The sequence below is a fragment of the Microbacterium sp. Bi98 genome (assembly GCF_918698045.1).
Taxonomy (GTDB): domain Bacteria; phylum Actinomycetota; class Actinomycetes; order Actinomycetales; family Microbacteriaceae; genus Microbacterium.
In genome coordinates this window covers 1-56,718 of record NZ_CAKKLK010000001.1, presented here as the reverse complement: position 1 = coordinate 56,718, position 56,718 = coordinate 1, and the positions used below count along the sequence as shown (strand labels likewise).

Genomic DNA, 56,718 nt, shown 5'->3' with positions numbered 1-56,718 from the left:
ACAACCTGCGTGAGAACAGTTCGAACACGCTCGGCCGTGATGCGGTGCCGTCGCGCAGTGCGGCGGCGAGCATGGTCAGTTCGTAACGATCGGTCAGAAGCGCCGTGGACGTCGTCATCCGCTCAGCTTAGTGAGGGGAGCCGTCCGGGTCGCTGAGCGTGACGCGCGCCGCACGCGGGTAGGCTGGGTAGTCATGAACGACGCCCCGATCGGAATCTTCGACTCCGGTGTCGGCGGACTCACGGTGGCCCGGGCCATCCGAGCCCAGCTGCCCCGGGAATCGTTCGTCTACATCGGCGACACGGCTCACTCGCCCTATGGCCCCAAGCCGATCGCGGACGTGCGGCGGTACAGCCTCGAAGTGCTCGATTCCCTGGTCGACCAGGGCGTCAAGATGCTCGTGATCGCCTGCAACACGGCATCGGCGGCCATGCTGCGCGACGCCAGAGAGCGCTACGACATTCCGGTCGTCGAGGTGATCGGCCCGGCAGTCCGACGAGCCGTGTCGACGACTCGCAACGGCCGCGTCGGGGTCATCGGCACCGTGGGGACGATCGGCTCCCGCGCCTACCAGGACATGCTCGAGGTGAACGAACGGCTCGAGGTCTTCACCGCGGCGTGCCCGCGCTTCGTCGAGTTCGTCGAGGGGGGCATCACCGGCACGCCTGAAGTGCTCGCCACCGCCGAGGAGTACCTCGCGCCGCTCCGCGAGGCGGATGTCGACACACTCGTTCTCGGCTGCACCCATTACCCCTTCCTGCGTGGCGCGATCAGCTACGTGATGGGGGAGGGGGTGACCCTCGTCTCGAGTGATGACGAGACCGCCGGGGATGTCTATCGCCAGCTCGTGCGAGGCGATCTTCTCGCGTCTCCCGACGCCACGGCCACGTACGTCTACGAGGCGACGGGGGACTCGACGACCGAGTTCACCGCCCTCGCCAACCGCCTGATGGGCCGGGAGGTGCGCGACGTGCAGCTCGTGCAGACCGGTGTCATCACGCTTCCGGAGCCTGTCCCCGGACAGTAGCCCGACCGCAGCATCCGCTTCATCCGCCTCCACCGAAGGAATCCCATGACCAGCATCGTCCGCGCCGACGGCCGTTCCACCGACCAGCTCCGCGAGATCACGATCGAGCGCGGGTGGAGCAGCCACGCCGAGGGCTCAGCTCTGATCAGCTTCGGCGGAACCAAGGTGCTGTGCACGGCATCATTCACGAATGGCGTTCCTCGCTGGCTGACCGGCAAGGGCAAGGGGTGGGTGACGGCGGAGTACTCGATGCTGCCCCGTGCGACCAACAGCCGCAACGACCGGGAGAGCGTCAAGGGGCGCATCGGCGGGCGCACGCACGAGATCTCGCGGCTGATCGGCCGTGCTCTGCGCGCAGTGGTCGACACCAAGGCGCTGGGTGAGAACACGATCGTGATCGACTGCGACGTGCTGCAGGCCGACGGAGGCACCCGCACCGCCGCGATCACCGGAGCGTACGTCGCCCTCGCAGATGCGATCGAGTGGGGACGCGAGAAGAAGTTCATCGGCAAGAACGCGACGCCGTTGCTCGACTCCGTGGCTGCGATCTCGGTCGGGATCATCGACGGCGAGCCCATGCTGGATCTGGCATATGTCGAGGACGTCCGCGCCGAGACCGACATGAACATCGTGGTCACGGGCCGCGGGCTCTTCGTCGAGGTGCAGGGCACGGCTGAAGGAGCGCCGTTCGACAAGCGCGAGCTCGACGCCCTGCTCGACCTGGGCGTCGCGGGCTGCGCCGACCTGAAGGATCACCAGCTGAAGGCGCTCGCGGGCTGATGAAGGTCGTCCTCGCCACGCACAATCCGCACAAGGTCGCGGAGTTCCAACAGATCGTGGCATCCGCTCGCCCTGATCTCGAGATCATCGCGTATGACGGACCGGAGCCCGTCGAGGACGGCGTCACGTTCGCGGAGAACGCGCTGATCAAGGCTCGCGCCGCGTCGGCGCACACGGGACTCGCGGCGCTCGCCGACGACTCCGGCATCTGCGTCGACGTGCTGGGCGGGTCGCCCGGTGTCTTCTCGGCCTATTGGGCGGGGCAGAAGAAGGATGCCGCGGCGAACCTCGAGCTGCTGCTCGACCAGCTGCGCGACATCGCGGATCCTCACCGCGCTGCTCACTTCAACTCGACGATCGCGCTCGTGACTCCGGACGGAGCCGAGCACGTGGTCGTCGGGAACTGGCCGGGACGTCTCGCGCGCGAAGCATCCGGAGGCGGCGGATTCGGTTACGACCCCATCTTCGTCCCGGACGGACAGCCCGAGGGGGCGGAGCGCACGGTCGGCGATTTCACTGCAGGCGAGAAGCAGGCGCAGTCGCACCGTGCGCGCGCGTTCGCGGAACTGCTGCCGTTGCTCGCCGCTCTCTGAGTCGGCGGTATTCACTACGTTTGACGTACTTCATGCGTAGTGGTTACTCTGACGACATGCGAGAACTCACCTACTACGTCGGCGTCACGCTCGACGGATTCATCGCCGGCCCGGACGACGAGGTCGATTTCTTCCCCGTGACCGCTGCGTTCGCCGACGCTCTCGGCACGGAACTCCCCGACATCCAGCCTGCGCATGTGCGCGCGGCGCGGGGCGGCGCAAGCGCAGCGGTCACCCGCTTCGACACCGTCGTGATGGGGCGTCGGACCTACGAACCCGCACTGCAGGTCGGCATCACAGACCCGTACTCGCAGTTGCGGACCGTCGTGTTCAGTCGCTCGCTGGACGATCCGGGCGAAGCCAACGTCGAGATCGTGCGCACCGATCCTGTCGCGCGGGTCCGCGCGCTCAAGGCGGAACCCGGCCTCGGCATCTACCTCGCGGGTGGGGCCGGGCTCGCCGGGGTGCTCCTCGACGAGATCGATCGCCTCATCGTCAAGAAGTACCCGACGATCGCGGGGTCCGGCATCCCGATGGCGAGCCACCCCTTCGCCCCGACCCATTTCCGTCTCGACCAGGTGCGCTCGTTCGACAACGGGTGCGTCGTGCTCGAATACTCTCGCCAGCGCTGACGGCCCCGCGGTTACTGAGAATCATCACCATTCCCGACTGGGCTGAGTCACGCCGGCGGGTGTGCGAGCCGGTCTAGCCTGGAGACATGCACGATCATGCGCCCGCCGCGGGCGGCATCCGCTCCGCGAACCATCGCCGTCTTCTGGCGATCTCGCTGACACTGACCGCGACGATCATGGTCGTGCAGATCGTGGGTGCACTGCTGACCGGTTCTCTCGCGCTGCTGGCGGATGCGGCTCACATGTTCACAGACGCCTCGGCTCTGGTGATCGCGCTCATCGCGGCGGCCGTCGCCGCCCGACCTGCCGACGACCGCCGCACGTTCGGATACCAGCGCGCCGAGGTGTTCGGGGCGCTCATCAACGCGATCATCCTGATCCTCCTCGCCGGCTGGGTGGGGGTGGAGGCCATCGGTCGTCTGATCAACCCGGGGGAGACCGAGGTGGTCGGCGGGCTGATGCTCATCGTCGCCGTCGTGGGTCTTGTCGCGAACGCCATCTCGATGTGGCTGCTGAGCCGCGCGCAGCGCACCAGCATGAACGTCCGCGGCGCCTACCTCGAGGTGATGGGCGACCTGATCGGGTCGGCGATGGTGATCATCGCAGCGATCGTGATCGTCACGACCGGATGGATGCCCGCCGACGCGCTCGCGTCGATCATGATCGCCGTGCTCATCATCCCGCGAGCCATCGCGCTGCTCCGCGAGGTGTTCTCGGTGCTCTCCGAATCAGCGCCCCAGGGCACTGCGGTCAGCGAGATCCGACAGCACCTCCTCGACTACGACGGAGTCGTCGGCGTGCATGACGTGCACGTCTGGCAGCTCACTCGTGGTGCTCCGGTGTTCAGCGCGCACGTCAGCGTCGACCCGGCCCTCCTCGCCGATGGACGTTCGGCGAAGCTGCTGAGCGACCTCCAGTCGTGTCTGTCGCACCACTTCGACGTCGCTCACTCGACCTTCCAGATCGAGCCCGCGGAGCAGTCCGACTGCCAACCGCACCACGTCTGACGGTCAGGACTCGACGATCACCTCGTCGGGAGTCTTATCCGGCCGGAGGCCCCGCCAACGGGAGTGACGCAGAACGCCGTCCGGGGTCCAGTTCGCGAACTCGACCTCGCCGACGAGCTCAGGTCGGACCCAGAGCGCATCCGACGCATCGAGCGCGGGCACGTCCTCGAGGGGCGCGGAGTCGGTGCGCAGGGGAGCGAGCCGGCTCAGCAGGTCGCGCAGCATCCGGTCGGTGAATCCCGTGCCGACGCGACCGACATAGCGCAGCCGTCCGGACTCGGGGACCGCGAGCAGCAGGGAGCCGAACGTGCCCTCCCGGTCGCCCTTGCCGGGGCGGATACCGACGATCACGACCTCCTGCATGCGGGTGTGCTTGATCTTCAGCCAGGCCGGTGAGCGCTGGCCCGGACGGTACCGCGAGGACGGATCCTTGACGACGACGCCCTCGAGGCCGAACTCGTCGCTCGCCGCGAGAGCGGCGTCGAGATCGTCGAACACGGGCGGGACCTGCACCGGCGCATCGAGGTCGGCGACGACCTCCTCGAGGAGGGTCCGTCGCTCCGACAGCGCCATGGTGCTGAGGTCGTGACCGTTCAGTCGGAGCAGATCGAAAGCCATGTAGACGATGGGCGTGCGCACGACCTCGCGTTCGATCTCGCGGGGCCGGGTCAGGTGCATGCGGTTCTGCAGCATCGAGAAGCTCGGCCTGCCCTGCGCATCGAAGGCGACGATCTCGCCATCGATGATCGCATCGGACACGGGCAGGAACGGCGCGCCGTCGGCAGTCAGCTCGGGGTAGCGGGCCGTGATGTCGGTGCCGCTGCGGGCATGCAGCAGCATCCGTCCGTCCGCCCAGGTTCCGATGGCCCTGATGCCGTCCCACTTCACCTCCACCCACGACGGAGAGCTCAGAGTGCGGGCGATCGCCGGCGTGCCGTTCTCGGCCAGCATGGGGGAGACGGAGGGGGGAGACGACGAGGCCAGCGGTGCCGCACCGGTCGTCCGCGGGCGGTGGCGGCTCGCATGCGAGTTCGCGCCGTGTGCGTCGACGCGGGGGCCCGGCGCAGAGGTGGTGTCCGGGGGGCCCTCCTGGGCGGCGAGAAGCGGAGCGATGGGGTCCTGCCCGGAACCCGCACGCTCGAGCACCGTCGCGAAGTCGAGCTGCGCGAGGTCGGGGTCGTCGAGTTCGTCCCAGGTGCGCGGAGCCGCCACCCAGGGGTGCGCGCGACCACGCATCGAGTACGGCGAGATCGTCGTCTTCTTGCCGTTGTTCTGGCTCCAGTCGAGAAAGACCTTGCCGCCGCGCGCGGCCTTGGCCATCGTGCTCGTGGCGAGATCCGGATGCTCGGTCTCGATCAGACGGGCGATCTCCTTCACGACCGCGGATATCTCTGCGCTCGTCTGCTGCCCGGGGAGGGCGGCGTAGAGGTGGATCCCTTTGCTTCCGCTGGTCACGGGCACCGGATCGAGTCCGATGTCGCTGAGCAGGCTGCGTGCGATCCGTGCGACCTCGGCGCACTGGGCGAGCCCGACCCCCGGGCCCGGGTCGAGATCCAGGACGAGCCGATCCGGCTTTCCCGGCATGCCGTCGGAGGCGAAGCGCCACTGCGGCACGTGCAGCTCGATCGCGGCGACCTGCGCGAGCCAGACCAGCGTGGGAACGTCCTGGACGAGGGGATACTCCTTGGGACCGTCCGAGTGCCGGATCGGCTGTCGGGGGATCCATTCCGGAGCTCCCGGCTCGAGCTGCTTCGTGAAGAACGCGTCGGCGGGAGCATCCGCGGTCCCCACCCCTTCCACCCAGCGCTTGCGGGTCACGGGGCGGCCCGCGAGCAGAGGGAGGAGGTGCGGCGCGATCGCCGTGTAGTAGGCGATGATCTCGCCCTTCGTGGTGCCGGTCTCGGGGTAGACGACCTTGTCGAGGTTGGTGATGCGCAGCCGGCGGCCATCGATCTGCACGTTCTGCGCCTCTGCGACCATGACGCCAGCGTAGTCAAGGTACTGGCCGTGAGCCGCGCGGCTGGTGTTCACTGGGGTCATGAGAACGATCTGGAAAGGTGCGCTCACCTTCGGCCTCGTGAACGTGCCCGTCAAGGTGTATTCCGCCACCGAGGACCATGATGTGCCGCTGCACCAGGTGCACGAGAAGGACGGCGGCCGGATCCGGTACCAGCGCACCTGTGAGGTGTGCGGCGAGACCGTCGCCTACGCCGACATCGATCGCGCCTACGTCGAGGAAGGGCAGACGGTCGTGCTCACGAAGGACGATCTGGCGGCGCTGCCGGCGGAGAAGAGCCGCGAGATCGACGTCGTCGAGTTCGTGCCCTCCGACCAGGTCGATCTGCTGACCCTCGACAAGCCGTACTACCTCGAACCGGACTCCAAGTCACCGAAGGCGTACGTGCTGCTGCGCAAGACGCTCGAACAGACCGACCGCACGGCGATCGTGCGCTTCACGCTGCGACAGAAGACCCGACTGGCCGCACTCCGTGTGCGTGGCAAGGTGCTCGTGCTGCAGACGCTGCTGTGGGCCGACGAGGTGCGTGAGGCGGCGTTCCCGGTGCTCGACGAGGATGTGAGGATTTCGAAGAAGGAGCTCGAGCTCTCGGCATCCCTCGTAGACAGCTATTCGGCTGACTTCGATCCTGAGTCGTTCGTCGACGAGTACCAGAAGGAGTTGCGCACTCTGATCGATGCGAAGATCGAGGCGGGCGACACGTTCGATGTCTCGGACACCTTCGGCGAGGCCGAGGGCGATGCCAAGAGCGGTGAGGTCATCGACCTGATGGAGGCGCTGCGCGCCAGTGTGGCTCGCACCAAGGCCGCTCGGTCGGAGTCGACCGGCGACAAGGCGAGCACGAAGAAGAGCCCGAGCAAGAAGAAGGCGGGCTGAGACAGCGCGCCTTCTTCTGCACCGAGATCAGTGCTTGCCGTCTCCGTCGAAGTCCGGAGCACGGTCGAAGACCTCGGGGTCGAGGGCGAGCCCTTCGGCCTCGGTGGCGTCTGTCTCACCCTCGCCGGCCGCGGCTTCCTTCTTCGCCTTGTGACGCTCGGACAGGTAGTGCCAGAGCGTGATGAGTGCCGTGCCGCCGACGGCAGCGAGCAGGATCAGGTCGATGTAGCTCTCGACGAAGTGCGCGACCGGCGGGATGAAGCCGATGGCGTACCCGAACATCGTCAGACCGAAGCCCCAGAGGATCGCACCGATGAGGTTGTACAGCGTGTAGCGGCGCCATGGCATGTGGCCCACGCCGGCGGCGACCGGGGCGAAGGTGCGAACGATCGGCACGAAGCGGGCGAGGATGACGGTGATGCCGCCGAAACGCTCGAAGAAGGCGTTCGTCCGCTCGACGTTCTTCTTGCTGAACAGGCCCGATTCCTTGCGTTCGAAGACTGCGGGTCCGCCCTTGTGGCCGATGAGGTAGCCGACCTCACCGCCGACGAACGCCGAGAGCCCGATGAGCAGCGCGACGATCCACACGTTGATGCCGAACACCCCGTGCTCCGAGCCCGCGATCGGGTGCGACAGGAGTCCTGAGATCACGAGCAGCGTGTCGCCAGGAAGCAGGAACCCGACCAGAAGGCCCGTCTCCGCGAAGACGATGAAGCACACCACGAGAAGCGCCCAGGGGCCGGCCGAGCCGATGATCGTGGCGGGGTCGAGCCAGGGGATGAGAGCGGCGTGATGCATGGATTTCCCGTCGTCGTGCGCTGTGCGGCGGTCAAGTCGTCGGTCGCAGGGGGTGCGACAGATCGGTGCGGAAGGTGGGACTTGAACCCACACGCCCTAGGGCACAGGAACCTAAATCCTGCGTGTCTGCCAATTTCACCACTCCCGCGCGCTGGGATAAGTCTACTGATCGGGGGATCGTGCGTTGCTGGGGATCCGCCCGCAGGAGCACCGCCGCCGCTGTGGATAACTCCGGCGCGTGTCACCCGATCCTTGCGAGGATGCTCGGGTGATCCAGCCCTCCGTCCTCGTCGCCGAGCGCGTTCGTCAGCGGCTCCGCGCCGAAGGAACGGACCCGACGTTCGACTCCTCGGCAGCGCGCTCGGTCACGCTCGCCGAGGTGCGCAAGTTCAACGATCTGGCGCTGGCGCGGGGCGCGGCGGTGATCGACGACGAAGCTGCATGCGTGAGTGACGTGCTCGCGGCGGTCAGCGGCTTCGGTCCGTTGCAGTCGCTCCTCGACGACCCTGAGATCGAGGAGATCTGGCTCAACGGCCCCGAGAGCATCCACGTCGCACGCGGAGGGGTCGCCGAGCGGATCGAGATGCGTCTCACGGAATCGTCGTTGCGCGATCTCATCGAGCGGATGCTGCAGTCGACAGGGCGCCGTGTCGACATCAGTCAGCCGTTCGTGGATGCGTCTCTTCCTGATGGCGCGCGACTGCATGTCGCGATCGCGGACGTCGTCCGCGGATCGTGGTCCGTCAACATCCGCAAGTTCCTGCCCCGGTATCGAAGCCTCGAGGCGCTCGTCGACCACGGGGCGCTGACTCCGGACCTGGCCGCGATGCTTCGTGACGCGATGCGCGCGGGCAGGAGTGTCGTCGTGTCCGGTGCCACCCACGCAGGCAAGACCACCTTCCTCGGTGCGCTGCTCGACTCGTGCGCCGACCGTCAGCGGATCATCACCGTCGAGGAGACCTTCGAGCTCGCGGTGCAGGGACCGGATGTCGTGTCCTTGCAGGGGCGTCAGGCGAGTCTGGAGGGAACGGGGGAGATCACGCTGCGCAGGCTCGTGAAGGAGGCGCTGAGGATGCGACCCGATCGCCTCGTCGTCGGCGAAGTCAGAGATGCGGAGGCGCTCGACCTCGTCCTCGCACTCAACACGGGGGTGCCGGGTGCTGCGACCGTGCACGCGAACTCCGCGGCCGAGGCGCTCGACAAGCTCACGCTTCTGCCGCTCCTCGCGGGACGGAACATCGATCGATCGTTCATCGTGCCGGCCCTCGCCGGCGCGGTCGATCTCGTGGTGCACTGCGTGCGTGACGACACCGGAGTGCGACGGGTGCACGAGGTCATCGCGCCGACGGGCGCCATGGTCGACGGCCGGATCATCACGCGAACCGTGTACATCCGCGGCGACGAGGCGTCCACTGAACAGACGGCGTGGCGTCGCGGAGGCACTCTGTGACGGTCCTGCTCGGTGCGATGCTCGCGGCCGGTCTGCTGCTGTGCGCATCGCCGTGGCTCTGGCCTCCGCCTCAAGATGGAGGAAGGGTCCGGCACCGCGGCCGTCTGACTCGCCTTCTCGAAGAGGGCGGCATGGCATCTGTCAGCCCGCGCACGCTCCTGCTGGTGATGCTGACGGTCGCGCTCGCCGCGGCTTCCTCTGTCTGGCTCTTCACAGCCATCCCGGTCCTCGCGGGCTTGGCAGGCGCGACCGCGGCCGTCGTGCCGATCGTCTTCGTGCGTTCCCGACGCCTCCGGCTGCGCAGACTTCGTCGCCAGCTCTGGCCCGACGTCTGTGACCTGCTGATCGCATCCATCCGTGTCGGACTGTCACTGCCGGACGCCGTCGCGAGTCTGGCCGAGTCATCGCCGACGATGATGCGGCCGGCCTTCGCCGTGTTCGCCAGAGACCTGCGCGCCACCGGCCGCTTCGAGACGAGCCTCGACCGGCTGAAGGTGGCGTTGGCTGATCCCATCGCCGATCGGATCATCGAGACGCTCCGCATGGCGCGACAGGTCGGCGGCACCGAGCTCACAGGCGTCCTCCGCGCGCTGTCGTCGTCGGTGCGCGCGGACGCCGTGCTGCGCGGCGAGGTCGAAGCCAGACAGTCATGGATCCGAGGCGCTGCCGTGCTCGGTGCCGTCGCGCCGTGGGTGATCCTCGGCCTGCTGGTGCTGCGCCCCGAGGGCGCGGCCGCCTACGGCACCGGTGAAGGGATGCTGGTGATCTGCGCGGGAGCTGCCGTGTCGGTGATCGCCTATCGCTTGATGATCCGTATCGGTCGGCTCCCCGAGCCGGGGCGGTGGTTCGGGTGAACCCGATGTCCGCGATCGCTGTCGCCGTGCTCGGCGGCGGAACACTCGGCATGGGGTTGCTCTGCATACTCGCGTCGCTTCCACGGTGGTCGGCAGCGCCGCTGGCTCTGCGCATCGCGCCCTATGTGCGCGATGCGGTCGCCGATGAAGACCTGCCCGGAAACGCGCTCCCGCGAGTCGGCGTGCTCTCCGCGGGTGACCGCGCATTCTGGCTTCGGTCACGTGTGCTGTTCGAACGCCTTGTGGGCGGCGGCGACGCTCTGCATCGGAGGATCGAGCAGGCGGGGATTCCTCTGGAGCAGGGGGCCTTCCGCGGGCGTCAGCTCGGCTGGGTGCTCGTCGGCATCGTCATCGGCTCGATCGCTGTCATCGTGTTCGCCATCACGGGCCGGATGAGCCCGCCGATCGCCCTGCTGCCCGGGATCCTCGGAGCCGCAGCGGGGTTCGCATACGACATGCGGCTCACGGCTCGCGTCGCTTCGCGTCGCGCCCGGTTGACCGACGAGCTGCCGACCACTCTCGAGTTCCTCGCGCTGTGCCTGTCGGCGGGTGAAGGCTTCCTGGACTCGCTGCGTCGGGTGGCCGCGGTCGGCTCCGGCGAACTGACCGATGAGTTCCGCCGCGTGGTGATCGCTGTCGGCACGGGGTCGCCGCTCGCCGACGCGCTCACGGAGATGGCCGCGCGACTGCAGCTTCCGGGGCTCTCCCGTGCGATCGACCAGGTGACCGCCGCGCTCGAGCATGGCGCGCCGCTCTCGGCCGTCCTGCATGCGCAGGCGGGGGACGCTCGCGAGGACGCCAAGCGGGTCCTCATCGAACAGGCCGGTCGGAAGGAGATCCTGATGCTCCTCCCGCTCGTCTTCCTGATCCTCCCGCTGTCCGTGCTCTTCGCCATCTACCCCGGTCTCTTCATCCTGCGACTCGGCATCGGCTGAGCGACCACGAAAGGACGACATGAACACCTCTCGACCACTGGGCACCACCAGGGTTGCCTCGCTCACCCCCGATCTCATGGACGATCTCGTCGGCGACGAATCGGGGGACGTACCGAATTGTTCTCTAGAAAAATGCGTGTTGCGCGTCGACTGTGTCGCTGTTCGGGCTAGCGTCGATGCTCGTGAGCGAGACATCTGAGTGGCATCTTGGCGCAGCCGGAGGTGCGTTCCCGGCTATCGTCGACGGGATCGCCGCCGCATGGAGTGACATTGAAGAGCGGGAGCGCTCCCTCGGCATACCCGTCGGACAACCGATTCTGATGTCGAGCACGGAGATCGACTATCGCTTGGCAGATTACTTCCGTGAGGGCTTCCCGCGGGATCGTATGAGTTCAGCTATGACGTATGCGAAAGAACTCCGAACATGGTTCCGCTTTCTAGACCGAAGAGGTGTTCACTGGAGCGATGCCGAGCGCGCCGACGTGAGAGCATTTCAAATTTGGAGAACTTACGACGCTCAGAACCCTGCAAGGGTTTCAGCCGCTACGTGGAATAAAGGCTGGGCAGCTCTCACGCACTTCTACCGGTGGGCGATTGAATGCAAATGGGTGGAGCGTAGCCCTTTGGGAAAATATGACCGTCTCCTGGACAACCGGGCCCAGGGCGCACATCGCGAGAAAAATGCTCGACATTCCCGCGACCGATGGATCACACCGAAGGACTTCGCTTGTTGGAGTCTGGTCGGACTAAGTGGCTACGATTCGAGGCCAGATTCCGGTGGCGGTTTAGAGCCAACTATGCCTGATCCTCAGTCTCGCGTTCGATGCATCGATCGAAACGTTGCGTTTGTGGAGCTCCTTCTCGTAACTGGGCTTCGGTTAAGTGAGGGCGGGAAACTCCTTGTGTTCGAACTTCCGACCAGTGTGCACGACGATGTCCCGGTGGTGGGAAAAGGCGGAAAGCTACGGCACTTCCGAGCGATGCACCCGCGAGCCCTGCACGCCGGAAACGCATACGTCAGGACCGGCCGGGACCGGGCTGTGCGTCGTGCAAGACGAGAGGGTCGGTATGATCACGTCCGAGCAGAGAACATGATCGAGGGAATAGCTCAAGAAAAGTCCGGTACCCAGCTACGTATGGGAGACGGAACCAAAGTACATTTGCTCTCTCTCGGGCAAGAACGTCGTCTTCAGCTGTATCGGAGGACAGACGCGGGGCTGGAACCGGCAGCGCTTTGGCTTTCTGAACGCGGAGAGCCGTTACCCAGCCCATCCTGGTCGAAGGTTTTCCAGGCGGCCAATCGTCGTCTATCCGCGGAACGACTGCGTCACTTCGGCAACGATCGGGGCGTTTGGGTGACGCCGCATTCGTTGCGATTCACCTTCGCGCTCTTCTCGCTGTTGGCAGGTGTCCGGGCAATGGACGCCCGGACGGGTCGCGTGCCGTCGGATCCGTTCATCGCAGCGGACTACACACAGATCTTCGACGAGGTGCGCGACCTCTTGGGACACGCAAACACTGAAATCACTCGGAACGTGTATCTAGAACCGGTGAAGGGATTGCGTCGAACGTCGCTGCTTCACGCATCGTCGGCAGCCGATTTCTGGGAGCAAGTCGCAGGTTCCAGCCCCTTGATCGGCTTTGGAAGGGGGCAGGAATGAGCCGCGCAACACTGCCTTCTGGTGACTGGGAACCCGCTGGAGCAGGTGTACCTGACGGCGCGCCAGTCGTCGTTCTCCACCTGGAAGACGATCCAGCGTATGTGTTTGACCTCACCCTTTACGCTGGCTCGATAGCGTTGCGACGCCAACTCTGTGACGCGGTCCTCGCACGAACGACGCAGATGCCTGGCGTGAGGCGGACCACGACAGTTGCCACCGTGCGCCGTGCCTGTTCATCGTTCCTCCGGTGGCTGTGGTGCCAGCAGCAAGCCGGCGCGATCAGTGAAGTACAGTCTGTCGCTGATCTCACCCCTTTTCATCTCGTCCAGTTCCGTCTGTTCCTCGAGAGCACGATGTCCGCGAAATACGACGGAACCTATTCGTCCGAGATCGCGAAGCTGCTTCGACTTCTACCCGTGAATGACGCCGTCCTGTCGTACGCTCGTCGGCGCCCTCGGACGCCGTGGATCGAACCCGAGCGGGTGGAGGGCTACGCCCGGGATGAGTTCGACGCGCTCGCTCGGGCGGCCCGAAACGTCCTCAGGGTCGCGCAAAGACGGATCACGTTGGCCTACGCGGAGGCTCGGCTCGGGACCAATCCAGACGCCACCCCCAGACAACGCGCACTACATGGGCTTCTCTCAACAGGAGTTATTTCGTCTGATCAGTTGACGGCGCTACGCCCTGAGGAGGGGCGCGCGACGCTTCGAGGGGCAAGAAAAGAGCTCTTCATGACGGGAGAAGAGGTTGCGGCCGCCGCTCTACTCGTTGCCTCGAAAAGCGGGTTGAACCTGTCTGTGATTCACACCATGAAGATTCCTACAATGCACTCGGATTCCATCGCTCAAGTAGATGTTGATAAACCCCGGCGAGGCCCCTCTGCGCGATTCTGGTCAGAGATAGGTGACGCCGGTGCGGACAATAGAGGTCTCTATACGATGCTGCAGATGATTCTTGAGGCAACGGAACCGGCCCGCGAGGTCCTCAGATTACGAGGAACGCCAACCGATCGGTTGTTTGTCCGATGGGAGGTTGGGCGCATGCCTCTGACCGGCGCGGTGACGACCGGTTCGCTTCGTTGGAATCCACTGAGCTCGCGACCGCAGTTCAGGAGGATGCGTCGCAGCCTTCCCACCGGCGGCGTTGGACGGGAACCAACGCATCATTCGAGAGACGCCCACCTGCACTATGTGCGCACGAACACAAGTGCGCTCGAGGACCAGCAGTTTGCCGCAGCCCGAGGTGTTCAGGCCGCACTGGACCGCGCCAGGCAGCAGCTGAACATACCTCAAGTTAGAGACGAAGAGGCAGATCAGGATAACGACGCGATGGTCGCAAATTGTGTCGATCCTCGGCACCACCCACAAAATGGACAAGCCTGCACTTCGAGCTATTTCTCGTTCCTTGACTGCCTCGAGTGTGACAACGCGATATCAGCGAACCGATTACTGCCTCGACAGATTGCAGCGCTGGACGTACTTGAGGAGATACGCGATGTGGCGGGAGACTTGTGGTCAATCTCAATGCAAAATCGTGTGCATATTCTTCGTGCGCTCGTTGAGAGGTGTACGCCGGCGGAGATTCAGTGGGCCACGCCGCTGTCGCTGGAGTATCGCCCCTTGATTATGACCGCACTGAAGTCGGAGGTGCCGCGACATGCCGCGGTCTAAAGGAAGCATTCGCCGGGGTGTATTGGAACGTCTGGGATCTCGTCCGTCGATACGAGGCAACCGAATCGAGGATACGACGTCGGAAGTGGCGGATTTCGAGTCTGATCACTGGCCGCTACGTGCTCTCGTGGGGAACCAGAAGTTACCAGCCGGATCGCTTTGGTTCTCGGAAATCCCGATTGGGTTCAAGAGCTTCGCAAAGGAGTTCATGTACGTGCTCATCAACGACGGATATCCGGAGGAGTATCGGGACCAGCCGTATGGGCCCCGAAGTAAATGGCCAAGCCCCGGAAGTCTTATTGGTATTCTGGATCGGGTCTTGAAGGTAACCCGCTTCTTTGTCGAGGAATGGTCAGCGACGCATCCTCAGACACCGGTTTCGTCGCCGCGCGATCTTGACGCCGACCACCTAGAGGACCTGCGAGTGTGGGTAGAACAGTCCGGCTGGACTGCGAAGACCCAGGTGGATCTATTGCGAATGGCAAGGTCTGCGTGGCATCTGGCACCATTTCTCGCAGATGAGAACCGCTGGCCGGAGCCGCGCTGGCTTCGCAAGAAGACCGCACGCCGAGTCGAGGAGAATCAGACCGCCAGAATCCGACAGGAAGTCATGTCCCCGCTCATCACGTGGGCCTGCGCGTTCGTTGAGGATTTCGCCGAGGACATCTTCTCGGCGCGCGAGCATTACCTCCAGAGGACCGAATCGACTAGGCCCTTCGAGCAGACGTCGCTCGAGGACTGCCTGCGAATCCTTGATCAGTACGAAGGGCATTGTCTTCCCGGACGAGATGCGTACAACGCTCCCGGAACCAAACAAGCATCCTGGCACGTATTCGAGTACCATCACGGTGTTTCGCGGTCGAGGATGGCGCAGGCCCTGTCTCGCCATCGAGACCGTCACAAGTTTGGCTTCTCGCGTGAACTTGATCTCGCGAGACTGGACTTTCGGCCGTCAGCAGTCTTCTATGGGGCCCCATGGATGGATGGCTTCCACGTGCTTGACTTGGTTCCCGGTAATGCACGCGGAACTCGGAATCAGTTCAACCCGCTGCTGTCGCATTTATTCACAGCCTGCATCATCGTGGTGACCTACCTGACCGGCGCGCGACCGAGAGAGGTGCTGAGCCTGGAGTTCGGCGCCGGCGTCCCGCCGATCCAGCGCGCGGATGGAGGAAGCCTTCACCTCATCTCCGGCCATACCTCGAAGGGGATAACCCTGGACGATGACGGGAATGCTGTGCCGCCTCGACCGGTGAAGTGGGCCACGGTTCCGTCCGGATGGCGTGCAATCCAGGTTGCGGAGCGCATCCGGCGTCTGTTCGGAGAGTCTGACGGACTCCTCTTCACCACTTCCGGATCACGGCATGGACCCTCACTCATCACCTCATGGATTGACAGCTTCATCGCGTTCGTGAACGAGCGAATTGTCGCGGACCGTGATCACCTTCAGGGTTTTCGGATACCTGCAGATCCAGACGGAGACATCACTCTCCGTCGTTTTCGCCGCACGCTGTCGTGGTTCCTCGCCAACCAACCTGGCGGTGATATCACGCTTGCCATTCAGTACCAACACCTTCGCACAGCGATGGGCAGCGGATACGCAGGCACCCAGCGAGGTCACCTCAATGACCTACTCCTCGAGGACGACTGGGCGCACCGCCGGGAAACCATCGAGCAGTTGGGAACAATGCTGCATACCGGAGAAGGCATCTACGGACTGAGCGCGGATCGTGCGGTGAGGGCCGTCAGCAAGTTGCCACCGGTGACGACGCCCGCCGAAGAGCGACGGCTTCGTCGAGACCCGGAGCTCGTCCTCTACGACAACCCGGGTGCAATAGCCATCTGTGCCTTCAAAGCGGAAACCGCCAAGTGCGTGAACGAGGATCCCAAGCCCGCGCCGCGCCGTCCGAACCTCCCCGGTTGCCAAGAACTGTGTCCAAACCTCGCCCGCACTGGGTCTCATCTCCTCCAGATCACTGACCAGGCAGAGGGGTTCAGGGCGGCTGCGGCAATATCGCCGTTGCCGATCGCGCAATCTCTGAGTGCTCATGCCGAAGAGCTCGAGCTCTTGGTTGAGGAGACCCGAGCCCGCCCGGCACTAACTCTGGAGAATTCTCATGAATGACCTCGTCGCGCCGACCGCCAGGGAAGTACAGGATGAGCCCGATGCGGTCCGTAGTGCCATCCTCGCCGCGATGCGGCGAATCTCCCTCCACCAACCGATTCGGGTGTCGGTTGGAGCAACAACTGTGAGAGACCTGGCGGTGGAGGCAGCAGTCGGCCGCCACCACCTGTACCAAAGTCATCCCGACCTGCGCGACCGATTCAAAGCGCTAATCGAAGGCGAAGCTGGGATCAGCTACGACGAAGCGATGGACCGCCTGACCCGCGTGAAGAAAGAGCTTGCTCAATCGCGGGAGCTGCAACAGAAGACTCGCGATGAAGTGCGCCGCTGGAAAGCGACGACCGAGGTGCTACAGCGCGCCGTGAACGTCTTGCAGGAGGAGCTGCGACAGGAGCAACTAAAGAACGCGCGGTTGACGAGGAGAGTAGATGTCGCTGGTCTGCCTGCGCCCAACCCCATAGTGCTCTTGCGCCCAGAGACACCACCAGCGTGATCTGATTCGGATCGTGGGAACAGTAGGTGAGACCCCTGCGCAGGCGGCGCCTCAACCTTTGTGACGCGCGGACGAAACGATGAGCCGGATCACTGCTGATTTCTGAAGCGACATCATCGATTGCACATATTGCGGACATGCGGACCTGACTATGATCCGTGGCACTTCGCGCGACCGGCAAGACCAGGGAAAGATGGCGGTTGCGACACACCAGGCAAGGCCACCGCTCCGCGCCTCACTGTCGGACGAATCTGCGCAAAAGATCGCGTGTGCGTTCGAGGCACAGAGCAGAAACAGGGTTGGTGTGAACGTTGATCACGCCCACACCAACCCTCGTCTCGTCCTGTCAATCGAATCCAACGCCCGGCGAGAGCGAGTAGTAGACCTCGCCGTTGCTGAGGGTGACGTTACTCGTAGGGACAACGCTGACCGTTCCGGGGCCTATGGCGTTGCTGGGATGAGGAGCGTTGTCTCAGCGTCGGTGCGCGTTTGTTCACGCAGCGAGAACCTCTCATTCGAGGGCGACCAACGCATCGTTCGACCTTGCGCGAACCCGGAGGGCGCGTCATCACCACGAATACTGACATGCACCAACGGATCGATCAGTATCGCTAGGGGGCGACCATACCCGGCACACCAAGAATCGACGGCTCCGAGTCAAGATCCCTCCTGTGCGGAACGACGCGCTCGACCCCGCTGAGTGGCAGCAACTGGATCCCGACCAGTCGAGCATCATCGACGAGATACCGCAGCTGCATGTCGTCCATGTCGAACGAACTCAGGGCGCTCGGAACGCTCATGCGGCTCCTCCCGGAGTACACGTGGTTGTAGTTTCGTCGGCGAGCACGCTCGGGTTCGCGTCCTCAGTCTTGACGAGTTCGGCGGGCGATCACGGAGTTTCCGCGGCTCTGATCATCGCGTCACTGTGACGCGCATCTCCTCGCTGCGCGTCGTGCCCGCGGCGTTCGACAGCTCCGCATAGAAGACGTGCTCTCCGATGCTGATTCCAGTGAGCGAGGTGATCACGTGTTGGGCGGTCGGGGATGCCGCTGACAGGTTTTGAGAGTCAACGAGCTGGCCGTCCTGGAAGAGCTTGTATTGGGTTGCGTTCGTTCCCCAGTGCAAGTCAGTCGAAACGGTGAAGCTTCCACCTCCGTGCCAGTTGTCGTTCGAGATGGCGGGTGCGCCGGGATTCGCGGCGGTGACCTGCACCGTAATCTCGCCCGAGTGGGTGCTCCCAGCTTGGTTCAGAAGGGACGCGCTATACACATACGTTCCGTTGGGTTTCCCCGCGACCATCAACGATGCGCTCTGTGATGCCGGTGTCTTCGATGTCAGTTGCTGGCGTCCGATCTCGACACCATCCTCGTAGAAGACGACGGCGCTTGCATTCGTTCCCCACCACATATTCATCACCAGGTTGAAGTTGCCGTCAGCGAGACCGCTTGCCCATCCGCTCGTCGAGGACAAGGCCGGCTGGCCCGGGGCTGTCGTCGCTCCATCCTGAGGCAGCGACGGCGCTTCAAGAGCCGCGATCTCAGCGATCTGCATGCGGTAACTGTTCCTGTCGAGTGTGTTCTTTCGGAGGGACGTCCCAGTGATCTTGATGAACTTGGCTTGCGTCGGGGGAATGGTAAAGGCAACGGGCCCGGTGGGCTGCGGCGCGGCAGTGACGGTCTCGGCTGTCGTCCATGTGGAGCCGTCGGTTGACAGTTCGATGGTGTAATCGATGGGGAATCCGTACCCAACGTTCCCGCCGTCGTCGACGGGGTAGAGGATGAGCTCGGACAGCAGCGTGGTCGCGTTGAGCTCGAGTTGCACCCACTCGGCGTGGTTCGATGTCAGCGTGTTGTTGCTGGTCCATCCCATGCTGCTGGCGCTCGAGTGCATGTCACCATCGGCGACAGCCCCGAGTGACCATCCGCCGCGATTGTAGGTGGTGCTCGCGGTGACGACTGCGCCGACGGCAATGTCAGCTTTTGCGACAATCGACGGGTCGCTCGTGCCGTTGTGATTCGTGGCGGTGACTTTATAGAAATACGCGGCTTCCGCAGATTCGGGCTGGTAGAGGTAGGCCGGCGCCACGACGCCGGTAGCGATCGGCGTGTACGGCCCGGAGAGGACGGTGCTCCGCAGCACCGTATAGGTAGTGGCGTTGTCGGCGGGTGCCCAGGAAAGGCGAGTGGTGCCGCTCGTCGTGACGACCATCATGTCGGTCGGAGTGGACGGCAGCGCAGTGAAGGCTTCATCGGAACCATAAGCTCCGCGGTTGGGCGCCGTCGCGCTGACCACGTTTCCAAAGAAGTCTTCGGTTGGCGCGTTGGGCACGACCAATCCAGTGCCGATCGCGGGTGACCCCGGCTCAAGGGCGTATCCCCCGACAGTTCCCAGGCCAGTGCCGCCGGTGCCGGGGCCGATCCACTGCGGGTCGGCCGTGATGGCGTTGGGGTCGGACGGCTCTCCACTGGGATGGTTCCCGTAGAAGACATTGTTCGACGCCGAAACGGGCTGGCCCCAGTTGTAGCCGCCAGAGCCCAGGTTGTAGATGATGTTGTTGTCGAAGCGGACCGTTGGCGTTCCTCCGCCTGCATTGGAGTGAAGGTACGTGACGTCCGCCCTGCTGCCAGCGGGGATGTACACGCTGTTGTTGTAGATGTGGTTGTTGGCGCCGCGGGTGTTGCAGCCGAAGGCGAAAGCGCCGTGGGATTTGGTGCCGTCATTCTGGCTGATGTTGTACCGCCACGTGGTTGAGGAGTTGCCGCAGAACAGTACTCCGCCTCCGACGTTGTCGTGGCTGTAGTTGAACTGCCCCAAGATGTTGCTGGTGAAAAGGTCGACGTCAAACCCTTCGCCGTCCCCTCCGCCCTGCCTCGTGCCGTACGCCTCGTTGTATTGCATCACGACGTTTGTGGATCGGGTCGGCCATATCCCGGCGTTGGACCCTTGCACGGTGCCCGTGCATTTGGCGCATCCGGACCAGACGTTGGCCTCGGCGCTGACGTTGTGCTCGATGAGTCCGCCGTTGACGCCGAACATCAGGATGCTGTCACCTTGGGCTCGCGTGACCGTGTTGTGGTCCATTGTCACGTTCGTCAGGTATTGGCTTTCCCAGATCGTGCTCCAAGACACGATCCCGGTGCGCCCAACTTCGGTGACGGTGTTTCGCGAGATGGCCACGTTGTTGTAGCTGTCGGTCTTGGTGGCGCCGGTAGGGGCGACGAGCACGACGATCCCCCCGTACTGGTGGGGGTCAGTTCCAGGAAGGGTGTAGGGGTTGCTCGACACATTGTCGACGACGTTGTCTTGGATGATGATGTTACTGAGTGTGCCGGCGCCGGTATTCAGAACCAGGATTCCCGCGCGATAGGTGTCGTCGACTCCCGCTGCCGCGAGGTTGGTGACGTGCATCTTCTCGACTACCCAGTCGTGCACGTTGGTCAACTGCAACGCGCCGGTCTTATCGGCGGTGCCACCGCCGCTGATGGTGGGGAGGTCACCGTCGCCATAGGCGGTGATGGTTATCGGCGACCCGAAGGAGCCAGAGCCGGTCGGCGCGAGCCTGCCGGCGCAGGTTGTTCCTCGTTTGAGGAGAATCGAGTCACCCGGTTGGAAGTCGCCGTGGTCGTTGACTGATGTCAGGGCGTTCCAGGGGCTGGACTCATCTCCCGATCCGTTCGTGGGCAGGGAGCAGTCGACGTAATAGTGTGTGCTGTCAGCGGATGCTGCCTCGGCACCCACCGTCGCGTCTAAACCGGCAACAAGGGAGACGCCAACCAAGGCGGTCGTTGCCAGAACTGCCAGATGTTTGAATGATCGCTTCATTGCGTCTCCGTACGTCGATGAGTTGGGTACCTGCCCGTGGCGGGCAGACTGCTTTAGGGGGTCGTCGAGTCTTGCTTGGTCCAGTCATCTACAGCCGCGAACTCCGCGGTCACTACGTGGAGGCCTCCACCGACTGTCACCTCGTCCGCTCCCGGTAGCTGAACGATGGCTTCGATGTTGTCGGGGATTTCACACGTGACCACGAGTTGATCGCTCTCGATGCGCCACTCGACGGAAATCCGTCCGTGGCGTGTGGCGAGCGTGGTTTCGGCGTGAGTGATTCCGCCTCCTGGCTGCGGCGCGATGAGCACCTTCTCGTACCCGGCTGCTGCGGGCGCAAGTCCGCCGACCACACGGTGCATCCAATCGGCCACCGCACCGAAGGCGTAGTGGTTGAAGCTGGTCATCTCGCCCGGATTGATGGTGCCGTCAGGCAGCATAGAGTCCCAGCGCTCCCAGACCGTGGTTGCTCCCATTTCCACTGCGTACAACCAGGATGGGCAGTCCCGCTCGGTCAGGAGCCGGTATGCCGTGTCGAGATGGCCCGTTCGGGAGAGCGCCTCAGTGATGAACGGCGTGCCGGCGAAGCCGGTAGAGATCCGATAGCGGGATTGCTCGGCAAGTTCGGCGAGCCGGTTCCCAGCGAGCTGCTCGTCGGCCAGGTCGAGCAATCCGAACGCGATGGCCAGTGCGTAGACGGTCGTGCAGTCGCTGTGTACCCGTCCTTGCTCCACGTAGTGCTGGTTGAAGGCTTGGTGCAGCTGGTCAGCGAGATCACGGAACTCTTTCGCATCATCGCCACGTCCCAGCACCAGCGAGATCTTTGCCATGAGGTCGGCAGACCGGTATGCGCAGGCAGTGGCCACAACTCCGGGGGCGGCTTTCGCTCCGTAGGGGTTCTCGGGCGGCGCATCCGGGTCGAGCCAGTCGCCGAACTGAAACCCCTTGTCCCAGAGTCCGCTCGGAGACAGTCGCGACCGGACACGGCGGACGTGTGTCGCCATGGACTCGTATTGAGTGGTCAGGACCGTGTCATCGCCGTACGCCTCCCACAGCGCCCATGGGACCCAGACGCCAGCGTCGCTCCAGAACGCCGTGGCGTCAACGTCAACGAATCCATCCACAGGCGGAAGGTATTTGAGCACGTCGGGAACGACGAATGGGATCACGCCGCCCTGGTGGGTCTGCTCTGCTGCGACGTCACGGAGCCAATCGCGGAGGAAGGGATCGACGTCGTAAAGAAAGGCGGCCGTGGGTGCGAACGCCGCGATATCGCCGGTCCAGCCAAGGCGCTCGTCGCGTTGCGGGCAATCCGTCGGCACGTCGACGAAGTTGCCCCGCATCCCCCACACCACGTTCTCGTGGAATCGGTTGAGAAGCTCGTCGGAGCAGCTGAACGTTCCGATGCGGTCCATCTCTGACCCGATGACGACCCCGGTGAGAGCGGACGGGTCGAGCACACCCGGCCAACCTTCGATCTCGGCGTACCGGAATCCGTGGAACGTGAACGTGGGTTCGAACTCGTCCTCGCCGCCGCTGAGGATGAAACGATCGGTCGCCTCCGCGCTCCGCAACGGTCGGGTGCCGAGTTCGTTCGCCTCAAGAACCTCGGCGTGACGGATAGTGATCTGGGTGCCGCGCTCTCCTTGTACACGAACGCGAATCCAGCCCACGAAGTTCTGGCCGAAATCCACCAGCGTCTTCCCCGCGGGCGACGTCCACACAGATATCGGCTGCAGCTCCTGTTGTGCGGATATCGGCGGGCCGATGTAGGGCTCGAGGAGATCGAGGTCGAAGTCGACCTCGTGCACGCCGCCCCATTCGGCAACGTCGAACCCGGGCCTCATCCAGGCGTCATCACGTCGACGGGCGTCGATGGTCTCTCCGTTGTAGAGGTCGTTGACCAGAACAGGGCCTTCGGCGGCAGCCCAAGTCTCGTCGGTGACTATGCGTTGTACCGCACCGTCGGCGTATACGATCTCGAGTTCGGCGAACGCGGCCAGTTCCCCGCCGTACACGGCGTGGGAACCTGCCCAGCCGAGAGTGCCGCGGTACCACCCGTTGCCGAGTGCCAGTCCGAGAACGCTCGTCGGCTTGAGGAGCTCGGCGACATCACTAACCGAGTAGCGGACCCGCCATTCGTAACTGCTCCAACCAGGCGTGAGCAGATCACCGGAAACGGGCTTCCCGTTGAGCGTGGCTTCGACGACGCCGAGCGCGGAAAGGCTCAGTGTGGCCGAACGCACCTCTCCGTGTTCGTCATCGAGGGAGAATTCTCGCCGGAGCAGAGGTGCTCCGTTGTGGTCGAGGTCGGCCGCGATCATGCGGGCGTGCCAGGTCATGGTTTCCTTTCGCAGCGGCTGACACCGCCACCGATCGAATCGTTGGCGCACCCAGCCGCCGGCGCAAACCGCCGTGCGGCTGGGTGCGAAATTCACTACTTGTCCTGCGCCGCCTCGAAGGCCGTGTCCATTGCTTCGAGCGTCGACTCAGGCGTTGCCTGACCGCTGAACATGCCCTGGATACCGGAGTACATGTCGTCCTTCAGGGAAGTGCCCGTCGGCCACTGGTTGTCCGGCCAGCCCGAGATCTTCTGCGAGTTGATGTAACTCAGCGCGAGGTCGGACACCTGGGTGTCCTGCTTGAGGTCACCCGGCATGGCCGCGGTGTCACCGTAGGCATTCGCGAACGCGATCTGGGTTTCCGGTTCAGCGAGGAAAGCCACGAACTTCTTGGCGAGCTCCACGTTCTTGGCCTTTGCGGTCACGGCGAGTGCTGGACCGACGTTTGCAGCCAAGTAGGTGTCGTCCGCGTTGTCCGTCGCCGGGAAAGCAGCGTACTGAATCGCCGTTCCTTCAGGAGCGAGCGCCTGAATCGAAGCGGTTTCGGCAGCCACCGTGACGGTCGCAAGGGTCGAACCGCTGGCTACCGCGTTCTGCACTGTGGCGTACGGAGTGCCCGCGGGAGACTCGTTGAAGCATCCCTCGGTGCCCATCTCCTCGTACTTGTCCATTGCGGTCTTCCAACCGGAGTCTGAGAACGTGGCCGTACCGTCATCCTGCTTCTGGATGAAGTCAGGGTCTTCGGCGTATACGAGGGTGGCAACCAGCGCGTACGGGATCAGCTGTGTGGTCCATGCGTCCGAGAGCCCGAGACCGTACGCGACCTTGCCGTTCGCCTTCGCATCGGCGCAGAACTGAAGGACCTCAGGCCAGGTCGTCGGAATCGTCATTCCCACGCTCTCGATGGCCGTCTCGTTGTACACGCCTCCGATTGACGAGAACGTCATCGGCACTGCGACGAGCTCTCCTTCGGAGGTCACCAACACGCGCTTGGCGCTCTCAGGGACGGTGTCAGCCCACGGCTCGTCGGAGAGATCGGTGAGTTGGCCTCTGTCGCCAGCAACCTGTGCACTGATTATGCCACCGGAACCGGGCTGGATCACGATGACGTCGCTGGCGTTGCCACCGGCGAGCTGTGTGCCAATGATCTGGCCGTCGGGGTCAGTAACGTTCTTGAGTTCGACCTTGGTGCCGGGGTTGGCCTCTTCGAAGAGCGCGGCCGCGGCCGGGACACCTTCTCCGCCGTTGAATGCGACGCTGATCGTATTCGAGTCTTGCGGTGTGCTCGCGCATCCGGCCAAGGCCGCTCCCGCGAGGCCGAGCACGGCCAGAGCAGACAATGCGCGAATGCGGCTCGATGTCGTCGATGACATGTGAGTGTTCCTTTCGGTTGGTAATGATGAGGAGTGAAGAGATAAAGAGGCGGGAAGTCTCAACCTTTGAGACCGGACGCGAAGCCGCGGATGATGAACCGCTGCATGAAGAAGTACGCGATCAGGATCGGGATGATCGAGATGATCAGGGCGCAGAAGACCAGCGGCCACTGGGCCGAGTACTGACCGACGAAGCTATAGACGGTGAGGGGTGCGGTCGAATTCTCGCTTCCGGTGAGATAGAGGAGCGGGTTGAAGAAGTCATTCCAAGTGGAGAGTGCACTCAGGATGATGATGGTTCCGGTAATCGGCCGCAGCAGCGGGAACACCACCGTCACGAAGATTCGCCACGGCACCGCCCCGTCGATCCGCGCCGCTTCCTCGTAGTCTTTTGGAAGGTCGCGGAGGAAAGCGGAGTACAAGAAGATCGCGAACGGAAGGAAACTGGATACGTCGATGAGAATCACGGGCACGATCGAGCCGACGACGCCCAGGCTGCTGAATTGCAGGTAGAGCGGGACCACGGCAAGCTGCCCGGGCAGCAAGAAGCCAACGAGGAATGCATAGAAGACGCCTCGCGACCATCGACGGGTGATACGAGTGATCGTGTACGCCGCCGTGGACGAAAGTACGATGACGAGGAATACCGTGATGGTCGTGATCACGACGCTGTTCAGCATCGCAGGTCCCATCCCGGACTCAGTCCAAGCTGTGCTGAAATTGCCGAAGTTCAGTGGCCACGAGAACCCGAACGGGTTCGTCGGCGCCCCAGGCGTCTGCAACGCGACCGCGACGAGCACGAGCAGCGGGATCAGGAAGATCAGTCCCGCGATGATGAGCGCGATCTCCAAGATCAGTGTGCGGAGCGTGTACTTCTTCATGTCAAATCCGCCTTCCGCTGGGTCAGCCGATACTGGGTCACCGCGATCACTCCGACGATGAGCGTCAACAACACTCCCTGGGCCAGCGCTGTCGGAAACAAGTTGTACTGGAACGCCGTCTTGTAGACGATCGTGGCCATGGTCTCCGTCGAGCCGGCAGGCCCACCGTTGGTCATCGCATAGACCGTGTCGAACTGTTTCAGGTTCCCCGTTAGAGCCAGGAGCACGTTGATGACGATTGAGCCGTTGAGCAGCGGGATGACCACGCTGAACGTGCGGCGCCATGCACCGGCACCATCAAGCGAAGCCGCCTCAAGGAGGTCCTCCGGAATCCCCTGCAAGCCGGCGAGGTAGATGACCATGCTGTAACCGGTGCCTTGCCAGATGATCGCGGCGCAAATCGAGAACAGAGCGATGTTCGGGTTGCCCAGCCAATCCTGCGCGAGGGAGTGAAGGCCCATCGAATCGAGCACGGTGTTCACGGTGCCAGTGGGACTCAGCAGGTATTTCCAGAGGAATCCCGCGACGATGGGGGTGAGCACGACAGGCAGGAAGAAGACGAGACGCAGCACGTATCTGGATTTCACGGTCGTGTTGAGCCCGAGCGCGAGAACAAGGCCGAGCAGGTTCTGCATGACGGTAACGATGAGGGTCAGCAAGAGCGTGTTGCCGATCGCTCGCAGCGACGAACTGTCGGTCAAGACATCGATGAAGTTCTGCACGCCCACGAAGTCCCAGACGGCTCCGAAGCCGTCCCAGTTGGTGAACGAGTAAAAGAGACCTTGGATGTTTGGCCAGAGTGTTATCGCCCCATACACCGCCAAGGCCGGGATGACGAACCAGACGGGAATGCGGACACGCGAGGCCCCAGGGCGCTGGCGCCTCTCTACCTTCTGAGACATCAGAACTCCGTGACCAGAGGCCGGCCCTGGAGGTACCCGATCATCGTCAAAACGAGGAAGTTCCAGTTCTGGAATCCCTTCGTGACGATGGGCTCGCCGTTGTCCGGGTTGTAATACTCGTGGAGCACGCCGCTCGTTTCCAAGTCGCGGCCGAACAGGGCAACGGTCTTCTCAGCGAGCAGGCGCGCATCGTCGACGTACCCGTACTTCACGAGTCCGCGGAAGACGAGGTAGTTGCTGATGCCCCATATCGGCCCGAGCCAGTTGGACGGGTTGTTGGTGGCCCGCAGGTCGTACATTTTCTCCAACCGCGACAACGTCCGCACACCGAAGTTGGCGGAGAAGGTACGCTCGTCGCGGAGCCGGGCGACCATCCGTTCGGCCTGCTCCTGGGAGACGAACCCAGCCCACAGGGGCATGAAACTCGACCAGTTGTCGATACGCAGCAGCAACGACGACCAGGCACGCGGCGCGCCGCCATGCAACCAGTCACTCTCGTCGATCGGATTCAGAGCGAGATCAACGCTGTAGTAGGTACCGTCTCGTTCGTCCCAACAGTGGGTGTTGATCGAATCTGCGAGGTCCTGCGCTTTCCGACGCCAGATGTTTGCCTCTTCGAGCTGGTCGAGCTCCTCAAGCAGATGGCCGTATGCGAGGAGCTCGCGGTAGAGCAGGCTGTTGAGGTAGATAGACGCGGTCGACTTGTCCGGCCTGTAGAACACCGACGGGTCGTTGTCCACGCCGATCGCGAAGTCCGTCTGCCAGTAAGCGAGCCCGGTCCCAGCGTGGATGTGGCTGTCCATGTACCGGTTGATGAATGCTCCGAGCTTTCCCATGTGGGGTCGAAGCCACTCAGCATTCCGTTGGCGCTGCGCGAGCATTGCGGCGTGCTGAGCAAGCACCGGCTTGTGCATGTTCTGAGCGAAACCGTTGAGCCGGGAGCCGTCACCATGCGAGAACGGGCCTTCGGGGTTCAAACAGATCGGTATGACGCCGTCAGCGTCGGTCTGGTCGAGGAAGTTGAGGATGCTGCCTTCCTCATAGGGGAAGAAGCGACCCGGACTGTCCGAAACGGATTCGACCTGTGCAAGGACAGCGCTGATGGTCCACGAGTCCCAGTCCCAGAGGGCGGTGGAGTAGTAGGGGGCGTCGGGCGCCGATGGAACCGTATAAGGGTGGGCGAGGATGCCGGCGGGCTCTCGCATCATCAGTTCCGAGTTCTTGATGATGTAACCCTCAAGAAGACTCATCCATCTGTCCAGCATCTTCGACTCCTCGTTGAGATCCGTGCGTGCAGCGCGGCGTGCGGCCGTCTGCATCAAGCTTTTGGCGAGCGTAACTCAAAAAATGGATCGATTCAAGTCCGCAGTGAATTTGAGCATCTACTCGCTCACGTAAAGGCGCTTGCCTCGCCTTGGATCGGTTCAAGTTTGTGAGTACGATGGCAGTATTCAGATGATTGGACGAGTCATGAAGAACTTGCCCCGTAAGTGCGCGATCATGGTGGGATGAGCAGTACATCGAATGACGGTCCGAAGAAAGACGGTCCGACTGGACGCGTCGCGATCAGCGACGTCGCGCAGCACGCGGGAGTTTCCCGTGGCTCAGTGTCGAACTTTCTCAACCGCCCGGATCTGCTCTCCGAAGGCATCCGGAAGCGCATTGCCGATGCAGTCGACGAACTCGGATTCGTTCCCAGTGATGCTGCTCGCCAGCTTCGCTCTGGTCGCAACTCGGTCATAGGGTATGTCGCGTTCGAGGTATCGAACTCGTATTTTGGTGCCGTCGCTGATGCCATTGAGCTGGCCGCTCGGTCGGCGGGCTACACGGTGATGATCGGTAACTCCCTCGGCTCAGAGCAGCGCGAACGCGAGTACTTGAGGCTCTTCGAGCAGCAACGCGTGGGAGGAGTGATCGTGGCACCGCTTGGTGATATCGAGGAAGAACTCGCTCGCATGCGGCAACGGGGCACACCGAGCGTCGTCGGCGGTCGCGAGGCCAGAGCAGCCGATCAACCCTCAGTGTCTGTGGATGATGTGGAAGGGGGGCGTCTCGCCACCCGCCATCTATTGGAGACCGGCAAACGCCGCATTGCTTTCGTAGGCGGCCCCCTGGGCCTCCAACAGATCGCCAGTCGGTTCGAAGGCGCGATCGAAGCAGTCCGCGAGGTACCAGACGCAACACTCGAGATGATCGCCGCAGAGCATCGGACCGTCGTTGAAGGCCGCAGGATCGGAGAGATGCTGCTTCGTCGCGGCCCAGGTCAACAACCGGACGGCATCTTCGCCGCCAATGACCTGCTTGCGATGGGTGTCATGCAGGCTTTGGGTATCGACGGTGGGCTCACGATTCCTGCCGACGTTGCGATCATCGGCTACGACGACTCCGATTTCGATCAAACCGCATTCGTGCCGCTATCGTCGATTCGGACACCCCACAGCGCCCTCGGTGACGCGACGGTACAACTGCTGCTCAACCCCAACACGACGACAACTGGGGGAGACGGCCTCCACATGGTCTTCAAGCCCGAACTGGTAGTGCGGTCGTCCACCAGTTTCGATCCGCGCCCAAGTAAATAGCCGCGTCGTCACGAGTTGCCGATCTTACGACGGAAAGCCGCGAGGCTTATCATGCGTGGTCGTCTTTCACGCTACTGGAGCCACACCGGTTGACTTGATACCCCGACCAGGTCGGAACGTCAGCCGAGCTCGTCCGCGACGGAGGCGGCGACCGCGTCGGCGTCGCCGGTGATCATGACCACCTGCACGCCCTGCTCATGGAGCGCCTCGACGGCGCGGCGCGACTCCGAGCGGATCTCATCCGCCGGATGCACCGGCGACCTGACCATCGACGAGCACGTGGAGGATGATCGCCCCCTCATCGCGCCACTCATCGGTCACCGGCAGCTCGGAAGCGTGCTCCTGCTCGAGCATGTACGGGCCACCCACCTGCATCACGCGGCCGTCGACACGTGCCCGGACCCAGACCGCCGGGACGACTCAAAATCGGACGAAGACGGGACAGCGAGAGCCTTCCCCTTCGCCGCGTTCACGATCGCGCGAGCGAGAGGATGCTCGGAGTCGGCTTCCGCAGCGGCAGCCCAGGCGAGCAGCTGGCCTGCGCGATCTAGCAGGTCGGGCTCGATGCTGTCCATCATGTGGCGGCCGATGCTGCGAACCGTGCCGATGAGCAGCACCGTGATGGCGACGGAGATGATGAGTCCCAACGGAGCGGCCCAGTTGCGCATAACCGCGTCCGCGGCGAGCGTAGAGTTGTCACTTCACAACCGAGGATGCTGTCATGCCCATGCTGCCCGCCGCCGAGCTCGCCCGTCGACTGACCGACGCCCTTGGCCCAACACTCGTAGCGACCCTCGCCGGTTCGAAGGACACGCAAGGCCCGATCGAGTGGAGCCGGAGCGACGGTGCTCGCCCGGACCGCGAAGTGATCCGACGACTTGACTGCGCGGAGCTGGTCTGGCGGATGGTGAGCGATGCCGAGGGCGCCGATGTGGCACGGTTGTGGTTCGTCGGTGCGAATCCGTTCTTGCGCGGTGAGGACACTGTGATATCGGCTATCCGAGAAGGCCGGTTTCAGGAAGTGAAGACGGCCGCGCAGGCGCTGGTGGACGATTCCTTCAGCGGTTAGCTTTGCGTGCTCGTTCGCGAGCGACGATCACCTGAAGCTCGGCCACCATCTCGGCCCGCGCATCCTGCGGGCTGAGTTCGCCGACGAGAATGCGCCGGGCGCGATCGAGAGACTCAACGCTCGGTTGCTGTCCTTCGAGTTGATGCCCTATTTCGATCGCGGCAAGGTTTCGGTCTACCCCGGGTGAAGTCAGCGGCAAATCCTTCATCGTTCTCCTCTCGTCGGTCGAGCTGCAGTGCGCGGATCTTCCTGTCTTGGCCTTTCGATCCTCTACGGGCGTCGGGGGCCTATGAGGAAGGTAATTCTCTCTGAAGGAAGACCCAATCGGAGCCACTGCGAAGGGGACAACAGCCGATCGTCGAACTCGAGATCGGGATGCGGGGCCGTCATGAACCGGTAGAGGTGCTCAGGGCGCCACCCTCTCGGGGCAGATCGGGCTATATCGCTCGGTCGGGGCAGTACGCCGCAGGGATCATTGAACTGCCAGATCGGAAAGCGACGTTTCCTGGCGATCTCGAAGTAGTAGAGTTCCCCGCGCTGAGCACGACGACGAATCTGTCGCAACCCTACCCGGAGGTGCCACGCCGTTTCGTCGTCACTCCAAGAGTCGATGACTGCCTCGATGCGGTCGCGGTATGGCTGATTCAACCGCTGCTTCTGACTCGCACTAGCACCCTCGGAGTCTCTCGACCCGTCGCGCCGAGGTAGCGCGTCCTGGGGCTGTTCCGTTGGCTGAAAGAGGTCGACAGGGTGCTTACTGAGTAGTTCAACGGTCACCTCAAGTAGCGCCGCGACGAGCTTCCAGTCTCGATGTGTGGCCACTGCCGCTTCAACGAGCAAGTTGAAGGGTTCGATCAGGTGATCTACCGCCTCCGCTCTGGACAGCACATCGCTGGCTGAAAGCGATTCGTTCGATTCAGGCTGCATGTTGGTCGTCACTAGAGCGCCTTACAGAGAGTTCAGGATCTCAACGATTCGGGTGGGATCGTCCCCGCGCATGAGCCACTGCGCGGGGGAGAGGGTCTCGCCGGCGATACGCAGTGCGGCGTGAGGGGTGAGCATGAAGTCATCGACCTTCGCCGCAGTCCACTCTTCCGGGACAACGGGTGAGACGTATGCGATTCCGGGCATCACTGGCAGCTCAGGTCGGCACGCGAACTGCCAGGCTGGGAACTCTTCGAAGCTATCTCCGGCCACGGCCTGGAGGTAACCGCCCTTCCGTAACCTCTCGAGGTAGGCCGGCGTGATGTTGAGAAGTGAGATCACCGCTTGGCGGTCGAGCGGTGCGTTCGAACGACGCTGTTGGTTCGACGGCCGAGCGGAGCCTGCCCTGGGAGACGATGTTTCATCGACAGCTCGCTGCGAGAAGGCTTTTCGCTGATGCAGCGACCGTGATCGTTCGCGGAATCGTGGTCCGACCCGGAGGCTGCGGGTGACTTCTCTGTCGAAGCCGATGTATCCGCGGCGCCGCCATTCGATCGCGACATGTCCGCGAAAGCTGCCCATTGCACGTCGTCGTTCCATGACATCCCAGTCGCGGGGCAATGGTGCGGGCACGCCGCGTGTCTCGGGGAGGAGATGCTGGAAGAGTTCTCGGAAGGTGGGGCCCTGCCCGTGTCGGCGTCGGTACTGAGCGATGAAGACAGCCGCTGCCAGAGCCCATTCCTCCGCAGTGTCATCTCCCGTGAAGTCCTCGAAAGCGTACTTCCAGGCTGCGGGCGGGGGGAGCGTCGCTCCACGCCACCACGTGGCCCAAGGTCGGTTCGCCATTTCGCCGTCACAATCGCAGTCGCATGCGTCGGGCCTGCCCTGCGGTGCGACCGCTGTGTGTCCGTAGGGCGGGCAGCACACGTGCAGAGTGGAGGTGATCCGGCAGAAGTCGATTGTTTCGTATGGCCAACGAAATTATGGCATACGCGTAAGCCCATACCGGTAAGCGATACTCGAAACGCTAGAGATGTGACTGGGCGAGGGCAAACGAGCGATGCGGATTGGGGCTCTTTCGCTCAGAACCTTGGCGTGCGGTTGCGCCAGCTCCGACAGGAGGCTGGCTTGAGTCAGGAAGAGGTGGCCTCGCGCGCTAACCTCAGTCGCTTCATCTACCGCCAGTACGAGAGCGGCGAGTCGAGGCGGGGTGAGCCGATGAATCCGGCGTTGCGTTCGATCATCGCCATCTCGCAGGTTTTTGAGGTGTCAATAGACGCGCTACTTCCGCACCCTTTCCCGGATCTTCGCAACCGCTGAGACGCCCCATCGTGGACGAGGTTAGGGCGGGCCTGCGTTATCAATCGGGTAGCGTGATCGGGTTCAGTTCGCCTGGCCGCAGACGGAACTTCGGTGCGTAACTCGCAGGGACCCCATCGCCGCCACGGTCCCACTCGTAAACCACCACGTCGAGAGTGTTCAGCAGGGTGCCAACGAGGACGGCGATGGGCAAAGGTGCGTACAGGAGCAGGTGAACCTGGGCGTTTCTGTTGCGTGCACTCGCGGAGCGGACTTCGGCGGCGATCTCATGGGCGAGTTGGTCCCCTTGTGAGCTGGGAATGTGTGACTCCCGATCGTGTCGTTCGACGTGCACACGTTCGCTCCAGCCACCGCTGCGAGCCAAGGCATCATAGGCGCCACGGCTCGCCGGCTTTAGCAGATCCACGTAGACGAGAACGGGGCCTGTCGACGCGCGAGCTGAGCTTGACACCTCGACGAGTGTCGGCTGCATCGACATGCGGTGGCGGCTGACGCTCCACAGCCCGTCATCGTTGGCGAATTCGATGGCGGGTCCGAGAGCTAGGGATGCGCCGATCGCGAGCCCGAAGCTCAGGTGGGCCTGCCCTCGGAAGCGTATGGTGCCAGCGGTGTGCTGCCGGAGTGCGCCAGCTGCGACGTGAAAGGTGCGTTGGAAGATTTGTTGAGCCGTTGCGCTGACTTCCCGTGCCTCTGCTCTGTCCCAGCAAAACGTCAGATCGGCCGCTTCCGCATACTCGGCGGTCGGCTCCGCTCGCGTTGTCAGGCTCACCTCTATGTGGCCTCTTGTGCGGATCGACGGCGCCAGATGGTGCAGGCGTTGGCGCAGCATGTCAGCTGCAAGCTGGTCCGTTTGGTCGCCCTTGGAACTAGAGCGGTATTGCTTCAGACCGCTTAAGTGGTGGCGGAAACGTCTGAGAATACGGTCGGAGAGACGGCGAAGTAGGCGGTCAGGTTCGGCATACACGCTGCCCTTCGCATGACGAATAGCGTTGAGCACGCCGAGCGTGAAGTTTCCATCGTTGCTGAGCTGCCGGATCCTCGGCCATTCGATGTTCTTCACGACCGGGCTCTTGACGATGTCGTCTGTAACGACGAGCACAGCACCGGAAAGGCCACTCGCGAGAGCCTGACTGATGACCCTGACCGTGTCGCCCGGTGGCAAGTCAGTCTGGTCGTGCCATACAGGGAGCCCTGTTGCTCGCAACGCCCAAGCGAGGCGGGCAGCGGCGGGGCTGCCGTCCGATTGTCGATAGGAAATGAAGATAGCTGCGCGCGGCCGAGGAGTAACGAGCGGTGGCCTGGCTGTCATGATTCCTCCATCACAATCTGTATACCGTGGCCGTCGGCGCACCACCATGCCGTCATGAGCCACCCAGGTCCGCTGGGCGACACGATCAACGAAAGGACTCCGCTACTCAGCCCAGCGTTGGGGTCTTGTTGAATCCGTTGGTAGGTCGATAGGTCCTTCGGGCTGGGGTGTGCGGGTCCCGTGGGATGGGTATGCCACTCGCCCACCCATTTAGCGCCTGACCGAGCGGCCTCTTGGGCTGCAAGGTTCTGCGAGTACTGGAGATCGCGCAGGAAGAATGATTTCGTGCGTACGGCTCCTGGTCCTGGCCCTCCGGCAACCGTTAGGCGGAGGGGATCCGAGTCTCCGAGCAGAATCCCGCCGGTCTCGTACCCGACTGGGGCCGCAGCGGACTCCCGTCGGATTGCGTCGAGCACGTTCGATGAGAACATCACCTTCAGGTGATTGAGCATGTTGGACATCCTTCGAGTGGAGGGTCGGCAGGAAGCCACCGGATGTCGCCGGCTCGACTGATGTCGTAGGGAGATGGGGCTGCGCCTGTGGGGCGGAGCCCGACGATCGCGGATTCTCCGGGCAGCCGCTGATCGCTGAAACCTTCGGCTTCCAGAAGGGTTGAGATGGATGCCTTGGCCAAGAGCCGCGCGACGATCTCGAGATCGGTTCCGATGGCGGTCATCGGAAGATGGGCGCTTCCGGTGCCGTAGGGGTTTTCCATGGACGCGTCCAATGCGAACAGCCCGGCCGTTGCGCGCCTACGGCATTCTAGGCAACCGTGCGATTGAACTGGACGGAATCGCATGATCTCCCCAAGTGCTCCATCAAGCAGAACGCAACCGAGCATCGCAGGGATCCCGAGGCGTCGAGCAATGTGGACGATCGTTCGTCGGGGAACCACACCGTCGGTCGCCCCGATGATGACATCCGCATCAGAGAAGGCATCGCGAATCTCGTCCGTGTTCCAGAGGACGTTCTTTGCCATCCCTTGGACGGATAGGTCGGGAAACGACTTCTCAAGTTTCTCGGCAAGAGCGACCGCTTTGTGTCGCCCCACATCCGAGCGAGGCAACTGGTGCCTCACGAGGTTGTGGAACTCGAGCCGATCTGGATCCACGAGTGTGAGGCGCCCTACGCCGTGATTCGCGATGGCCTGAGCAGTCGCGGAACCGATGCTTCCGATGCCGACGATGGCGACGTGTTTTGTCTTCATCCGATCGTTCGGCCAATGATCGCCAAGGGTCGCCAGTCCCTCGTCATCGCGCTCGACATCCACTCCTACCGGAGTCGCTTGTTCCTCACTCACTGCCCAGGCGGTCCATTCCGGGGCTTCCGGAGGGCGGGGCGTCACTATCAGGACGAAGTATGCAACTCCACTTCCAACGTGCCAAAGGTCCCCGGGTAGGCGCTGGCGCAGCTCCTCTACATCTATCGCACAGCCCCTGCCAGCCGCCTCACGCCAGATGGTGCTGTGCTCGTCAGTGCCGTGATGCCAGCTACCTTGCGGTCCGAAGTCCGCATACTGCAGGAAATGGCCCGTGGCCGGGAACGGTGTCATCGAGGACGTCCGACCGCCTGAGGCGACCACAATCCCGCATCGATCCGGCGCGGACCATCGCAGTGTGAAGACGCCGTCAGATCCCGGCTCCGACTCTATTGCCCGCCGGACATCGCTCGGGATCAGAAGTCTCGCGAGCGTCATCGCGTGGGCTTCCCGTAGAACTCGCCGATCTGCCGGTCTCGCTCAGTACTTGAGACGATTCCGTTTTCCGTCATTTCCGCGACGATATCGGCTTGGACCAAGCCGTACTCGAGGCGCCAGCCGGCGGCCTTAACAAGCAGGTCGACGACCGATTCCCGTCCGGTCCATGTCCGTTGCTCCTGAATCACGCACAACGAGCCATCGCCGTTCACATGCCAGCGATGCTGCGTCCTCTCCACCAGCTCCGGCATCGGGTTCATCGGGTACAGGTCGGGGATCGTCATCGGGTACGACTGCGGAAAAAGCAGAAGGACCTCCAGACCAGGCACGTCACTATTGAACTCGACTGGGGCCGGCCGCTCGAACGGCCAGAGAGGGAGCACGCCTCTCCAGCCGATACCAGCGTTTCCATCGACCGGATTGAGCGAGGGAAAAGCCTGGCTTATGGCTCTGATGTCATCGTCGAGACGACGGCTATCGAACTGCCACCAGCCGTGACTACCGGGCACCTTGAGGGGCGTCCTTAATCGAAGGCGGAGGCACACTCGACGAACTATCGCCGCCGATCGGGGCGGGAAAGTCCTCGCCGAAAACCTTTTGCCAGTGTCGCTGCGCAGAAGCGTCGTCGTTGCGACCAGCGGCCTCTATCGCGAGCGTTGCCTCATCACTTGCGGCGCTCAGTGCCTCGTGAAGGGCTTGAACGTCGAGATCCGGCTGGATAGGGCCGCAAAGACCGGCCGGGTCATGAACCCCCTCCAACACGTTGTAGGCGGCGGCGACGAAGAATTGGCGCAGAGCATTGGGGCGGTTGGTTTCGAGCGGAAGATAGTCAAGCGCGAGCGTCTCCATAACGAGAGACTTCACCTCCGTTCCGCAGTCCCGTCGCCAGTATTTGAGTACTCGAACCATGGCTCTGAACTGGTTCCAGGTGTTCTGGCGGCTCTGGACCTCGTCGATGAGATACTCGGGATTCGCGGTATCCCACCGTGCGTTTCGCTTCGATGGGATCAGGAGGGTGCCATCTTCGTTGCGCAGAGCGGGCATGACATCGACGGTGAACGGATGGTCCGCATCCTGCTCGTCGACGAAGCACTTGACGGCACGGTTTTTCGGCACGGCGAGACGGACCAACTCGTCGTGGCTACCACCGGGGTTCGCGAGCGTGTCGCGAACTAGATCGTGCACAACCGTAAGCGCCTCCTCCGCAGATGCCCCGGCTTGTCCCCATGTCGGGTAAGTCGCCTTGTCGAAGACTGCGATCAGATCCACGTCGTGGATGGGATCGAGTTGTGTACTTCGCGCCAGCGATCCGGACTTGACGGTCTCGACAACGGCATCCGCTGAGTCGATCGCATCGATGAACACCCTTTGCCGTTCGCGAGCCGCGCGAACATGCTCGGCATCCGCGTCGACAGTGCGTTGAAAGTCGTCAAATGCGGCAAAAACTCCCATGGTGGCCCCCAGACCCGTTGTGTAGTCGCATTCTACGATCAACCACCGACATTGCCGCAGAGCGGGGCCGTGCATGTGAATCCGTGCCCAGATCCAGGGGCTGCTGGCTGGACAACCGGCGGTGAGCCCTTGGCAGGATGTCGAGGTTGCTCGGAGAGCTGTGTCCCTCCCGATGGCGTTCTCGTGGACGCTTGGGCGTGAATGCGTTGAGTTAGCTTTTAGGCGATGTCGATCCCAATCCAATCCGGCGGGGATGCGGCGCTTCACCCTAGTATCGCGGTAGCTCGATCAGTTGAGTGCACGGACCTCAGCGCAGTCTGGTGCTCCGCGCTGGACGATTCTCGAGCCTACGAATCACCGCATTCGAGCGGTCCTCAGGAGGGATATCCGTGGCGCTTGCCGAACTAGTAGAAGCAGCCGGAGCCGACCCCGTTTCGAGCGAGATAGTCGCCGGTCTAGTTGTCGATGCGTGCTCAATGGTGGCGCAGCGAGTGGCGGTGTCGACGGCTGGCATCATCCGTCGCGCAGGCTCGAAACCAAGCGCGGTCGATGTGCTGCAGTGGGACGCGGGGGCGTTCATGCCAACTCTGGCGGCGCTGGCATCAATCCCTCGTAGCGGCACTAGCGCGGCAGAGGCGAAAGCGTTTCTTGCGCAGTCGAGGGTGAGTACGATCGTCCGCCAGGTGCTCGCCAGCGAGCTGCTCGGAGAGTATGAGACGCGGAAGCCAATGCTCGTTCGGTTGATGGCCGCCGCGGCAGCAGAAGCTCAATTGGGGGTCGCTGAGACCTACGCGTCGGATTTGGTCGATGCACTGCACAGGATCTCGGAGGAGGCGGTTTCTCAGATCCGATCGACCTCTAAAGCGGACATAATTGCGGAGCAGGTCGCGCGTACCATTCTGGTGCAAGCGACCCTCGACTCGATTGACGCGGACGTTGCGAGGATCGTGGGCCGCGACACGCGCGATCTCGCGAGGGACCAGGAGTGGCTCACCAAGTATCGGGCGCAGTGCGTTCAGTACTTTGGCACTATCACGCCGCCGGATACGAACCGAAGGATCTCGGTACCGCTCCAAGACCTCTACGTTCCTGGGCGACTCACCAGTGCAGGTCATGATGCAGCTGAGACCACCGTCTACCAACTGATCCCACGTCTTGACCGACACGTGATTCTCGGAGATCCGGGTGGTGGCAAGTCAACTGCCACGAGGGCGATCTCGCATCACGTGGCTCGAAACGACCGGCAGCGCGTCCCCCTTCGTGTGACACTCCGCACCTATGCGGGAGTAATGGCAGAGCAGTCGGTAGTCGAACACATCGAACGCACCCTCGGTGCCGAGTATCAGATAGCCTCCCCTCCTCCGGAGCTCATCGAGAACCTGCTCCGCGAGGGCGCCGCAGTCGTGTTGTTCGATGGGCTGGACGAACTACTCGATCCTGCTCGCCGCAGCTCGATGGCCGAGAAAGTTGAACTGTTCTCGCGGTCCTACCCGTCCGTGCCGATCGTCGTAACGTCTCGGCGGGTGGGGTATGAAGAGGCTCGGCTCGATCCAGGGATCTTCCACGCCTTCGTGCTGGGAGAACTCACTGACGAAGACGTCCGGTCGTACGTTGATAAGTGGTTCACCGTTCATGCCACAGGGCTGCAAATCAATCCTGGCGAAACGGTGAAGGATGTGGCAAATGCATTCGTGCGTGAAAGTAGGGCCATCGCAGATCTGCGAAGCAATCCGCTACTCCTCGCACTCCTTTGTGCGATCTACAAGGGTCAGAACTACCTGCCGCAGAATCGCATCGGTATTTATCAGAGGTGTACCGATCTTCTGTTTGACAGCTGGGATAAGAGTCGCGGGCTCGTGTTCAACTTCACGTTCGACGCACATCTGAAAGACGCCCTTAAACACCTCGCCTTTTGGATTTTTACTTTGGAGGACTCGCCGGATGGGGTGACCGAGCAAAAGCTCGTCGGACAGATCACCGAGTTCTTCACCGAACGGGCCTATGAGAGCGAGGTCAAGGCCCGAACCGCGGCTCAAGAGTTCATAGAATTTTGCAAAGGTCGCGCATGGGTTCTCACGGAGACGGGCCACTCCCCGAATAACCAGCCGCTGTTTAGCTTTGTGCACCGAACGTTCCTGGAATACTACGCAGCTGTGCAACTGACTCGTAAATATCCGGACCCCGATAAACTCGCGCTCCAACTGATCAAGCATGTGTCCCGCAATCAATGGGACACGGTCGCACTCTTGGCTATTCAACAGATCGACCTGTCGGTGGACCGCGGGGCCGAACTGACGATCACCAAGATGGTTCGCTCGGCTCAAGGAGCCAACCGATCGGTCGAATACAGGATCAACACGCTTTCGTTCATCGTGCGGTGCCTTCGTGACCTGCCCAGCACCCCACGTCTGCAACGAACCGTGTTTGACTTCGCGCTAAAGCTGGTCGATGCTACGCCTCGCACTTTGAGCCGCGCTCGGGGGGCCGAGTTCCATCTCGCTCGTCAATACATCCAGCTTTACCTGGGTGAGCTGTACACGCGGGCCTGGGCCCACGATCTCGGCATCTTGGATGCTCTTGTCGCCTACGTTCAGGGAAAGGCCGCCGAGCCGGGCGGACTTCTCGACGCCATGTTCGCGGCGAGCTCCGCTTTGAGAGAGTCCTCCAAACCGGAAGAGCACGATTTCTTCAAGTCAACCTTTCTGGATGGCGTCGATCGAGACCAGCTATTGCGGACCGATGCTCTCCGCGTCGGGTATTTCAGCGGAAGTCTCAGCGTTCGAGAGGTCGCACAAAGAGCCTCAAACGCAGGGTTGAGGATAATGGATCCGTGGCTGGTTCACATGGAAATGGAGATTCCTTTCATCCAAGACGAGCACTACTGCCTCGCCTATAGCATGCTGCGCCTCGATCGGAATTGGACCGACAAGCAGGTGAACGGACTCGATCGGTCGGGAGACCGTTGGATCGGCACGCTTGTCGCTGAACTGGGGCAATATCTGACAGAGGGGCACGAACCCCCCTACGCTTCGGCTGAGCTGGTGGACCAAGCACCGGTCGCTGGTTTCTTCGTGCACGTGCAATCCACTCGCCAGAAAGTCGACCCCAGCCGTACTGCGACGATCCTCGCGCTTGCTTGTCTGTTTGCCGAGCGCTCGGCCGAACGAGACGTCCTTCGCCACGCGACGCAAGTGCGGGAAGACGTGATCGACGAAGCGGCCCGGGCGCGACGGAGCGGACGATGGCCGGGTGGGGGGTACTTCGCGAGTCTCCCGCCCTCATTGTTCAAGGAGAACCTCAAAGTTTGGGCGAGGGGCGAGATTAGTTTCATCGACGACCGTGCCGGCTCCGCAGCCGGATGAGTCATTGGAGAGCGTCCTCAGCTGAAAGCCTGTCCTCAGTTGGTGGGGCCGCGGTGCGGTGGAAGGACCGTGTCAGGTTCCACCCGGGAGTGCGAAGATACGTTGGCGCAACACGGCTGAACACTCCAAAGAACGGATGGGTGCTCGTCACACTGATGACCGCCGGTCTCGTGGTGCTCATCTGGGCGGTCGCCGGCCCGGCGCTCAGCGCACTGTTCGAGCAGGCCATCCAACGCGTCTCCGGTCTCTGACAGGTCTCCCTGATGACTGTCGATCCACCGCGGCGCCTTCTCGGCGATGAACGCGGATCGAGTCCCGTGGAGTTCGTGCTCGTGGGCACGCTCCTCACCCTTCTCACTCTCGCTGTCATGCAGCTCGCGCTCGCCGTCTACGTGCGCAATGTCGTGCACGACGCGGCGGTCGAAGGGGCCTACTACGCGGCCCTGGCAGACACGCCCATGGAACAGGGCGTGGAGCGCGCCCGCGCGGCGATCACCCTCGCGGTCGGGGCCGAGTACGCCCACGATGTGACGGCCGTTCGATCGACGGCACTGGATCGCGCGACGATCGAGGTGCGCGTCCGAACGACGCTCCCCGTGATCGGGCTGCTCGGGGTGCCCTTCGCGTTGGAGGTGCAGGCGCATGCGCCGGAAGAGTCCTTCGATGATCGATGACGAGGGTTCGGCGGCACTCGAATTCATCACGGTGGGCGTCATCCTGCTTGTGCCGTTGGTCTACCTGATCATCGCGCTGGGCGCGATTCAGGAGCAGACACTGGGAGTCGGGGCGGCCGCGCGCCACGTCGCGCGCACGATCGTGCTCGCACCGGATGCCGCCACTGCAGCAGTGCGGAGTGAGCTCGTGCTCGCCGACGTCACCGATCAGTACGGCATCGATGAGGAATCGACCGAGGTGTCTGTGGCGTGCGTGCCCGTCGGGACGGAGTGTCCGTCGGCCGGCGCGGTCGTGACCGTCACGGTCACGGCGTCGGTGTCCCTGCCACTGATGCCGGCGGTCTTCGGATCGGACTCGGCGGCCGCGATCCGAGTCGAGGGGTCGGCGGTCCAGAAGGTCTCTCGCCTGTGGGGCACGGGATGAGAGGGGCGGGTGACGACGGAAGCGTGCTGCTGCTGACGCTCGGCTATGCCCTGCTGGCGCTCGCACTCATCTTCGTGAGCGTCTGCGCGACCGACCTCTACATCTCGCAGAAGCGGCTGGATGCGATCGCTGACGCCGCAGCGCTCGCCGGAGCGGACGGCTTCACCCTGGCTGTGGACGGAACGACGGCACGGGCGGACCTCACCGATCAGGGGGTCAGAGAGCAGGTCGACGCACTGCTCGCCGCGCTGCCGTCACCCGTGGACCTCGATTCAGCGTCGAGCCCCGACGGGCACTCAGCACGCGTGACCGTCTCGACCCTGTGGCATCCGCCGCTCGTGTCACTGTTCGTGACGGACGGGGTGCGCCTCGAGGCGACGGGGATGAGTCGCACCGCTCTGGGGTGATCGTTCGCTCGGGTCGACCTGCACGAGGGCGACCTCCGCCGGATGCGACGTCAGCTCACCAGACGATCGCGCAGTCGTCGCACCCGCCCGGCGAAGCCCTGCGGCACCTGCGACGGCAGCGCGTCGATCGCCCACCAGCGCACGTCCTCCGACTCGTCGCTCACGATCAGGTCGGCATCGTCGCTGATGACGACGCCGATCCCGATGTCGAGATGGGATGCGCACCGACCGAACGCCGAGGACAGCGCGTGATGATCGAGGTCGTACACGAGCGGTTCCGCGCTGGCGGAGACGTCCACACCGGTCTCCTCCCGCAGCTCGCGCAGAGCGGCATCCGCCACAGAGGTGTCGTCGGGTTCGAGATGTCCGCCTGGCTGCACCCAGAACTGCCCCTTGGCGTGGAAGACGAGCAGCGTGCGAGTGAGTGAGCGGTCGAACACGAGCGCCGAAGCGGTCGCGTGATCGGGACCGTCGTCGCGGGAGACCGGCCCATGATCGTCGGCGAAGAACGTCGCGAAGTAGGCCGCGGCATCGCGATCGTGATCCGTCGACGACGGAGCCGCGACGACCAGGCGGCGCACGTCTGCGCGGAGGGCAGCGGTCATGACTCCTCCTGTGTGCTGCGCGGAACGAAACGCGGGATCCAGCGGATGAATCCACCCGCGCCGATCAGGCCGATCGCACCCATCGCCGCTGCGGCGATCGGCAGTGACGCGATCGCGACGATCGCCGACACCAGCAGCGGAGCGGCCGCTCCGCCGGCATCCGTCAGCGTGCGCCACGAGCCGAGGAACGCGGCGGGCTCCTCCTTCGGCGCGACGTCGGCGCCGAGTGTGAGCAGAATGCCGCTCGAGAGCCCGTTGCCCACCCCGAGCACGGCGGCGAACATGCCGAACCACAGGACCGCGGCTTCCAGGTCGTGCGTGAAGGACAGGGCGAGGAACCCCGCGCCCATCAGCACCATCGCCGGCATAGCCGCCCACAGACGCCCGAACCTGTCCATCACCTGGCCGCTGGCGTAGAACAGGGCGAAGTCGATCGCTCCCGAGATTCCGACGACGAGGGCGATGGTCGAGGCGTCGAGTCCGAGTGAGAGTCCCCACAGGGGAAGCACGACCTGACGTGCCGATCGCACCGCGGACAGCGACGCGGCGGCGAGTCCCAGTCGTCCGAGCACGCTGCGCTGTTGCCACATCGTGCGGAAGATGCCCGCGCGCGCGGTCGTCGGAATCGAGCCCGTGACCGGTTCGCCGGAATCATCCGCGAGTGCGGCGGTGCGCACAGGGGTCGTCGGGGCGATCGTCTTCTCGGGATCGGGGCCCAGCAGCACGAGCAGCACCATCACGACGAGACAGCCCAGGAAGAACCAGATCGCGGCTGATTCCGAACCGAACAGCTGCAGGAGCCCAGCGGCGACGAACGGCCCGATGAAGATTCCGAGGCGGAAGCTGCCACCGAGCAGCGAGAGCGCGCGAGCACGGAACGCGAGGGGAACCCTCGTCGTCATGAACGCATGACGCGCCAGGCCGAAGGCGGCCGCGCAGAACCCCAGGAGGAACACGGAGGCGGCCAGCACGCCCAGCGAGGGGGCGAACACCATTCCGACGCCGGCGAGGATCGCTATCGCACCCGCGATCACCATCGTGAAGCGCTCGCCGATGCGCGCGACGGCCCAGCCCGCAGGAAGGTTGCCGCACAGCTGACCCACGACGAGGGCGGATGCCACCAGGGCGGCGAAGGCGACGTCGGCGCCCATCCGCGCAGCGATCACCGGGATCAGAGGGATCACCGCGCCTTCACCGAGCGAGAACAGCACGGTCGGGAGGTACACCATCGGTCCGAATCGCCTGAGGACCGTGGATGCGCTGCTCACCCGATTCACGCTACTCCCGTTCGAACGCCGTCCCCGCCCGCAGGGGCGGCACGTTAGGCTGGACGCGACATGCTCGAACTCGATCTCTCCGCCGACATCCAGGCCCTGCGACTCACCTACGGTGACATCCGCGAGGTCATCGATGTCGAGACCCTCCGCTCCGACATCGCGCGCCTCAGCGAGGAAGCCGGCGTGCCGGACCTCTGGGACGACCCCGAACGCGCCCAGAAGGTGACCAGTGCTCTGAGCCACCGCCAGTCGGCGCTCGCCAGAGTCGAGGGCATCGGTCGTCGGCTCGACGATCTCGAGGTTCTCGTCGACCTGGCGAACGAGATGGGCGATGAGGACTCCGCCGTCGAAGCGCGCGCCGAGCTCAACGCGCTCACCGAGATCATCAATCAGCTCGAGGTGCAGACGCTGATGGACGGCGAGTACGACGAGCGCTCCGCCATCATCACCATCCGCTCGGGTGCAGGCGGCGACGACGCCACCGACTTCGCCGAGATGCTCATGCGCATGTACCTGCGCTGGGCCGAGCGCCACAAGTATCCCGTCAAGGTTCTCGACACCTCGTACGCCGAGGGTGCCGGCATCAAGTCGGCGACGTTCGAGATCGACGCTCCCTACGCATTCGGAACGGTGTCGGTCGAGGCAGGGACGCATCGCCTCGCCCGCATCAGCCCGTTCGGCTCGGCGGACAAGCGGCAGACGTCCTTCGCCGCTGTCGAGGTCATCCCTCTCATGGAGGAGGCGACCGAGGTCGACATCCCCGAGAACGACATCCGAGTCGACGTCTTCCGCTCGTCGGGTCCCGGCGGGCAGTCCGTCAACACCACCGACTCCGCCGTGCGCCTGACTCACCTCCCGACCGGCATCGTCGTCTCGATGCAGAACGAGAAGTCGCAGATCCAGAACCGTGCTGCCGCGATGCGCGTGCTTCAGACCCGACTCCTGCTGCTGCAGAAGGAGGAGGAAGCCGCGAAGAAGAAGGAGCTCGCCGGAAACATCACGGCGAGCTGGGGCGACCAGATGCGCTCGTACTTCCTCTACGGTCAGCAGCTCGTGAAGGACCTCCGCACCGGACACGAGTCGGGCAACCCGGCTGCCGTGTTCGACGGCGATCTCGACGGGTTCATCTCGGCCGGCATCCGCTGGCGCAAGCGCAAAGACGAGGACTGAGCGACGCTCGTCTCAGCGGTCGGCGCCTTCGAGGGTGCCCGTGATCTCGTCGTAGCTGATCACGATGCACTGGACTGCGCGGTCGTTCATCCGCTTCCATGACGACTCAGTCGGTACGAACCAATAGTTGTCGAGCTCCGAATCGGCATAGGGGATGCCGACGAACTCCTCGAAAGCGACGTCGCACTTCTCGGCGGCGATGGTCTGCAGTTCGTCGTCCCCGGGGAATTCGCCCTCTGGCACATCGAAGATGAAATAGACCTCGTCGGTGTGCGGCGCGTCACACGGAACGATCGGAAGCTCGTACACCTCTTCCTCCCATTCGATGAGCGGAATGCAGTGACCGACCTCGAGTTCGTTGACCGTCACGGTCTCGGTTCCCGCGCTGCCGGGAGAGCCTTCGGCGGTGTCGTCGGGTTCTGTGCTCTGGGTCGCCTGAGGGGTCGAGGTGGACGTCGGCACGATCGACGACAGCCCCGAGGCGCCCAGGGTCAGCAGCATCATGGCGATCGCGACGACACCACCCAGCACGGCCACCGCGATGCCCACCGCTCCCGGCCACTTCGCACCCCGGAGGAACAGGGAGATCAGCGAGAGCACGAATCCGATCCCGAGCAGAACCCCACCAGCCATCGAGATCGGCGGGATGCACGAGAGGACCACGCCGAGCGCGGCCATGCCGAGACCGATGATGCCGAGCACAGAGACCTTCGTGTTCGCCTTCGGGGGCACAGGGCCGTACGACCCGAACCCTGCCGTCGCATCGTGGGAGGCGACGACGCCTGCCGAGGTCGCGGGCATCGACGCGCGCCCGTACTGCGGCACTTCTGCGGAGGCCCCGGGGGAGGGATTCGACGACTGCCAGGCATAGGGCGGTTCGAAGATCGGGTCCGCCGATGCGGCGACCGTGGGCTCCTCCGTGGCATGCTGGCCGTGCCCCTGTGGCGTGTTCGCCACGGACGACGTCTCGGTGGTCACGGTGTGCTCAGTCCAGACTGCGCCGTCCCACCAGCGCTGTCGGCCCGCTCCGTCGTCGTACCACCCTGCCGGGACCGTCATGATCGCCGTTCCGCTCGGGTCTCAGCCGGCCGACGGAGCGACGTCGATGCGCGCGATGTCGCGTCCGGCCTCGTCAGTGACGACGAAGACGTAGGACTCGCTCTGGGCGATGTCGAAGGTGATCGGGCCGCTGACCGTCTGCCCCGGGTCGAGGAGCTCGTTCGGTGCGCCCGTCACGAAGAAGTCGACCTGACCCTCGACTCCCTCTGCCGTCTCCAGAGAGGTGAACAGCGGGTTCGCGGCCGTCGTGCCCTCGACACCGGTCCACGTCGTCTCGAGGGTCACGTAACCGCCGTTGGTCGAGGGGACGCTCGAGCCGTCGCTGGTCGCCCAGCGCGCCTCGGTGACAGTGATCTCGCCGCTCCCGCCCAGGAAGGTGAGTGCGACGGTGTCGCCGATCGTGCCCTCTTCGACCTGCGCGGACCCCGTGCCGTCGTCGGTCGTGCCGTCGTCGATTCCGGTGTCGGAATCGCTCGACGGCGGCGCGGACGGCAGATCGCGCACGGCCTCGGACACCGTCGCGAAGACGATGACGAAGAACATGACGACCGCGATGATCGCGCCGATGATCGAGAGGATGAGTCCGGAGATGCCGGGCCACTTCCTGCCCTTGAGGAAGAGCGAGATGAGCGAGACGATGAAGCCCACGCCGAGCAGTAGCCATCCGAGCCAGAAGATCACCGGGATGCACGACAGGATCGTTCCGAGCGCCGCGAGTCCGAGCCCGACGAGCCCGAGGACCGACGGGCGGGCCGGAGCCACCGGGGTCGTGGCGCCGTATGCGGGCGGGTATCCGGCGGGCGCACCATACTGCTGTCCGGCGGGAGCGTACGCGGCGGCGCCGGGGTACGAGGGTGAGGGTGCCGCCGAACCCGGGTATGCGGGCGCGACCGGGTACTCCTGGGGATACGACGGGGCTGCGGTGCCCGGGTAGGAGGGTGCACCACCTTCGGAGGGACCCGCGGTGTTCGCATACGGGGGCACGATGTCGTCGGTCGGCGTCGGGGACTCCGGAGAGGTGGAACCCTGCTCATGCGTGGTGCCGGCCTCGTCGACAAGGGCATCGGTCACGGGCGCGCCGTATGAGGGCGCGGCGCCCGCGTCCTGGTGGGCGGACGGCTCGGCCGGAGTCTCCGCGTCGGCGCGGGAGTCGGAGGGTGCGGGCGTGTTCCACGACTGGCTCTCGACCGCGGCGACCGACTCGATCGCAGCGGCCGTCTCCGCGGCTGCTGCCGAATCGGGAATCGCGTCGGACGAGGAGTGGCCCGATACGTCAGCCGACTCGGAACCCCGGTCCGTGGTCGCTTCGCCGGTCAGACCGCCGGCCGACTCGCCTGCTGCAGACGGGGCGGATTCCACGATGGGGGCGAAGTGCTCGGTCCACTGGGTGCCGTCCCACCACCGCTGACGCCCGGATCCGTCGTCATACCAGCCTGCAGGCGTCGTCATGGTTCCCCCTCGGAGTATCGTCCATGCTGACGGCACGGATCGGCACCTCCATGTATAGCAGTGGAGTGCGACACGCAGGGGGGTCGAGCGGGGTGTCGCTCGCAGGCAGACGAGGGTGCGCGCTTAGGCTCGAACCGCCATGATTCGGTTCGAGAACGTCACGAAACGCTATCGCGGGACCTCGCGGCCCGCTCTGTCCGATGTCGACTTCGAAGTGCAGCGCGGGGAGTTCGTCTTCCTCGTCGGCGCGTCGGGGTCGGGCAAGTCGTCCTGTCTGCGACTCATCCTCCGCGAGGACGTGCCGACGACGGGTCGAGTCGCCGTGCTCGGCCGCGATCTGCGTTCGCTTGCGAACCGGAAGGTGCCGTACTTCCGCCGCCACATCGGATCCGTGTTCCAGGACTTCCGACTGCTGCCGTCGAAGACCGTCTACCAGAACGTCGCCTTCACTCTGCAGGTGACGGGCTCGTCGCGCGGCTTCATCCAGCAGGCCGTGCCCGAGGCGCTCGCGCTGGTCGGACTCGACGGGAAGCAGAAGCGGATGCCGCACGAGCTCTCCGGCGGCGAGCAGCAGCGCGTCGCGATCGCACGGGCGCTCGTGAATCGCCCCCAGGTCCTGCTCGCGGACGAGCCGACCGGAAACCTCGACCCGGCGACGTCGGTCGACATCATGCAGCTCCTCGCCAGGATCAATGCCGGAGGCACCACCGTGCTGATGGCGACACACGAGGCGGGCTTCGTCGACCAGATGCAGCGTCGGGTCATCGAACTTCGCGATGGCGAGATGGTGCGAGACGAGGTGCACGGCGGCTACGGAGACACGTCGAACATCCCGCGTCTGGTTCCCGAGGAGGTGCGCGGTGCCGCCGCGGCCGCTGCACTCACTGCTGTGCAGGAGGTGCAGCGCCAGACCGCCGACCTCTCGCTGGTCCGCGCCGCGCTCGCTGAGGAGCTCAGCGCGCAGCGCAAGGCGGAATCGGCGTCCGCAGACGCCGTCCCGACCGCATCCGAGACTCCCGAGGCTCAGGCGGCGCCGATCGAGCCGCCGGTGATAGACGAGCAGCCGGCGGTCGCCCTCGCGGCGCGGACGCATCCCATCGTGCTGCCGCAGGTCGACGTCGCCGAGCTCGGGGTGGCCGATCGACTCGGTCTGTCCGACGACGGCACGGAAGAAGTGGGGCCGACGTCGTGAGAATCGGACTCATCCTCGCGGAGGCCCTCGGAGGGCTTCGTCGCAACATCTCGATGGTCATCTCCGTCGTGCTCGTGACATTCGTCTCGCTGACCTTCGTCGGCGCCGCGATCCTGATGCAGGCGCAGATCGGCACGATGCGCGGCTATTGGACCGAGCGGGCGCAGGTCGCCGTCTACATGTGCTCCGACATCTCGGAGCAGGACACCTGCGTCGACGGCGGCGCCTCGGAGGAGCAGGTCGACGCCGTGCGAGCACAGCTCGACGGCGAGGCGCTCGCTCCTCTCATCAGCGAGGTCAGCTTCGATTCCAAGGAAGACACGTACGCCAAGCTCGTCGATCAGCTCGGCGAGGACCAGGCGAGCGTGATCTCGCCCGAGCAGGCGTTCGAGGTCTTCTTCGTCACCATGAAGGATCCCGGCCAGTCGCAGGTCATCTCCGAGGCGTTCAACGGTGTCGCGGGGGTGGAGCAGGTCCAGGATCAGCTCCAGTACCTCGAACCCCTGTTCTCCGCCTTGACGGTCGCGACCTACATCGCGGTCGGTATCGCAGCGCTCATGCTGATCGCCGCCATCCTCTTGATCGGCACGACCATCAGGCTCTCCGCGTACGCCAGACGCAAGGAGATCGGGATCATGCGCCTGGTGGGGGCGTCCAACCGCTTCATCCAGACGCCGTTCGTCCTGGAGGGCGTCTTCGCTGCCTTCCTCGGCTCGGCCCTCGCAAGCGCGGCCGTCGTCGCCGGCGTCCACTTCGGCGTCGACGGCTACCTCCGAGGACGCGTGCCGTTCATCACGACCTGGGTGTCGATGCAGGACGCTGCCGTCGTCGTCCCGGTGCTGATCGGCATCGGCGTCGTGCTCGCCGCGCTGTCGGCGGGTTTCGCGATCCGTCGCTGGCTTCGCACCTGACCCGCGCGGCGGTATAGACTGACAGGCTGTCGTGCGCCCGTGACGGGCACCGGAACCATTGCGCGACGCGGATCAGGAGAGAATCATGCCCAGGGAACGCGGGGAGAAGGTCGTCGCGACCAATCGTCGCGCACGTCACGACTACAACATCGAGAAGTCGTACGAGGCGGGGATGGTGCTCACCGGCACCGAGGTGAAGTCACTGCGCCAGGGGCGCGCGAACCTGAGCGACGGATATGCGTTCGTCAAGGGGAACGAGGTCTTTCTCGACTCGGTGCACATCCCGGAGTACTCGCAGGGCCACTGGACCAACCATTCGGCGAAGCGCGTCCGCAAGCTGCTGCTGCACCGTGAGGAGATCGCGAAGCTGCAGCACGCGGTCTCCGCCGGCGGCTACACGCTGATCCCGCTGAAGCTGTACTTCTCCGACGGTCGCGCCAAGGTCGAGATCGCTCTCGCCAAGGGAAAGCGCGAGTTCGACAAGCGCCAGACCCTCCGCGAGCGTCAGGACACCCGCGAAGCCGAGCGCGCGATGCGCCTGCGCAACCGCGTGGGGGAGTGATCAGCGCGCGGGCGTGAATCCGAACACGCGTCCGAGGAAAGCGAGCTCCCTCTCGAGGGCGTCGATGATCGTCTCGCTCGACCGGAAGCCATGGCCCTCACCCGGGTACAGCACGTACTCGTGCTCCACACCACTCGTCGCCAGCGCATCGCGGATCGCCTCGGACTGTGCCGGTGGCACGACACGGTCGTCCGCACCCTGCATCAGCAGCACCGGCACGTCGATCCGGTCGGCGTGTGTCAGGGGCGAACGCGCGACGTAGAGTGCCTCCGCCTCGGGCAGCGGACCCACCAGCCCCTCGATGTAGTGCGCCTCGAAGTCGTGGGAGTGCGCGCTCAGCATCTGCAGGTCGACCACTCCGTATCGGCTGATCCCCGCGGCGAACGTCCCTCCCCGCACCAGCGACGAGAGCACTGTCCAACCGCCCGCCGAGCCGCCTCTGATCGCGATGCGGGCGGGATCCGCGAGCCCGGCATCGGCGAGGCCGCGGGCCGCTGCGATCACGTCGTCGACGTCGACCACGCCCCATCCGCCGTCCAGCCGTTCGCGGTACGCACGGCCGTAGCCCGTCGATCCGCCGTAATTGACGTCGAGCACGCCGATGCCGCGGCTCGTCCAGAACGCGACGGCGGCGGACGCCGCGCCGGTCACATGCGCGGTCGGGCCGCCGTGGACGAGCACGATGTAGGGCGGGAGCTCGTCATCCGCGGCCGGAGCGTGGGCCGAGGGATTCGTCGGCGGGTACGCGAAGGCATGGACGGGCCCGTGCGAGCCGTCGACCAGGACCTCGGATGCGGGCGGCATCCACGCAGGATCGGTCGGCGCAGCTCCCGCGACGGCCTCGACGCGACCCGTGTCGACGTCGACGCACCAGACCCCGGGTTCTGTCGTCGAGCTGTTTCCGGAGAGCAGCGCGCGGGAGCCCGCGACATCGTCGACACTCACGTGGCCGTCTGCGGGGAGGGGAATGCGGTGGGCGCTGCCGTCGGGGTCGATGACGACGACCCGGTCGCGACCGTTCGTGCGCACAGCCACGACGCGACCGTCGGCGAGCGGGCGGTACCAGCGATTGCCGAGCACCCAGAGGCCGTATCCCGTGTCGGCGTCGTCGTCGGTGATCTGCTCCGCCGTGCCGACCGCCTGGGCTCCGCTGACACGCTGTCGGTGCAGAGCCCAGCGGCCCGAGGGATCGTCGGAGTACACGATCTCGTCGTCAGCCGTCCACTCGGGCTGCAGCGCGGCGCGAGTGGACAGCTCTGTGCGCGCGGTGCCGTCCGAGATCACCAACGACGCTCGCTGCCACGGCATCCGATCGCCGGACCACTCGACCCACGCGGCACGAGAACCGTCGGGAGACAGTGCCGGATGAGCGTAGAACGACTCGCCTTCGACGAGGGTCTTCAGCAGCGCAGGCCGGTCGGATGCCGACCCGTCGGTCGGGATCTCGACGATGGCGCGTCGGTGAGGGGAGACGGACAGATCCTCCCGCACGGCGAACAGGCGGCCGCTCTGCAGACGCAGACCGCCGTGCGCCGGGCCCGGGGGTGTCAGAGGAACGGGGACACCGCCGCGGGGCATGCGGTGCACGCGCTGATCCTTGGCATCGACGAAGTACAGCGTGCCGTCGGCATCCGCGGTCCACGCCCCGCCGCCGTACTCGTGCACGCGAGACCGAGCACTCCATGGCGCGGGAAGGATCTCGGCACCCGTCGAACTTCGCACGGTCAGGCGACCGCCCTCGGCAGGGATCGACTCACCCCACCAGATCTCGTCAGCCACGAAGGCGCTGCCATCGATCCGCGGAGACGACGCGGCGATCCGGTCGGGGGTGAACGGAGAGGTCCAGGTACCGAACGGCGACGACATGGTTCGAGCCTATGGTGCGTCGACGCCCGCCGTCACCGGCAGGGTGGGAGGGGAGTCAGACCGCGCGCAGCACGGCGACGATCTTGCCGAGGATGACGGACTCGTCGCCGAGGATCGGCTCGAATGCGGAGTTGCGAGGCAGCAGCCAGGTGTGGCCGTCGCGTCGACGGAGAACCTTCACCGTCGCCTCGCCGTCGAGCATGGCGGCGACGATCTCGCCGTTCTCGGCGCTGCTCTGCGACCGCACCACGACCCAGTCGCCGTCGCAGATCGCCGCATCGATCATCGATTCGCCGGACACCTTGAGCATGAACAGGTCGCCCTTGCCGACGAGCTGCCGGGGGAGCGGGAAGATCTCCTCGACCTGCTGGTCGGCGGTGATCGGGACACCTGCGGCGATGCGGCCGACGAGCGGCACGAGCGCCGCATCGCCCACGGGGGTCGCCACATCGGCGGGATTCTCTCCGCTGGTGCCGGGGAGGTCGATGAGCACTTCCATGGCACGGGTCTTGCCGGGGTCGCGTCGCAGATATCCGCTCAGCTCGAGCTGGCCGAGCTGGTGGGTCACGCTGGACAGCGACTTGAGGCCCACGGCGTCGCCGATCTCTCTCATGCTCGGCGGGTACCCGTGACGGCTGATCGACGTCTGGATGACCTCGAGGATCGCCATCTGCTTGGGACTCAGGCTCTTGCGGCGACGGGTGCGCGGGACGTCGGCGTCGGGGGCGGAGATGTCGCTCATGGTGCTCCTCAGGTGTGCGATTCCGGCGTCTCAGTTCGAATGTCGGAGGCCCGTGGTGGGGTGTTGACATCGAAACCGTATCCGAGAATCGCGCCGAAGTGGAAGATCTGTTCGAGCGTGTCGGCCGATTCCCGGACTTCTGTTTCGAAGAACGCTTGACAGATGTTCGAATTCGAAGATAACTTCGGAACGTAGCTTCGCATTCACGGCTCCCGGCCGAGGCGCGAATGCGAACGCTACGCCAACTTCACCGCCCACGCGGTAGATGCAGAGGAGCACGACATGAGCACCATCACCTTCAGCAGTGCAGCAGTCCTTCCGGCTCGTCCGGCGACGCGGCTCAAGCTGACGGCGCGCGGTCGACGTGTCGTTCTCGCTGTCGCGGCCGTGCCGCTCGCAGCCGGGATCGCATTCGCCGCACTCAGCGGCGGCAGTGCGATGGCCTCAGGCGAACAGACCGCCACGGCATCGTTCGCGACGGTGACGGTGATGCCCGGCGACACGCTGTGGTCGATCGCCGAGAGCGTGGCCCCCGGCGCGGATCCGCGCGACGTGATCGGCGACATCACGCGTCTGAACCTGCTGCGCGGCGGCGAGCTGCAGATCGGCCAGGAGCTGGCGATTCCGGCGCAGTATTCGGAATGAACCCGTGAGGGCCGTTCGATCGAGCGGTGCGGCGCGGATGCGCGTTCACACTCCGTCACCACGGGCGTCTGTGTAGCGAAGGCGGCCTACCATGGGAAGGGTGACTGCATCACTCGCCGACCTCCCTCTTCGCGACGACCTCCGAGGGCTCACGCCCTATGGAGCGCCGCAAGCGCCTCTTCCGATCGCACTCAACGTCAACGAGAACACGCATCCGGTTCCCGACGCGGTCGCCAGTGACATCCTGGACGACATCGCGGTCGCGCTCCGCGATGTCAACCGCTACCCGGATCGCGAGTTCACCACGCTCCGGGAAGGGTTCGCGGAGTACCTCGGTCATGGTCTCGAACCGGCTCAGATCTGGGCGGGCAACGGGTCGAACGAGGTCCTTCAGCACATTCTGCAGGCGTTCGGCGGGCCGGGCCGCACGGCGTTCAGCTTCGCCCCGACCTACTCGATGTATCCGCTGATCTCGAAGGGCACCGGAGCGCGCTGGGTCGCCGGCACCAGGCAGCCCGACTACACGATCACCCCCGAAGAGGCGGCATCGCAGGTGCGAGATGTCGATCCTGACGTCATCCTGCTGTGCTCTCCGAACAATCCGACAGGCACGCCGCTGGGCCTCGACGTCGTCGAAGCCGTGTACGAGGCGTCGAACGGAATCGTCGTCGTCGACGAGGCGTACCAGGAGTTCGCGCCGCACGACGCGGCATCGGCTCTGACCCTTCTCGAGGGACGACCGCGGCTCGCCGTCTCCCGCACGATGAGCAAGGCCTTCGCCTTCGCGGGTGCCCGCGTGGGGTACCTCGCCGCGGATCCTGCCTTCATCGACGCTCTGCGGCTCGTGCGCCTGCCGTACCACCTCAGCGCTCTCACGCAGGCCGCAGCCGTCGCCGCTCTGCGCAACTCCGACGTGATGCTCGGCATGGTCGAGGAGATCGTCGAGCAGCGGGATCGCATCTCCGCGACGCTCGAGGCGCTGGGGTACACCCCGCATGAGTCCTGGTCGAACTTCGTCCTGTTCGGGGGTGTCGCAGAGCCCCAGAAGGTCTGGCAGCAGCTCTACGAGCAGGGTGTTCTCATCCGCGACGTCGGGATACCCGGGCACCTCCGCGTCACCGCGGGCACCGAGGCGGAGACCACGGCATTCCTCGATGCCCTCGCCTCGATAGGATCGGCTTCATGAGCAGCCCCGCCCAGACCCCGCGCACCGCCACGCGTGTGCGCAGCACGTCGGAGTCCACCGTCGAGCTCGAGCTGAACCTCGACGGCACCGGTGCGAGCCGTATCGACACGTCGGTGCCGTTCTTCGATCACATGCTGACGGCTTTCGCGAAGCACTCGCTCACGGACCTCACGGTGCGCGCCTCGGGGGACACGCAGATCGACGCACACCACACCGTGGAGGACATCTCGATCGTTCTCGGTCAGGCCATCCGCGAGGCGCTGGGCGACAAGTCCGGCATCTCGCGATACGGCGACGCTCTCGTGCCGCTCGACGAAGCGCTCGCGCAGGCTGTCGTGGACATCTCGGGGCGTCCCTATCTCGTTCACACGGGGGAGCCTGCCGGTTTCGAGCACCACCTCATCGGCGGCCACTTCACCGGTTCGCTCGTGCGCCACACGTTCGAGGCCATCACCTTCAACGCGGGACTCACGGTGCACGTACGCGTTCTCGGGGGCCGCGACCCCCACCACATCGCCGAAGCCGAGTACAAGGCATTCGCTCGGGCGTTCCGCCAGGCCAAGGCCCTCGACCCCCTGGTCGACGGCATCCCGTCGACGAAGGGCGCACTGTGAGCAGGGCTCCCCGGGTCGCCGTCTTCGACTACGAATCCGGCAACGTCCACTCGGCTGTCAAGGCGCTCATCGCCGCCGGTGCTGATGCGGTGCTGACGCGCGACCGCACGGAGGCGCTCGAGGCCGACGGTCTCGTGGTGCCCGGAGTCGGCGCGTTCCAGGCCGTCCGCGATGCGCTCTACGCGCACGGCGGTGACGAGATCATCGATCGCCGGCTCGCAGGCGGGCGCCCGGTGCTCGGCATCTGCGTCGGCATGCAGGTTCTGTTCGCGCACGGTGTCGAGCGCGGGCACGATTCCGAGGGTCTCGGCGAATGGCCGGGAGCGGTCACGGAGCTCAACGCGCCGGTGCTGCCGCACATGGGGTGGAACACGGTCGAGCCGGGCGCCGAATCGGTGCTGTTCAAGGGCATCGAGAACGAACGCTTCTACTTCGTGCACTCCTATGCCGCGCAGTCGTGGGAGCTCGATGTCATCCCGCCGTTCCCTCAGCCGGTGCTCACGTGGTCGACGTACGGCGATCCGTTCCTCGCCGCGGTCGAGAACGGGCCGCTCTCCGCGACGCAGTTCCATCCCGAGAAGTCCGGAGAGGCCGGAATCCAGCTGCTCCGCAACTGGGTCGACAGCCTTCGGTCCTGACGCGTCGGCAGCCCGCTGAGCCGCCGTCGATCCGAACCTCGGACGACCGGTCCGTCGGGTCCTCTGCCGAACGGCTCAGAAGCCTCGGGCGACGGCGGCCGCGGCAGAGAGCCACGACCGCTGCGTCGGCGCCGCAAGTGCACGAAGACGGAGGTGACCGTCGACCATCTCCCGATCGAAGGGGATGCCGACGACTTCGCGCGCGAGCGGCTGATATCCGGCGATGACGTCTGCGACTTCGGCGGGGGATGCCTTCGGGTCCGCCTGACTGACGACGACCACTGACTCCCGAGCCAACCGTGCGGATCGCTCGTCGCGGTCTTCGAGTGCCTCGAGCAGCAGAGCCCCGGCCTCGGCATGGTCGTCACGTGTCGTCGTCGCCACGACGATCTGGTCGGCGAGGTCGATCATCCGCAGCCACATCGGATCGGACTCGTCGTTGCCGGAGTCGATGATGATCAGACGGTAGAACTTGGCCGCGATCGCGTGGATGGAGTCGACGTCACTGGGCCGGAGCCGATTCTCGTGGGCCAGTCGGACGGGCTTCGACCGCAGGACGTCGTACTTCTCCTGCGGCTGGTGATGCACGAAGTGCGCGAGGTCGGCTGACTGTCCCTGGGCTCCCAGCAGGCGCTGGGTCTGCGGAAGCAGTTCGAGCAGTGTGCGATCGTGCGCCCCCGTCTCGGTGCGCCAGCCGAGGGTGCCGCGGGTCTGGTTGTTGTCCCACGCGAGAACCCCGGCGCCGCCGTACTGCGCGAAGACCGCCGACAGCAGCACGGTGGCCGGTGTCTTTCCCGCCCCGCCCTTCCCGTTGACGACAGCGACGGTGCGGGGGCCCGGCCAATGGCGGCTCACCGCGTGCTCGTCGTCGCGGACGGCGCGTTCGCGAGCGCTCGGGCCGAGGGTGAACCCGACGCGGTTGAGCAGCCCGCGTCCGCCCTGACGCGCTGGCTCCTCACGGCGCTCCTCCTGAAGGAACGAGCGACGCCCCACGCCCTGCTCGCGCTGCTGACGACGCGAGGATGCCGAGGACGCCGACTCTGCAGCGGCGGCGTTGGGCGCGGACGGGGCCGAGGCGGGCACGGGCAGCGGCGGAGCAGGCGGTACGTCGGAAGACTGGGGGCGCGGCGCCGTGGCCGCCGGAACGGCGGGCCGCGCGGTGCTGTCCTGAGTCGAAGAGCTCTGCTGTTCCGACCACGCGGTCGAAAGCGATCCGGTCGCAGCGGGCGCACCGGAAGGTGCCGGCGTCGTCGGTACCGCAGGGGCTGCGGGTGATGCGGCTGAGGGCGCGGGCGGTACTGCAGGGGCGGCGGGTGGCGCAGCGGGGACCGAAGGCGGTGCGGAGATC

General features: G+C 64.5%; 53 protein-coding genes, 1 tRNA gene and 2 pseudogenes (1 of these 56 only partly in view). 29 read left to right on the top strand and 27 right to left on the bottom strand.

The genetic code is table 11. From position 1 onward, the window contains the following. Positions 1–118: the 5' portion of a nicotinate phosphoribosyltransferase gene (locus LQZ85_RS00270; RefSeq protein WP_056280104.1), read on the bottom strand. Its footprint begins 1,208 nt before the window's first position; only the first 118 of its 1,326 coding nucleotides appear in the window; it begins with the start codon at positions 116–118; the stop codon falls past the left edge of the window. Between the two features lie 75 nt (positions 119–193). On the opposite strand from LQZ85_RS00270, the gene murI reads away from it, so the two are divergent. The 5 genes from murI (at position 194) to LQZ85_RS00245 (ending at position 4,039) form a co-directional block, all read left to right on the top strand. Then, complete coding sequence (murI, locus tag LQZ85_RS00265; protein ID WP_053096961.1) at positions 194–1,027, top strand: glutamate racemase; 834 nt, start codon at positions 194–196, stop codon at positions 1,025–1,027. A gap of 45 nt (positions 1,028–1,072) precedes the next feature. After that, positions 1,073–1,807 (top strand): ribonuclease PH, encoded by a 735-nt coding sequence (gene rph, locus LQZ85_RS00260; protein WP_042536503.1) that lies wholly within the window; start codon positions 1,073–1,075, stop codon positions 1,805–1,807. Then, positions 1,807–2,400 (top strand): RdgB/HAM1 family non-canonical purine NTP pyrophosphatase, encoded by a 594-nt coding sequence (gene rdgB, locus LQZ85_RS00255; protein WP_053096959.1) that lies wholly within the window; start codon positions 1,807–1,809, stop codon positions 2,398–2,400. The genes rph and rdgB overlap by 1 nt, the downstream gene beginning before the upstream one ends. Positions 2,401–2,456: 56 nt before the next feature. Further along, entirely contained in the window at positions 2,457–3,032 is a 576-nt protein-coding gene (locus LQZ85_RS00250) for a dihydrofolate reductase family protein (protein WP_056280107.1), read from the top strand. An 86-nt stretch (positions 3,033–3,118) separates the two neighbouring features. Further along, positions 3,119–4,039, top strand: coding sequence for a cation diffusion facilitator family transporter (locus tag LQZ85_RS00245; RefSeq protein ID WP_056280109.1), 921 nt, complete (start codon positions 3,119–3,121; stop codon positions 4,037–4,039). 3 nt (positions 4,040–4,042) lie between these two features. Here the strand turns inward: LQZ85_RS00245 and ligD are convergent, their stop codons facing one another. Further along, a complete protein-coding gene (ligD, locus tag LQZ85_RS00240) occupies positions 4,043–6,019 on the bottom strand; it encodes a non-homologous end-joining DNA ligase (protein WP_056280332.1) in 1,977 nt (658 codons plus the stop codon). Positions 6,020–6,077: 58 nt separating this feature from the next. Between ligD and LQZ85_RS00235 the strand changes: the two genes are divergently transcribed. Further along, on the top strand, positions 6,078–6,932 hold the full coding sequence (locus LQZ85_RS00235; RefSeq protein ID WP_053096954.1) for a Ku protein: 855 nt from the start codon (positions 6,078–6,080) through the stop codon (positions 6,930–6,932). Positions 6,933–6,959: 27 nt separating this feature from the next. On the opposite strand, the gene LQZ85_RS00230 is transcribed toward LQZ85_RS00235, so the two are convergent. Together LQZ85_RS00230 and LQZ85_RS00225 are read right to left on the bottom strand one after the other, a co-directional pair. Beyond that, positions 6,960–7,730: a VTT domain-containing protein gene (locus LQZ85_RS00230; RefSeq protein WP_053096952.1), complete on the bottom strand. Its 771-nt coding sequence runs from the start codon at positions 7,728–7,730 to the stop codon at positions 6,960–6,962. A 66-nt stretch (positions 7,731–7,796) separates the two neighbouring features. Beyond that, positions 7,797–7,878, bottom strand: a tRNA-Leu gene (locus LQZ85_RS00225). A 120-nt stretch (positions 7,879–7,998) separates the two neighbouring features. Between LQZ85_RS00225 and LQZ85_RS00220 the strand changes: the two genes are divergently transcribed. From LQZ85_RS00220 to LQZ85_RS00190, 8 genes and pseudogenes are all read left to right on the top strand, one after another. Then, positions 7,999–9,180 (top strand): ATPase, T2SS/T4P/T4SS family, encoded by a 1,182-nt coding sequence (locus LQZ85_RS00220; RefSeq protein ID WP_056280112.1) that lies wholly within the window; start codon positions 7,999–8,001, stop codon positions 9,178–9,180. Beyond that, positions 9,177–10,034, top strand: a complete 858-nt coding sequence (locus LQZ85_RS00215; RefSeq protein WP_056280114.1) for a type II secretion system F family protein — start codon at positions 9,177–9,179, stop codon at positions 10,032–10,034. The genes LQZ85_RS00220 and LQZ85_RS00215 overlap by 4 nt, the downstream gene beginning before the upstream one ends. A gap of 5 nt (positions 10,035–10,039) precedes the next feature. Further along, positions 10,040–10,969: a type II secretion system F family protein gene (locus LQZ85_RS00210; protein ID WP_230100329.1), complete on the top strand. Its 930-nt coding sequence runs from the start codon at positions 10,040–10,042 to the stop codon at positions 10,967–10,969. 176 nt (positions 10,970–11,145) lie between these two features. Continuing rightward, positions 11,146–11,556: pseudogene (locus LQZ85_RS17910) on the top strand (site-specific integrase); the annotation flags it as partial. A 504-nt stretch (positions 11,557–12,060) separates the two neighbouring features. Beyond that, a complete protein-coding gene (locus tag LQZ85_RS00205) occupies positions 12,061–12,630 on the top strand; it encodes a hypothetical protein (RefSeq protein ID WP_230100328.1) in 570 nt (189 codons plus the stop codon). Continuing rightward, on the top strand, positions 12,627–14,300 hold the full coding sequence (locus tag LQZ85_RS00200; RefSeq protein ID WP_230100327.1) for a hypothetical protein: 1,674 nt from the start codon (positions 12,627–12,629) through the stop codon (positions 14,298–14,300). Before LQZ85_RS00205 ends, LQZ85_RS00200 begins: the two co-directional genes overlap by 4 nt. A 127-nt stretch (positions 14,301–14,427) precedes the next feature. After that, on the top strand, positions 14,428–16,425 hold the full coding sequence (locus LQZ85_RS00195; protein ID WP_230100326.1) for a hypothetical protein: 1,998 nt from the start codon (positions 14,428–14,430) through the stop codon (positions 16,423–16,425). Then, a complete protein-coding gene (locus LQZ85_RS00190; protein ID WP_230100325.1) occupies positions 16,418–16,918 on the top strand; it encodes a hypothetical protein in 501 nt (166 codons plus the stop codon). The genes LQZ85_RS00195 and LQZ85_RS00190 overlap by 8 nt, the downstream gene beginning before the upstream one ends. 611 nt (positions 16,919–17,529) lie before the next feature. Here LQZ85_RS00190 and LQZ85_RS00185 read toward each other — a convergent pair. The 7 genes from LQZ85_RS00185 to LQZ85_RS00155 form a co-directional block, all read right to left on the bottom strand. Further along, the gene (locus LQZ85_RS00185; RefSeq protein ID WP_230100324.1) at positions 17,530–17,718 is read right to left on the bottom strand and encodes a hypothetical protein; all 189 of its coding nucleotides are present in this window, start codon (positions 17,716–17,718) and stop codon (positions 17,530–17,532) included. Between the two features lie 112 nt (positions 17,719–17,830). Then, positions 17,831–20,740, bottom strand: coding sequence for a discoidin domain-containing protein (locus LQZ85_RS00180; RefSeq protein ID WP_230100323.1), 2,910 nt, complete (start codon positions 20,738–20,740; stop codon positions 17,831–17,833). A gap of 53 nt (positions 20,741–20,793) precedes the next feature. Further along, positions 20,794–23,082, bottom strand: coding sequence for an alpha-L-rhamnosidase (locus LQZ85_RS00175; RefSeq protein WP_230100322.1), 2,289 nt, complete (start codon positions 23,080–23,082; stop codon positions 20,794–20,796). Positions 23,083–23,177: 95 nt separating this feature from the next. Then, positions 23,178–24,455 carry an extracellular solute-binding protein gene (locus tag LQZ85_RS00170; RefSeq protein WP_230100321.1) on the bottom strand — a complete coding sequence of 426 codons (1,278 nt, stop codon included), beginning with the start codon at positions 24,453–24,455 and terminating at the stop codon, positions 23,178–23,180. Positions 24,456–24,514: 59 nt separating this feature from the next. After that, the gene (locus tag LQZ85_RS00165; RefSeq protein WP_230100320.1) at positions 24,515–25,306 is read right to left on the bottom strand and encodes a carbohydrate ABC transporter permease; all 792 of its coding nucleotides are present in this window, start codon (positions 25,304–25,306) and stop codon (positions 24,515–24,517) included. A gap of 26 nt (positions 25,307–25,332) precedes the next feature. Continuing rightward, positions 25,333–26,238: a sugar ABC transporter permease gene (locus tag LQZ85_RS00160; protein WP_230100319.1), complete on the bottom strand. Its 906-nt coding sequence runs from the start codon at positions 26,236–26,238 to the stop codon at positions 25,333–25,335. Further along, a complete protein-coding gene (locus LQZ85_RS00155; RefSeq protein ID WP_230100318.1) occupies positions 26,238–27,503 on the bottom strand; it encodes a trehalase family glycosidase in 1,266 nt (421 codons plus the stop codon). The genes LQZ85_RS00160 and LQZ85_RS00155 overlap by 1 nt, the downstream gene beginning before the upstream one ends. Before the next feature lie 243 nt (positions 27,504–27,746). On the opposite strand from LQZ85_RS00155, the gene LQZ85_RS00150 reads away from it, so the two are divergent. Beyond that, the gene (locus tag LQZ85_RS00150) at positions 27,747–28,817 is read left to right on the top strand and encodes a LacI family DNA-binding transcriptional regulator (protein WP_230100317.1); all 1,071 of its coding nucleotides are present in this window, start codon (positions 27,747–27,749) and stop codon (positions 28,815–28,817) included. A 122-nt stretch (positions 28,818–28,939) separates the two neighbouring features. On the opposite strand, the pseudogene LQZ85_RS00145 reads toward LQZ85_RS00150, so the two are convergent. After that, positions 28,940–29,353: pseudogene (locus LQZ85_RS00145) on the bottom strand (HAD family hydrolase); the annotation flags it as partial. Between the two features lie 185 nt (positions 29,354–29,538). Here LQZ85_RS00145 and LQZ85_RS00140 point away from each other — a divergent pair. Beyond that, positions 29,539–29,886 (top strand): hypothetical protein, encoded by a 348-nt coding sequence (locus tag LQZ85_RS00140; RefSeq protein WP_230100316.1) that lies wholly within the window; start codon positions 29,539–29,541, stop codon positions 29,884–29,886. Here LQZ85_RS00140 and LQZ85_RS00135 read toward each other — a convergent pair. The 3 genes from LQZ85_RS00135 to LQZ85_RS00125 all read right to left on the bottom strand — a co-directional run bounded on the left by LQZ85_RS00135 (position 29,876) and on the right by LQZ85_RS00125 (position 31,443). Further along, a complete protein-coding gene (locus LQZ85_RS00135) occupies positions 29,876–30,094 on the bottom strand; it encodes a hypothetical protein (RefSeq protein WP_230100315.1) in 219 nt (72 codons plus the stop codon). The two genes, LQZ85_RS00140 and LQZ85_RS00135, sit on opposite strands and share 11 nt — an antisense overlap. 62 nt (positions 30,095–30,156) lie before the next feature. Further along, a complete protein-coding gene (locus LQZ85_RS00130; RefSeq protein ID WP_230100314.1) occupies positions 30,157–30,825 on the bottom strand; it encodes a hypothetical protein in 669 nt (222 codons plus the stop codon). 9 nt (positions 30,826–30,834) lie between these two features. Continuing rightward, entirely contained in the window at positions 30,835–31,443 is a 609-nt protein-coding gene (locus LQZ85_RS00125) for a hypothetical protein (RefSeq protein WP_230100313.1), read from the bottom strand. On the opposite strand from LQZ85_RS00125, the gene LQZ85_RS17835 reads away from it, so the two are divergent. Beyond that, on the top strand, positions 31,372–32,130 hold the full coding sequence (locus LQZ85_RS17835) for a helix-turn-helix domain-containing protein (protein ID WP_355705562.1): 759 nt from the start codon (positions 31,372–31,374) through the stop codon (positions 32,128–32,130). The genes LQZ85_RS00125 and LQZ85_RS17835 overlap by 72 nt on opposite strands. 40 nt (positions 32,131–32,170) lie before the next feature. Here LQZ85_RS17835 and LQZ85_RS00115 read toward each other — a convergent pair whose 3' ends face one another. From LQZ85_RS00115 to LQZ85_RS00100, 5 genes are all read right to left on the bottom strand, one after another. Next, positions 32,171–33,439, bottom strand: coding sequence for an SAVED domain-containing protein (locus tag LQZ85_RS00115; protein WP_290368284.1), 1,269 nt, complete (start codon positions 33,437–33,439; stop codon positions 32,171–32,173). Continuing rightward, positions 33,436–33,870 carry a Mov34/MPN/PAD-1 family protein gene (locus LQZ85_RS17905; protein ID WP_355705775.1) on the bottom strand — a complete coding sequence of 145 codons (435 nt, stop codon included), beginning with the start codon at positions 33,868–33,870 and terminating at the stop codon, positions 33,436–33,438. Before LQZ85_RS17905 ends, LQZ85_RS00115 begins: the two co-directional genes overlap by 4 nt. Positions 33,871–33,875: 5 nt before the next feature. Continuing rightward, positions 33,876–34,709 carry a ThiF family adenylyltransferase gene (locus LQZ85_RS00110; RefSeq protein ID WP_230100310.1) on the bottom strand — a complete coding sequence of 278 codons (834 nt, stop codon included), beginning with the start codon at positions 34,707–34,709 and terminating at the stop codon, positions 33,876–33,878. 422 nt (positions 34,710–35,131) lie between these two features. Then, positions 35,132–35,644, bottom strand: a complete 513-nt coding sequence (locus LQZ85_RS00105) for a hypothetical protein (protein WP_230100309.1) — start codon at positions 35,642–35,644, stop codon at positions 35,132–35,134. Further along, a complete protein-coding gene (locus LQZ85_RS00100) occupies positions 35,634–36,587 on the bottom strand; it encodes a nucleotidyltransferase (protein ID WP_230100308.1) in 954 nt (317 codons plus the stop codon). The genes LQZ85_RS00105 and LQZ85_RS00100 overlap by 11 nt, the downstream gene beginning before the upstream one ends. A gap of 389 nt (positions 36,588–36,976) precedes the next feature. Here LQZ85_RS00100 and LQZ85_RS00095 point away from each other — a divergent pair, with 389 nt between their 5' ends. The 4 genes from LQZ85_RS00095 (at position 36,977) to LQZ85_RS00080 (ending at position 41,454) form a co-directional block, all read left to right on the top strand. Beyond that, positions 36,977–39,949, top strand: a complete 2,973-nt coding sequence (locus LQZ85_RS00095) for an NACHT domain-containing protein (protein ID WP_230100307.1) — start codon at positions 36,977–36,979, stop codon at positions 39,947–39,949. Between the two features lie 263 nt (positions 39,950–40,212). After that, positions 40,213–40,623, top strand: a complete 411-nt coding sequence (locus LQZ85_RS00090) for a TadE/TadG family type IV pilus assembly protein (protein ID WP_056280118.1) — start codon at positions 40,213–40,215, stop codon at positions 40,621–40,623. Then, positions 40,613–41,047, top strand: coding sequence for a TadE family protein (locus LQZ85_RS00085; protein WP_230100306.1), 435 nt, complete (start codon positions 40,613–40,615; stop codon positions 41,045–41,047). Before LQZ85_RS00090 ends, LQZ85_RS00085 begins: the two co-directional genes overlap by 11 nt. Next, positions 41,044–41,454 (top strand): hypothetical protein, encoded by a 411-nt coding sequence (locus LQZ85_RS00080; RefSeq protein WP_056280337.1) that lies wholly within the window; start codon positions 41,044–41,046, stop codon positions 41,452–41,454. Before LQZ85_RS00085 ends, LQZ85_RS00080 begins: the two co-directional genes overlap by 4 nt. Positions 41,455–41,504: 50 nt before the next feature. Here the strand turns inward: LQZ85_RS00080 and LQZ85_RS00075 are convergent, their stop codons facing one another. Then, positions 41,505–42,059 carry an NUDIX domain-containing protein gene (locus LQZ85_RS00075; RefSeq protein ID WP_056280124.1) on the bottom strand — a complete coding sequence of 185 codons (555 nt, stop codon included), beginning with the start codon at positions 42,057–42,059 and terminating at the stop codon, positions 41,505–41,507. Then, entirely contained in the window at positions 42,056–43,288 is a 1,233-nt protein-coding gene (locus LQZ85_RS00070) for an MFS transporter (RefSeq protein ID WP_056280127.1), read from the bottom strand. Before LQZ85_RS00070 ends, LQZ85_RS00075 begins: the two co-directional genes overlap by 4 nt. Positions 43,289–43,396: 108 nt before the next feature. Between LQZ85_RS00070 and prfB the strand changes: the two genes are divergently transcribed. Then, complete coding sequence (gene prfB / locus LQZ85_RS00065) at positions 43,397–44,506, top strand: peptide chain release factor 2 (protein WP_053096937.1); 1,110 nt, start codon at positions 43,397–43,399, stop codon at positions 44,504–44,506. Between the two features lie 12 nt (positions 44,507–44,518). Here the strand turns inward: prfB and LQZ85_RS00060 are convergent, their stop codons facing one another. Both LQZ85_RS00060 and LQZ85_RS00055 read right to left on the bottom strand, forming a co-directional pair. After that, positions 44,519–45,565 (bottom strand): DUF2510 domain-containing protein, encoded by a 1,047-nt coding sequence (locus LQZ85_RS00060; RefSeq protein ID WP_056280128.1) that lies wholly within the window; start codon positions 45,563–45,565, stop codon positions 44,519–44,521. Positions 45,566–45,586: 21 nt separating this feature from the next. Next, positions 45,587–47,014 carry a DUF2510 domain-containing protein gene (locus tag LQZ85_RS00055; RefSeq protein ID WP_056280132.1) on the bottom strand — a complete coding sequence of 476 codons (1,428 nt, stop codon included), beginning with the start codon at positions 47,012–47,014 and terminating at the stop codon, positions 45,587–45,589. A 139-nt stretch (positions 47,015–47,153) separates the two neighbouring features. On the opposite strand from LQZ85_RS00055, the gene ftsE reads away from it, so the two are divergent. The 3 genes from ftsE (at position 47,154) to smpB (ending at position 49,679) form a co-directional block, all read left to right on the top strand. Beyond that, positions 47,154–48,206: a cell division ATP-binding protein FtsE gene (ftsE, locus tag LQZ85_RS00050; protein ID WP_053096931.1), complete on the top strand. Its 1,053-nt coding sequence runs from the start codon at positions 47,154–47,156 to the stop codon at positions 48,204–48,206. Next, positions 48,203–49,117, top strand: coding sequence for a permease-like cell division protein FtsX (gene ftsX, locus LQZ85_RS00045; RefSeq protein ID WP_056280135.1), 915 nt, complete (start codon positions 48,203–48,205; stop codon positions 49,115–49,117). Before ftsE ends, ftsX begins: the two co-directional genes overlap by 4 nt. Before the next feature lie 85 nt (positions 49,118–49,202). Further along, a complete protein-coding gene (smpB, locus tag LQZ85_RS00040; RefSeq protein ID WP_053096927.1) occupies positions 49,203–49,679 on the top strand; it encodes an SsrA-binding protein SmpB in 477 nt (158 codons plus the stop codon). Here the strand turns inward: smpB and LQZ85_RS00035 are convergent, their stop codons facing one another. Then, on the bottom strand, positions 49,680–51,545 hold the full coding sequence (locus LQZ85_RS00035) for a prolyl oligopeptidase family serine peptidase (protein WP_056280138.1): 1,866 nt from the start codon (positions 51,543–51,545) through the stop codon (positions 49,680–49,682). A 55-nt stretch (positions 51,546–51,600) separates the two neighbouring features. Further along, a complete protein-coding gene (gene lexA / locus LQZ85_RS00030) occupies positions 51,601–52,287 on the bottom strand; it encodes a transcriptional repressor LexA (protein ID WP_056280140.1) in 687 nt (228 codons plus the stop codon). A gap of 282 nt (positions 52,288–52,569) precedes the next feature. On the opposite strand from lexA, the gene LQZ85_RS00025 reads away from it, so the two are divergent. The 4 genes from LQZ85_RS00025 to hisH all read left to right on the top strand — a co-directional run bounded on the left by LQZ85_RS00025 (position 52,570) and on the right by hisH (position 55,370). Next, entirely contained in the window at positions 52,570–52,932 is a 363-nt protein-coding gene (locus LQZ85_RS00025) for a LysM peptidoglycan-binding domain-containing protein (RefSeq protein ID WP_053096921.1), read from the top strand. Between the two features lie 91 nt (positions 52,933–53,023). After that, entirely contained in the window at positions 53,024–54,118 is a 1,095-nt protein-coding gene (locus tag LQZ85_RS00020) for a histidinol-phosphate transaminase (protein WP_198032320.1), read from the top strand. Beyond that, positions 54,115–54,732 carry an imidazoleglycerol-phosphate dehydratase HisB gene (gene hisB / locus LQZ85_RS00015; RefSeq protein WP_053096918.1) on the top strand — a complete coding sequence of 206 codons (618 nt, stop codon included), beginning with the start codon at positions 54,115–54,117 and terminating at the stop codon, positions 54,730–54,732. The genes LQZ85_RS00020 and hisB overlap by 4 nt, the downstream gene beginning before the upstream one ends. Beyond that, positions 54,729–55,370 (top strand): imidazole glycerol phosphate synthase subunit HisH, encoded by a 642-nt coding sequence (gene hisH / locus LQZ85_RS00010; RefSeq protein ID WP_056280145.1) that lies wholly within the window; start codon positions 54,729–54,731, stop codon positions 55,368–55,370. Before hisB ends, hisH begins: the two co-directional genes overlap by 4 nt. Before the next feature lie 75 nt (positions 55,371–55,445). Here the strand turns inward: hisH and LQZ85_RS00005 are convergent, their stop codons facing one another. After that, positions 55,446–56,453: an AAA family ATPase gene (locus LQZ85_RS00005; protein WP_053096914.1), complete on the bottom strand. Its 1,008-nt coding sequence runs from the start codon at positions 56,451–56,453 to the stop codon at positions 55,446–55,448. Positions 56,454–56,718 lie beyond the last annotated feature (265 nt).

Bases quoted from the DNA above. Each gene is read 5' to 3' on its own strand.
- LQZ85_RS00185 (WP_230100324.1), bottom strand. From the start codon at position 17,718: ATGAGCGTTCCGAGCGCCCTGAGTTCGTTCGACATGGACGACATGCAG.
- LQZ85_RS00250 (WP_056280107.1), top strand. From the start codon at position 2,457: ATGCGAGAACTCACCTACTACGTCGGCGTCACGCTCGACGGATTCATC.
- LQZ85_RS00060 (WP_056280128.1), bottom strand. From the start codon at position 45,565: ATGACGGTCCCGGCAGGGTGGTACGACGACGGAGCGGGCCGACAGCGC.
- LQZ85_RS00230 (WP_053096952.1), bottom strand. From the start codon at position 7,730: ATGCATCACGCCGCTCTCATCCCCTGGCTCGACCCCGCCACGATCATC.
- LQZ85_RS00135 (WP_230100315.1), bottom strand. From the start codon at position 30,094: ATGAAGGATTTGCCGCTGACTTCACCCGGGGTAGACCGAAACCTTGCC.
- LQZ85_RS00025 (WP_053096921.1), top strand. From the start codon at position 52,570: ATGAGCACCATCACCTTCAGCAGTGCAGCAGTCCTTCCGGCTCGTCCG.
- smpB (WP_053096927.1), top strand. From the start codon at position 49,203: ATGCCCAGGGAACGCGGGGAGAAGGTCGTCGCGACCAATCGTCGCGCA.
- LQZ85_RS00140 (WP_230100316.1), top strand. From the start codon at position 29,539: ATGCCCATGCTGCCCGCCGCCGAGCTCGCCCGTCGACTGACCGACGCC.
- LQZ85_RS00020 (WP_198032320.1), top strand. From the start codon at position 53,024: ATGGGAAGGGTGACTGCATCACTCGCCGACCTCCCTCTTCGCGACGAC.
- LQZ85_RS00155 (WP_230100318.1), bottom strand. From the start codon at position 27,503: ATGCTGGACAGATGGATGAGTCTTCTTGAGGGTTACATCATCAAGAAC.
- LQZ85_RS00150 (WP_230100317.1), top strand. From the start codon at position 27,747: ATGAGCAGTACATCGAATGACGGTCCGAAGAAAGACGGTCCGACTGGA.
- LQZ85_RS00205 (WP_230100328.1), top strand. From the start codon at position 12,061: ATGATCGAGGGAATAGCTCAAGAAAAGTCCGGTACCCAGCTACGTATG.
- LQZ85_RS00055 (WP_056280132.1), bottom strand. From the start codon at position 47,014: ATGACGACGCCTGCAGGCTGGTATGACGACGGATCCGGGCGTCAGCGG.
- LQZ85_RS17835 (WP_355705562.1), top strand. From the start codon at position 31,372: ATGTCCGCGAAAGCTGCCCATTGCACGTCGTCGTTCCATGACATCCCA.
- ligD (WP_056280332.1), bottom strand. From the start codon at position 6,019: ATGGTCGCAGAGGCGCAGAACGTGCAGATCGATGGCCGCCGGCTGCGC.
- ftsE (WP_053096931.1), top strand. From the start codon at position 47,154: ATGATTCGGTTCGAGAACGTCACGAAACGCTATCGCGGGACCTCGCGG.
- prfB (WP_053096937.1), top strand. From the start codon at position 43,397: ATGCTCGAACTCGATCTCTCCGCCGACATCCAGGCCCTGCGACTCACC.
- LQZ85_RS00175 (WP_230100322.1), bottom strand. From the start codon at position 23,082: ATGACCTGGCACGCCCGCATGATCGCGGCCGACCTCGACCACAACGGA.
- lexA (WP_056280140.1), bottom strand. From the start codon at position 52,287: ATGAGCGACATCTCCGCCCCCGACGCCGACGTCCCGCGCACCCGTCGC.
- LQZ85_RS00035 (WP_056280138.1), bottom strand. From the start codon at position 51,545: ATGTCGTCGCCGTTCGGTACCTGGACCTCTCCGTTCACCCCCGACCGG.
- rph (WP_042536503.1), top strand. From the start codon at position 1,073: ATGACCAGCATCGTCCGCGCCGACGGCCGTTCCACCGACCAGCTCCGC.
- LQZ85_RS00075 (WP_056280124.1), bottom strand. From the start codon at position 42,059: ATGACCGCTGCCCTCCGCGCAGACGTGCGCCGCCTGGTCGTCGCGGCT.
- LQZ85_RS00160 (WP_230100319.1), bottom strand. From the start codon at position 26,238: ATGTCTCAGAAGGTAGAGAGGCGCCAGCGCCCTGGGGCCTCGCGTGTC.
- LQZ85_RS00235 (WP_053096954.1), top strand. From the start codon at position 6,078: ATGAGAACGATCTGGAAAGGTGCGCTCACCTTCGGCCTCGTGAACGTG.
- LQZ85_RS00100 (WP_230100308.1), bottom strand. From the start codon at position 36,587: ATGGGAGTTTTTGCCGCATTTGACGACTTTCAACGCACTGTCGACGCG.
- LQZ85_RS00115 (WP_290368284.1), bottom strand. From the start codon at position 33,439: ATGACAGCCAGGCCACCGCTCGTTACTCCTCGGCCGCGCGCAGCTATC.
- hisB (WP_053096918.1), top strand. From the start codon at position 54,115: ATGAGCAGCCCCGCCCAGACCCCGCGCACCGCCACGCGTGTGCGCAGC.
- LQZ85_RS17905 (WP_355705775.1), bottom strand. From the start codon at position 33,870: ATGTTCTCATCGAACGTGCTCGACGCAATCCGACGGGAGTCCGCTGCG.
- LQZ85_RS00200 (WP_230100327.1), top strand. From the start codon at position 12,627: ATGAGCCGCGCAACACTGCCTTCTGGTGACTGGGAACCCGCTGGAGCA.
- LQZ85_RS00170 (WP_230100321.1), bottom strand. From the start codon at position 24,455: ATGTCATCGACGACATCGAGCCGCATTCGCGCATTGTCTGCTCTGGCC.
- LQZ85_RS00245 (WP_056280109.1), top strand. From the start codon at position 3,119: ATGCACGATCATGCGCCCGCCGCGGGCGGCATCCGCTCCGCGAACCAT.
- LQZ85_RS00210 (WP_230100329.1), top strand. From the start codon at position 10,040: ATGTCCGCGATCGCTGTCGCCGTGCTCGGCGGCGGAACACTCGGCATG.
- LQZ85_RS00180 (WP_230100323.1), bottom strand. From the start codon at position 20,740: ATGAAGCGATCATTCAAACATCTGGCAGTTCTGGCAACGACCGCCTTG.
- rdgB (WP_053096959.1), top strand. From the start codon at position 1,807: ATGAAGGTCGTCCTCGCCACGCACAATCCGCACAAGGTCGCGGAGTTC.
- LQZ85_RS00080 (WP_056280337.1), top strand. From the start codon at position 41,044: ATGAGAGGGGCGGGTGACGACGGAAGCGTGCTGCTGCTGACGCTCGGC.
- murI (WP_053096961.1), top strand. From the start codon at position 194: ATGAACGACGCCCCGATCGGAATCTTCGACTCCGGTGTCGGCGGACTC.
- LQZ85_RS00090 (WP_056280118.1), top strand. From the start codon at position 40,213: ATGACTGTCGATCCACCGCGGCGCCTTCTCGGCGATGAACGCGGATCG.
- LQZ85_RS00190 (WP_230100325.1), top strand. From the start codon at position 16,418: ATGAATGACCTCGTCGCGCCGACCGCCAGGGAAGTACAGGATGAGCCC.
- LQZ85_RS00085 (WP_230100306.1), top strand. From the start codon at position 40,613: ATGATCGATGACGAGGGTTCGGCGGCACTCGAATTCATCACGGTGGGC.
- LQZ85_RS00070 (WP_056280127.1), bottom strand. From the start codon at position 43,288: ATGGTGTACCTCCCGACCGTGCTGTTCTCGCTCGGTGAAGGCGCGGTG.